This window comes from Cellulomonas pakistanensis (assembly GCF_016862755.1).
In the GTDB taxonomy this organism is placed as follows: Bacteria; Actinomycetota; Actinomycetes; order Actinomycetales; family Cellulomonadaceae; genus Cellulomonas; species Cellulomonas pakistanensis.
Genome location: NZ_BONO01000018.1, coordinates 1 through 56,390, shown reverse-complemented (window position 1 = coordinate 56,390; position 56,390 = coordinate 1). Strand labels below are relative to the sequence as shown.

The 56,390-nt window shown below is 77.0% G+C and carries 50 protein-coding genes, 1 pseudogene and 2 riboswitches (1 of these 53 running past the window's edge); of the genes and pseudogenes, 26 read left to right on the top strand and 25 right to left on the bottom strand.

Translation table 11 applies throughout. The annotated features are described in order from the left end of the window. Positions 1-229, bottom strand: partial view of a peptide ABC transporter substrate-binding protein gene (locus Cpa01nite_RS12365; RefSeq protein ID WP_203669075.1) — the 5' end (the start) only. The gene continues 1,379 nt to the left of window position 1, outside the view; the window shows 229 of its 1,608 coding nt (coding positions 1-229); it begins with the start codon at positions 227-229; its stop codon lies beyond the left edge, outside the window. Between the two features lie 288 nt (positions 230-517). Here Cpa01nite_RS12365 and Cpa01nite_RS12360 point away from each other — a divergent pair, with 288 nt between their 5' ends. The 7 genes from Cpa01nite_RS12360 (at position 518) to Cpa01nite_RS12330 (ending at position 6,016) form a co-directional block, all read left to right on the top strand. Beyond that, entirely contained in the window at positions 518-1,261 is a 744-nt protein-coding gene (locus Cpa01nite_RS12360; RefSeq protein WP_203669074.1) for an FMN-binding negative transcriptional regulator, read from the top strand. An 80-nt stretch (positions 1,262-1,341) separates the two neighbouring features. Continuing rightward, on the top strand, positions 1,342-2,826 hold the full coding sequence (locus Cpa01nite_RS12355; RefSeq protein WP_203669073.1) for an amidohydrolase: 1,485 nt from the start codon (positions 1,342-1,344) through the stop codon (positions 2,824-2,826). 205 nt (positions 2,827-3,031) lie between these two features. Then, a complete protein-coding gene (locus tag Cpa01nite_RS12350) occupies positions 3,032-3,469 on the top strand; it encodes a hypothetical protein (protein ID WP_203669072.1) in 438 nt (145 codons plus the stop codon). Between the two features lie 78 nt (positions 3,470-3,547). Next, entirely contained in the window at positions 3,548-3,835 is a 288-nt protein-coding gene (purS, locus tag Cpa01nite_RS12345) for a phosphoribosylformylglycinamidine synthase subunit PurS (protein ID WP_203669071.1), read from the top strand. Then, complete coding sequence (purQ, locus tag Cpa01nite_RS12340; RefSeq protein ID WP_203669070.1) at positions 3,835-4,530, top strand: phosphoribosylformylglycinamidine synthase subunit PurQ; 696 nt, start codon at positions 3,835-3,837, stop codon at positions 4,528-4,530. The genes purS and purQ overlap by 1 nt, the downstream gene beginning before the upstream one ends. A gap of 285 nt (positions 4,531-4,815) precedes the next feature. Next, on the top strand, positions 4,816-5,520 hold the full coding sequence (locus tag Cpa01nite_RS12335; RefSeq protein ID WP_203669069.1) for an LLM class flavin-dependent oxidoreductase: 705 nt from the start codon (positions 4,816-4,818) through the stop codon (positions 5,518-5,520). Positions 5,521-5,563: 43 nt separating this feature from the next. Beyond that, positions 5,564-6,016 (top strand): hypothetical protein, encoded by a 453-nt coding sequence (locus tag Cpa01nite_RS12330; protein WP_203669068.1) that lies wholly within the window; start codon positions 5,564-5,566, stop codon positions 6,014-6,016. A gap of 63 nt (positions 6,017-6,079) precedes the next feature. Here the strand turns inward: Cpa01nite_RS12330 and Cpa01nite_RS12325 are convergent, their stop codons facing one another. From Cpa01nite_RS12325 to Cpa01nite_RS12315, 3 genes and pseudogenes are all read right to left on the bottom strand, one after another. Then, entirely contained in the window at positions 6,080-7,333 is a 1,254-nt protein-coding gene (locus Cpa01nite_RS12325; protein ID WP_203669067.1) for an O-succinylhomoserine sulfhydrylase, read from the bottom strand. After that, positions 7,330-7,755 (bottom strand): rhodanese-like domain-containing protein, encoded by a 426-nt coding sequence (locus Cpa01nite_RS12320; protein ID WP_203669066.1) that lies wholly within the window; start codon positions 7,753-7,755, stop codon positions 7,330-7,332. Before Cpa01nite_RS12320 ends, Cpa01nite_RS12325 begins: the two co-directional genes overlap by 4 nt. A 23-nt stretch (positions 7,756-7,778) precedes the next feature. Beyond that, positions 7,779-7,961: pseudogene (locus tag Cpa01nite_RS12315) on the bottom strand (DUF1737 domain-containing protein); the annotation flags it as partial. A 6-nt stretch (positions 7,962-7,967) separates the two neighbouring features. Further along, positions 7,968-8,067, bottom strand: a riboswitch (SAM riboswitch). 117 nt (positions 8,068-8,184) lie between these two features. Next, positions 8,185-8,300: riboswitch (SAM riboswitch) on the top strand. Positions 8,301-8,345: 45 nt separating this feature from the next. Between Cpa01nite_RS12315 and Cpa01nite_RS12310 the strand changes: the two are divergent. Continuing rightward, positions 8,346-9,725 (top strand): aminotransferase class V-fold PLP-dependent enzyme, encoded by a 1,380-nt coding sequence (locus Cpa01nite_RS12310; RefSeq protein WP_203669064.1) that lies wholly within the window; start codon positions 8,346-8,348, stop codon positions 9,723-9,725. Positions 9,726-9,853: 128 nt separating this feature from the next. On the opposite strand, the gene Cpa01nite_RS12305 is transcribed toward Cpa01nite_RS12310, so the two are convergent. Further along, a complete protein-coding gene (locus tag Cpa01nite_RS12305; RefSeq protein ID WP_203669063.1) occupies positions 9,854-10,477 on the bottom strand; it encodes a pentapeptide repeat-containing protein in 624 nt (207 codons plus the stop codon). Between the two features lie 77 nt (positions 10,478-10,554). Between Cpa01nite_RS12305 and Cpa01nite_RS12300 the strand changes: the two genes are divergently transcribed. Next, positions 10,555-10,977, top strand: coding sequence for a hypothetical protein (locus Cpa01nite_RS12300; RefSeq protein WP_203669062.1), 423 nt, complete (start codon positions 10,555-10,557; stop codon positions 10,975-10,977). Next, positions 10,974-11,240: a hypothetical protein gene (locus tag Cpa01nite_RS12295; protein WP_203669061.1), complete on the top strand. Its 267-nt coding sequence runs from the start codon at positions 10,974-10,976 to the stop codon at positions 11,238-11,240. The genes Cpa01nite_RS12300 and Cpa01nite_RS12295 overlap by 4 nt, the downstream gene beginning before the upstream one ends. A 30-nt stretch (positions 11,241-11,270) precedes the next feature. On the opposite strand, the gene Cpa01nite_RS12290 is transcribed toward Cpa01nite_RS12295, so the two are convergent. From Cpa01nite_RS12290 to Cpa01nite_RS12280, 3 genes are read right to left on the bottom strand one after another with little or no spacing between them, the layout of a single operon-like run. Continuing rightward, complete coding sequence (locus Cpa01nite_RS12290) at positions 11,271-12,311, bottom strand: MaoC family dehydratase (protein ID WP_239068744.1); 1,041 nt, start codon at positions 12,309-12,311, stop codon at positions 11,271-11,273. Then, positions 12,308-13,672: a 3-oxoacyl-ACP reductase gene (locus Cpa01nite_RS12285; RefSeq protein ID WP_203669060.1), complete on the bottom strand. Its 1,365-nt coding sequence runs from the start codon at positions 13,670-13,672 to the stop codon at positions 12,308-12,310. Before Cpa01nite_RS12285 ends, Cpa01nite_RS12290 begins: the two co-directional genes overlap by 4 nt. Next, positions 13,672-15,021: an acetyl-CoA C-acetyltransferase gene (locus tag Cpa01nite_RS12280; protein WP_203669059.1), complete on the bottom strand. Its 1,350-nt coding sequence runs from the start codon at positions 15,019-15,021 to the stop codon at positions 13,672-13,674. Before Cpa01nite_RS12280 ends, Cpa01nite_RS12285 begins: the two co-directional genes overlap by 1 nt. Before the next feature lie 129 nt (positions 15,022-15,150). Here Cpa01nite_RS12280 and Cpa01nite_RS12275 point away from each other — a divergent pair, with 129 nt between their 5' ends. Next, a complete protein-coding gene (locus tag Cpa01nite_RS12275; RefSeq protein WP_203669058.1) occupies positions 15,151-15,864 on the top strand; it encodes a TetR/AcrR family transcriptional regulator in 714 nt (237 codons plus the stop codon). Between the two features lie 52 nt (positions 15,865-15,916). Continuing rightward, positions 15,917-18,049, top strand: coding sequence for an acyl-CoA dehydrogenase family protein (locus Cpa01nite_RS12270; protein WP_203669057.1), 2,133 nt, complete (start codon positions 15,917-15,919; stop codon positions 18,047-18,049). A 129-nt stretch (positions 18,050-18,178) separates the two neighbouring features. Here Cpa01nite_RS12270 and Cpa01nite_RS12265 read toward each other — a convergent pair whose 3' ends face one another. The 7 genes from Cpa01nite_RS12265 to Cpa01nite_RS12235 form a co-directional block, all read right to left on the bottom strand. Further along, positions 18,179-18,970 carry an ABC transporter ATP-binding protein gene (locus Cpa01nite_RS12265; RefSeq protein WP_203669056.1) on the bottom strand — a complete coding sequence of 264 codons (792 nt, stop codon included), beginning with the start codon at positions 18,968-18,970 and terminating at the stop codon, positions 18,179-18,181. Further along, positions 18,967-19,830 carry an ATP-binding cassette domain-containing protein gene (locus Cpa01nite_RS12260; RefSeq protein WP_203669055.1) on the bottom strand — a complete coding sequence of 288 codons (864 nt, stop codon included), beginning with the start codon at positions 19,828-19,830 and terminating at the stop codon, positions 18,967-18,969. The genes Cpa01nite_RS12265 and Cpa01nite_RS12260 overlap by 4 nt, the downstream gene beginning before the upstream one ends. After that, positions 19,827-20,747, bottom strand: coding sequence for an ABC transporter permease (locus tag Cpa01nite_RS12255; protein ID WP_239068743.1), 921 nt, complete (start codon positions 20,745-20,747; stop codon positions 19,827-19,829). Before Cpa01nite_RS12255 ends, Cpa01nite_RS12260 begins: the two co-directional genes overlap by 4 nt. Continuing rightward, entirely contained in the window at positions 20,744-21,700 is a 957-nt protein-coding gene (locus Cpa01nite_RS12250; protein ID WP_203669054.1) for an ABC transporter permease, read from the bottom strand. Before Cpa01nite_RS12250 ends, Cpa01nite_RS12255 begins: the two co-directional genes overlap by 4 nt. Positions 21,701-21,704: 4 nt before the next feature. Next, positions 21,705-23,231: an ABC transporter substrate-binding protein gene (locus tag Cpa01nite_RS12245; protein ID WP_203669053.1), complete on the bottom strand. Its 1,527-nt coding sequence runs from the start codon at positions 23,229-23,231 to the stop codon at positions 21,705-21,707. Between the two features lie 441 nt (positions 23,232-23,672). Then, the gene (locus tag Cpa01nite_RS12240) at positions 23,673-24,503 is read right to left on the bottom strand and encodes a DUF2599 domain-containing protein (protein ID WP_203669052.1); all 831 of its coding nucleotides are present in this window, start codon (positions 24,501-24,503) and stop codon (positions 23,673-23,675) included. A gap of 46 nt (positions 24,504-24,549) precedes the next feature. Next, a complete protein-coding gene (locus tag Cpa01nite_RS12235; RefSeq protein ID WP_203669051.1) occupies positions 24,550-25,062 on the bottom strand; it encodes a YqeB family protein in 513 nt (170 codons plus the stop codon). A gap of 221 nt (positions 25,063-25,283) precedes the next feature. On the opposite strand from Cpa01nite_RS12235, the gene purL reads away from it, so the two are divergent. After that, positions 25,284-27,698, top strand: coding sequence for a phosphoribosylformylglycinamidine synthase subunit PurL (gene purL / locus Cpa01nite_RS12230; protein ID WP_203669050.1), 2,415 nt, complete (start codon positions 25,284-25,286; stop codon positions 27,696-27,698). Between the two features lie 59 nt (positions 27,699-27,757). Here the strand turns inward: purL and Cpa01nite_RS12225 are convergent, their stop codons facing one another. Continuing rightward, positions 27,758-28,225 carry an Ig-like domain repeat protein gene (locus Cpa01nite_RS12225; protein WP_203669049.1) on the bottom strand — a complete coding sequence of 156 codons (468 nt, stop codon included), beginning with the start codon at positions 28,223-28,225 and terminating at the stop codon, positions 27,758-27,760. 165 nt (positions 28,226-28,390) lie between these two features. On the opposite strand from Cpa01nite_RS12225, the gene rsgA reads away from it, so the two are divergent. Further along, positions 28,391-29,440, top strand: coding sequence for a ribosome small subunit-dependent GTPase A (gene rsgA, locus Cpa01nite_RS12220; RefSeq protein ID WP_203669048.1), 1,050 nt, complete (start codon positions 28,391-28,393; stop codon positions 29,438-29,440). An 18-nt stretch (positions 29,441-29,458) separates the two neighbouring features. Here rsgA and Cpa01nite_RS12215 read toward each other — a convergent pair whose 3' ends face one another. Continuing rightward, positions 29,459-29,599, bottom strand: a complete 141-nt coding sequence (locus Cpa01nite_RS12215) for a hypothetical protein (RefSeq protein WP_203669047.1) — start codon at positions 29,597-29,599, stop codon at positions 29,459-29,461. Between the two features lie 62 nt (positions 29,600-29,661). Between Cpa01nite_RS12215 and Cpa01nite_RS12210 the strand changes: the two genes are divergently transcribed. Next, the gene (locus Cpa01nite_RS12210; RefSeq protein ID WP_203669046.1) at positions 29,662-30,036 is read left to right on the top strand and encodes a sterol carrier family protein; all 375 of its coding nucleotides are present in this window, start codon (positions 29,662-29,664) and stop codon (positions 30,034-30,036) included. A gap of 82 nt (positions 30,037-30,118) precedes the next feature. Here Cpa01nite_RS12210 and Cpa01nite_RS12205 read toward each other — a convergent pair whose 3' ends face one another. Next, entirely contained in the window at positions 30,119-30,778 is a 660-nt protein-coding gene (locus Cpa01nite_RS12205) for an IMPACT family protein (protein ID WP_203669045.1), read from the bottom strand. A gap of 71 nt (positions 30,779-30,849) precedes the next feature. Here Cpa01nite_RS12205 and Cpa01nite_RS12200 point away from each other — a divergent pair, with 71 nt between their 5' ends. The 3 genes from Cpa01nite_RS12200 to purM are packed head-to-tail and all read left to right on the top strand — an operon-like array spanning position 30,850 to position 34,021. After that, positions 30,850-31,299, top strand: coding sequence for a histidine kinase (locus Cpa01nite_RS12200; protein WP_239068742.1), 450 nt, complete (start codon positions 30,850-30,852; stop codon positions 31,297-31,299). A gap of 59 nt (positions 31,300-31,358) precedes the next feature. After that, positions 31,359-32,909, top strand: coding sequence for an amidophosphoribosyltransferase (gene purF, locus Cpa01nite_RS12195; RefSeq protein WP_203669044.1), 1,551 nt, complete (start codon positions 31,359-31,361; stop codon positions 32,907-32,909). Beyond that, the gene (gene purM / locus Cpa01nite_RS12190; protein WP_203669043.1) at positions 32,906-34,021 is read left to right on the top strand and encodes a phosphoribosylformylglycinamidine cyclo-ligase; all 1,116 of its coding nucleotides are present in this window, start codon (positions 32,906-32,908) and stop codon (positions 34,019-34,021) included. The genes purF and purM overlap by 4 nt, the downstream gene beginning before the upstream one ends. 344 nt (positions 34,022-34,365) lie before the next feature. Here purM and Cpa01nite_RS12185 read toward each other — a convergent pair whose 3' ends face one another. Next, on the bottom strand, positions 34,366-34,557 hold the full coding sequence (locus tag Cpa01nite_RS12185) for a DUF3073 domain-containing protein (RefSeq protein ID WP_147794565.1): 192 nt from the start codon (positions 34,555-34,557) through the stop codon (positions 34,366-34,368). 734 nt (positions 34,558-35,291) lie between these two features. On the opposite strand from Cpa01nite_RS12185, the gene Cpa01nite_RS12180 reads away from it, so the two are divergent. Beyond that, positions 35,292-35,501, top strand: coding sequence for a BldC family transcriptional regulator (locus Cpa01nite_RS12180; protein WP_203669042.1), 210 nt, complete (start codon positions 35,292-35,294; stop codon positions 35,499-35,501). A 143-nt stretch (positions 35,502-35,644) separates the two neighbouring features. Next, positions 35,645-36,229 (top strand): methylated-DNA--[protein]-cysteine S-methyltransferase, encoded by a 585-nt coding sequence (locus Cpa01nite_RS12175; RefSeq protein WP_203669041.1) that lies wholly within the window; start codon positions 35,645-35,647, stop codon positions 36,227-36,229. Positions 36,230-36,293: 64 nt separating this feature from the next. Here the strand turns inward: Cpa01nite_RS12175 and Cpa01nite_RS12170 are convergent, their stop codons facing one another. The 3 genes from Cpa01nite_RS12170 to Cpa01nite_RS12160 all read right to left on the bottom strand — a co-directional run bounded on the left by Cpa01nite_RS12170 (position 36,294) and on the right by Cpa01nite_RS12160 (position 37,553). Further along, complete coding sequence (locus Cpa01nite_RS12170; protein WP_203669040.1) at positions 36,294-36,566, bottom strand: DUF3618 domain-containing protein; 273 nt, start codon at positions 36,564-36,566, stop codon at positions 36,294-36,296. After that, on the bottom strand, positions 36,563-36,991 hold the full coding sequence (locus tag Cpa01nite_RS12165; protein WP_203669039.1) for a phage holin family protein: 429 nt from the start codon (positions 36,989-36,991) through the stop codon (positions 36,563-36,565). The genes Cpa01nite_RS12170 and Cpa01nite_RS12165 overlap by 4 nt, the downstream gene beginning before the upstream one ends. Before the next feature lie 106 nt (positions 36,992-37,097). Beyond that, the gene (locus Cpa01nite_RS12160; RefSeq protein WP_203669038.1) at positions 37,098-37,553 is read right to left on the bottom strand and encodes a phage holin family protein; all 456 of its coding nucleotides are present in this window, start codon (positions 37,551-37,553) and stop codon (positions 37,098-37,100) included. Between the two features lie 147 nt (positions 37,554-37,700). On the opposite strand from Cpa01nite_RS12160, the gene Cpa01nite_RS12155 reads away from it, so the two are divergent. From Cpa01nite_RS12155 to Cpa01nite_RS12140, 4 genes are all read left to right on the top strand, one after another. Next, positions 37,701-38,342, top strand: coding sequence for a response regulator transcription factor (locus tag Cpa01nite_RS12155; RefSeq protein ID WP_203669037.1), 642 nt, complete (start codon positions 37,701-37,703; stop codon positions 38,340-38,342). 52 nt (positions 38,343-38,394) lie between these two features. Beyond that, complete coding sequence (locus Cpa01nite_RS12150; protein ID WP_203669036.1) at positions 38,395-38,928, top strand: CrcB family protein; 534 nt, start codon at positions 38,395-38,397, stop codon at positions 38,926-38,928. After that, positions 38,925-39,302, top strand: coding sequence for a fluoride efflux transporter CrcB (gene crcB / locus Cpa01nite_RS12145; RefSeq protein WP_203669035.1), 378 nt, complete (start codon positions 38,925-38,927; stop codon positions 39,300-39,302). Before Cpa01nite_RS12150 ends, crcB begins: the two co-directional genes overlap by 4 nt. A gap of 106 nt (positions 39,303-39,408) precedes the next feature. Next, a complete protein-coding gene (locus Cpa01nite_RS12140) occupies positions 39,409-41,658 on the top strand; it encodes a SpoIIE family protein phosphatase (protein ID WP_203669034.1) in 2,250 nt (749 codons plus the stop codon). Positions 41,659-41,724: 66 nt separating this feature from the next. On the opposite strand, the gene Cpa01nite_RS12135 is transcribed toward Cpa01nite_RS12140, so the two are convergent. The 3 genes from Cpa01nite_RS12135 to Cpa01nite_RS12125 form a co-directional block, all read right to left on the bottom strand. Then, positions 41,725-42,345: an FMN reductase gene (locus Cpa01nite_RS12135; RefSeq protein ID WP_203669033.1), complete on the bottom strand. Its 621-nt coding sequence runs from the start codon at positions 42,343-42,345 to the stop codon at positions 41,725-41,727. 88 nt (positions 42,346-42,433) lie between these two features. After that, positions 42,434-43,633 (bottom strand): LLM class flavin-dependent oxidoreductase, encoded by a 1,200-nt coding sequence (locus tag Cpa01nite_RS12130; RefSeq protein WP_203669032.1) that lies wholly within the window; start codon positions 43,631-43,633, stop codon positions 42,434-42,436. Positions 43,634-43,754: 121 nt separating this feature from the next. Further along, a complete protein-coding gene (locus tag Cpa01nite_RS12125) occupies positions 43,755-45,086 on the bottom strand; it encodes an APC family permease (RefSeq protein WP_203669031.1) in 1,332 nt (443 codons plus the stop codon). Between the two features lie 622 nt (positions 45,087-45,708). Here Cpa01nite_RS12125 and Cpa01nite_RS12120 point away from each other — a divergent pair. Continuing rightward, positions 45,709-47,649, top strand: a complete 1,941-nt coding sequence (locus Cpa01nite_RS12120; RefSeq protein WP_203669030.1) for a PKD domain-containing protein — start codon at positions 45,709-45,711, stop codon at positions 47,647-47,649. 343 nt (positions 47,650-47,992) lie between these two features. Beyond that, positions 47,993-56,320, top strand: coding sequence for an IPT/TIG domain-containing protein (locus tag Cpa01nite_RS18890; protein WP_203669029.1), 8,328 nt, complete (start codon positions 47,993-47,995; stop codon positions 56,318-56,320). Positions 56,321-56,390 lie beyond the last annotated feature (70 nt).

The following is a 56,390-nucleotide window of genomic DNA, read 5'->3' as shown; positions in this document are numbered from 1 at the left end:
CGGCGTCGTCGATCCAGGTGAGCGGCGCCCAGACGGCCATCGCGAAGTCGAACGCGATCGTCTGCCGGCCGGGGACGAGCTGCACCGGGTCGGTCACGGCGACGCGGATCGCGCCGCCGGAGCCGGTGGCGGTGTCGTCGGCGGACTCGTCGCCGCCGCCGGAGCACGCGGCCAGGGCGAGCGCCAGCACGGCGGCGCCGGCCGCGAGCCGGATCCGGGTCGTATCCATGGGTCCTCCACTGCAGGGGGAGCGGCGGCACGGGGCCGCCGGAGGCGGGGGTGCGGGGGAGCGGGGTCGGCGGCTCTGCCGGGGCCGGGGCGGCGGCGTCGGGGTGGGACGGCGCGGGCCGGCGGGCCGGGTGGGGGTGCCCGGCGGCGGTGCCGGTAGTCAACCGCTGCACCCCGTGGGTCCGTCAATAGCCGGGATGCTGAGAGTTCAGTAGGCAATGAAAGTTTTACGTGCGTGACACAGACGGCGGGTGCCGTCGGGAGGGGTCGCGGTGGTTCGATGGGCCGCGTGATCCACACGACCGACTACGTGCTGACCGACGAGGGACGCGTCCGTGACCTGGTGCGCGCCCACGGCTGGGCGACGCTGGTCTCGGTGACCGACGACGGGCCCGTCGCGTCGCACGTGCCGGTGCTCCTGGCCGAGGACGTGCCGCTGCCGTCGGCGGGGACCGGGGGCGCGCCGGTCCCGCCCGCCGAGCCCCCGGCGCCGCGGCCTGCGCGCGACGCCCACGGCCTTCCCGACCGGTTCACCGTGCCGGCGGCGCCGCTCACGCTGCTCAGCCACCTCGGCCGGCCCGACGAGCTGCTGCACCAGGCCGGCTCCGGGCGCGAGCACCTGCTCGTCGTGGAGGGGCCGTACGGCTACGTGTCGCCCGGCTGGTACGGGTACGCGCCGGCGGTGCCGACCTGGAACTACGTCGCCGTGCACCTGTACGGCACGCTCGAGCTGCTCGACGCCGAGGACTCGTACGCGGTGATGGCGGCGACGGTGGACCAGTACGAGGCGCCGATGCCCGACCCGGTGCGGCTGCCGGACGTCGAGGGGTACGCGCGGCGGATCGCGCCCGGCGCCGTCGGGTTCCGCCTCTCCGTGACCCGCTGGCAGGGCAAGGCCAAGCTCAGCCAGGACAAGCCGCGCGCCGTCGCGGAGCGGGTCGCCGAGCGCCTGGGCGACGACCCGCACCACGCGCAGCCGGCGCTCGCGGCCGAGATGCGCGCCGAGCTCGGCCGCCGGCCCGGCTGGGCCTGACGCACCGCCGGCCCGGCTGGGGCCGACGCACCGCCCGACCGCCCGACCCCGACCGCCCGACACCGACCGGAAGGCCCCGCGTGACCACCGCCGCCCTCGTCCTCACGAACGCCCGCCTGGTGGGCGCCCCGAGCACCGTCGACGTGCTGCTGCGCGACGGCCGGGTGCACGCCGTCGGCCCCGACCTCGCGCGCGGCGCGGGCGCCGGCGCCGAGCGGGTCGACCTCGGCGGCCGCACGGTCATGCCGGGCCTGTGGGACGCGCACACCCACATGACGCAGTGGGCGCTCGCCCGGCAGCGGCTCGACGTGTCGCAGGCGACCTCGGCGGCGCACGCCGTCCGGATCGTCCTGGACCGGCTCGCGGCGCGGCCGCTCACCCCGGGCACCGCGCTCGTCGGCTACGGGTTCCGCGACGGACTGTGGCCCGACGCCCCGACCGCGGAGCTGCTGGACGCCGCGGTCGGCGACGTGCCGGTGGTCCTCGTGTCGGGCGACCTGCACTGCGCCTGGTTCAGCACCGCCGGCCTCCGGTACGCCGGCGTCGCCGGGCACCCGACCGGGCTGCTCCGCGAGGCCGAGTGGCTGCCGCTGACCAGCGTGGTCGACCACGTGGCCGACGACGTCGCGGACGCCTGGGTCGCCGACGCGTCCCGGGCCGCGGCGGCCCGTGGGGTGGTCGGCGTCCTCGACCTGGAGATCACCGAGAACCTCGCGCCGTGGCGGCGCCGGATCGCCGCGGGCAACGACGCGCTGCGGGTCCGCGCGGGCGTCTGGGAGCCGTACCTGGACCGGGTCCTCGCCGAGGAGCTGCGCACCGGGGACGTCGTCGTCGGCACCGGTGGGCTGCTGCAGCAGGGGCCGCTCAAGGTCGTCACCGACGGCTCGCTGAACACCCGGACCGCGTTCTGCCACGACCCGTACCCGGGCCTGACCGGCGCGGACGCGTACGGCGTGCTGTCCGTGCCGCCGGAGCACCTGGTCCCGCTCATGGCGCACGCCACCCGCAAGGGTCTGACCTGCGCGATCCACGCGATCGGCGACCACGCGAACACCCTCGCGCTCGACGCGTTCGCGGCGTCCGGGGCCCGCGGGTCCGTCGAGCACGCCCAGCTGCTGACCGACGCCGACGTGGCCCGGTTCGCCGAGCTCGGCGTCGTGGCGTCCGTGCAGCCCGAGCACGCGATGGACGACCGGGACGTCGCCGACCGGCACTGGGCCGGGCGCACCGGTCGGGCGTTCGCGCTCGCGTCGCTGGCCGCCGCGGGCGTGGAGCTCGTGCTCGGCTCCGACGCACCGGTCGCGCCGCTGGACCCCTGGGTCGCGGTGTCGGCGGCGGTGGAGCGGGCGCGGGACGGGCGCGAGCCCTGGCACCCCGAGCAGCGGCTGGACCTGGTGACCGCCCTGCGGTCGTCGGTCGACGGCCAGCCGCTGACGCTCGCCGTCGGCGCGCCGGCGGACCTCGCCGTGCTGGACGCGGACCCGCTGGCCGCGGGGGCGCCGCTGCGGGAGATGCCGGTGGCCGGGACGCTGCTCACGGGGCGGTGGACGCACCGGGGGTTCTGAGCGCAGGTCGGCGCCGCAGGGCGCGGCGGCGGGGACGCAGGACCCGCGTCGGTCCGCGGGTGCGCCGGCGGGCTGGTGAGCCCCCGGGTGACGCCCACCCACCCGGTCGGCGTCGACCGTTCGGGTGGTGGCCGGGGAGCGGTGGGTGCTACCACCCAGAGGTCCCGGGACAGCCGGGCTACCGGGTCGTAACGTCCCGGCTCATATGGCCACCGACCTGCACGTCCTCGCCCCCCACGGCATCGCCGGCCGCACCGCGCTCGGGTACCACCCCCGGGACGGCCGCCCGGTCGCCTGCTGGGTCGTCCACCCCACCCGCCGCGAGCCGGGCGTGGTGCGGCGGCTGGAGCGGTACGCGGCGGCGCTGGGCCTCGGCGACACGGCCGGCGAGACGCTCGCCGAGGTCGACGACTACCGCGCGTCCCTGACCGCGGCGGGCGGCTGGGCCACCCTGTGGGTCGGCGACGAGATCGAGCTGGCGGCCGAGCACGACGACGCGTGGCTGGACGCCCTGCTCGACCGCGGCTGGGCCGTGGTGGTCGTCGGGTACTCGACGGACCTCGCCACCTCGGACAACCCGGCGATCATGGCGTACCTGACCGGGGGCGGGAACGCGCACGTCGGGGTGGTGCGCGCCGCCTGACGCCCCGCGCGCACGGGGCGCCCCGCGGGGTCGGTAGGCTGTGACCACCCCCACCGCCGCGAACCAGGGAGCTCACCCGTGGGACGAGTCGTCGTCGATGTGATGCCCAAGCCGGAGATCCTCGATCCGCAGGGCAAGGCCGTCGCCGGGGCGCTGCCGCGGCTCGGCTTCGGCCAGTTCACCAGCGTCCGCCAGGGCAAGCGGTTCGAGCTCGAGGTCGACGGGCCGGTGACGCCCGAGGTGCTGGCCGCCGCGGCCGCCGCCGCCGAGCAGGTGCTCTCCAACCCGGTGATCGAGGACGTCGTCCGCGTCGCCGACGCCGAGGCCGACGCCGCGGCGACGATCGCGTCGGGGAACCTGGCCTGATGACGAGGATCGGCGTCGTCACCTTCCCGGGCACGCTGGACGACCGCGACGCCGCGCGCGCCGTGCGCCTCGCCGGTGGCGAGCCCGTCGCGCTCTGGCACGCCGACGCGGACCTGCGCGGCGTCGACGCCGTGGTGCTGCCCGGCGGGTTCTCCTACGGCGACTACCTGCGCGCCGGCGCCATCAGCCGGTTCGCCCCCGTCATGGGCGAGGTCGTCGAGGCCGCCGGCAAGGGCATGCCCGTGCTCGGCATCTGCAACGGCTTCCAGGTCCTCACCGAGGCGCACCTGCTGCCCGGCTCGATGATCAAGAACGACCACCTGCACTTCGTGTGCCGCGAGCAGGTGCTGTCCGTCGAGTCCACCGACACGGCCTGGACCGGCGAGTACGCCGCGGGCGAGCGGATCACGATCCCGCTCAAGAACCAGGACGGCCAGTACGTCGCCGACGAGAGCACCCTCGACGAGCTCGAGGGCGAGGGCCGGGTCGTGTTCCGCTACGAGGACACCAACCCGAACGGCTCGCGCCGCGGGATCGCCGGCATCAGCAACGCGAAGGGCAACGTCGTCGGCCTCATGCCGCACCCCGAGCACGCGGTCGAGGCCGGCTTCGGCCCCGACGGCGCGCGCGGCCCGCGGTCCGGCACGGACGGCCTGCGGTTCTTCACCTCGGTGATGCGCTCGCTCGTCTCCTGAGCCGCGGCGCCGGCGGCGCCCCGAGCGCCGAGCGGGCGACCGACACGTCGAGCGAGCGTCCGGCGGATGCTCGCTCGACGTGTTCCCCGCACGGTCGCGGTGCCGCACCGGCGCGCCGGGTCACGTGCGCCCGGGATGTGGACACCGGGCAGACCCGCTGGTCGCGCCCCGGTTAGGCTGCCCGCGTGTTCCTGAGCCGGGTGTGTTGTCGCTGAGCTGACGACCTCGCGCGCCCGCGGCCGGACGGCCCTCGCCGCGCACCCCGCCTCACCCGAGGACACCCCCATGGCTCAGCCCGTGCTGGACCGCGCCGCCGCGGTCGCCACCCGTCACCACCCCACCGCCCGCCCCGCGCGTCCCGCCGCCGCGCCCGTCGCCGCCGCGCCCGCGCCCGCCGGCGCCGCGCCCGCGGGCGCCGCGCACCCCGGCGCCCGACCCGTCCCGCCGAGACCCACTGATCCCGCCGAGACCCACGCCCGCGGAGGGGCCGCTCGACCGGATCAGTGGGTCTCGGCGCCGGCGCCCGTCGTGCACGTCGGCGCGCCCGCCTACGGCGTGCGGACCGTCGAGGCGCGACCGGGGTCGGAGTCGGCGATCGCCGTCGCCGCCCGGACCGCCGACGTCATCCGCCTCGGCTTCTCGGTCGCCGTCCCGTCCGTCGGCGCGCTCGCCCGGGTGACCGCGCTGGTGGAGGACGCGCTGGCCGAGGCCGGGCGCGACCGGTCCGAGGTCCGGGTGCTGCTCGACCTGGAGGTCGTGCTCGCGGGCGACGAGCGCACCGCCCGCCGCAAGCGCTCGCACCTGGAGTACCTGGACGCCCTCGCCGGGCTGTCGTGGGCGCCCGCCGGCACCCGCGTCGTCACGACCGCGGACCGGCTGGTGGCCGAGGTCGGCGAGGTGGCCCGGCGCGCGGGCGTCGACGGCGTGGTGCTGCACCCGCTGGCCGGCGGCCCGACCGTCGAGGACGAGCTGCGCGCCCTGGTCGCCTGACCCGGCGGCGGGGCCGCGGCCCGGGCGTCGGTACGGTGGGCGCATGACGCGGGCGTGGCACTGGTCGGTCCTGGGCGTGCTGCTCCTGGCCGTGTGGCTGGCCGCGCTCGCGTGGACGGGCGACCCCGAGGCCCGCGCCGGGTTCCTCGGCTACGCGGTGCTGATGCTCCTGCTGGGCGTCGTGCCCGCCGCGCTGCTGGGCACCCTGCTCGGCGCAAGCGTGCTGGCGGTCGCGCGCCGGCTGCCGCCGCGAGGTGACGCGCGCCGCGGCCGGGCGCTCGCCGTGGCGGCCGCGATCACCGCGGTGGCGACGACCGTGGTCGGCGCCGTCCTCGCCACCGGCGGCGTCGCGGTGGCGATCGCCCCGGCGGTGCTCGGCTGGTCGGCGCTCCTGGCCGGCCTGCCGCTGACCGCGGCCGCGCTGACCGCGTGGACCCGCTGGCGCCCGGAGCCCGACCGCGCGCGCCGGCCGGCCCCGGAGGGCACGCACCCCTGACGCCCGGTCGGCGCCCCGACGTGCGCGGACGCCCGGTCTCCGGTCGCCGCCGGTCGGGCGCCGTCAGCCGCCCGGCGTCCCCAGGGCCTGCTCCAGGTCGTCGGCCAGGTCGTCGACGTCCTCCAGCCCGACGGACAGCCGCACCGTCGACTCCGCGATCCCGACCGCCGCGCGCCCGGCCGGGCCGAGCTTGCGGTGCGTGGTCGTCGCCGGGTGCGTGACGAGGGACTTCGCGTCGCCGAGGTTGTTCGAGATGTCGATGACCCGCAGCGCGTCCAGCACGCCGAACGTCAGCGCCGTGGCCTCCGCGGGCGTCGACCCCTCCGGCACGCGCAGGTCGAGCGTCACCACCGTGCCGCCGCCCGACTGCTGCGCGAGCGCCAGCGCGTGCTGCGGGTGCGACGGCAGGTACGGGTACCGCACCCGGGCGACCGCCGGGTGCTGCTCGAGCCGGGTCGCCAGCGTGAGCGCGGAGGCGGTCTGGTGCCGGACCCGCAGGGAGAGCGTCTCCAGGCCCTTGAGCAGCACCCACGCGTTGAACGCCGACAGCGACGGCCCGGTGTTGCGGATCAGCGTCTGCACCGGCCCGTGCACGAACTCGTCGGTGCCGAGGATGGCCCCGCCGAGCACCCGCCCCTGGCCGTCGATGTGCTTGGTCGCCGAGTACACGACGACGTCCGCGCCGAGGTCGAGCGGCCGGGACAGCACCGGCGTCGCGAACACGTTGTCCACGACGACGACGGCGCCCGCGGCGTGCGCGAGCCGGCTGACCGTCGCGATGTCGACCAGGTCCTGCATCGGGTTGGACGGCGTCTCGAAGAACACCACGTCCGCCGGGGTCGACAGCGCCTCCTCCCATTGCGCCGGGACGTGCCCGTCGACGTAGTCGGTGCGCACGCCCCACTTCGCGAGGATCTCGTCGAAGATCACGACCGACGACCCGAACAGCGCCCGCGCGGCGACCACCCGCGAGCCCGACCGGACCAGCGCGGCCAGCGCCGTGAACACCGCCGACATGCCGGACGCCGTGGCGTAGCAGGCCTCGGCGCCCTCGAGCAGCCGGAGCCGCTCCTCGAACGTGGACACCGTCGGGTTGCCGTAGCGGGAGTACAGGAACCGGTCGGCCTCGCCGGCGAACGCGGCCTCGGCGTCGGCGGCGCGTGCGTACACGTAGCCCTGGGTGAGGAACAGGGCCTCGGACGTCTCCTGGAACGGCGTCCGCACCGCCCCGCCGCGGACGGCGAGCGTGTCGGGGCGCAGGGACTCCCGGGGGAGCCGGTCGTCGCGCCAGTCGGCCGGTCCGGGAGCCCCGGTCACGCCTCCCGCCACGGCAGGCCGGCGGCGCGCCAGCCCTGGTGGCCCCGGCGCCCGTCCGGGCCGACGTCGCCCTCGAAGCCGGTCAGGACGTTGTAGGCCGGGCCGAGCCCCGCCGCGGTCGCGGTGACGGCGGCGGCGACCGAGCGCACTCCCGAGCGGCAGAGGAACACCACGGGGCGCGGGTCCTCGGTGGTCACGCCGGCGTCGGCGAGCTCGTCGAGGAACGCCGGGTTCGGGCGGCCGAACGCGTCGGTCCACTGGATGAACGCGGTGCGGCCCTCGCCGGCGTCGGCGGTGTCCGGCACGCCGATCGTCTGCCACTCGCCCTCCGTGCGGACGTCCACGAGGACGGCCCGCTCGTCGGTCAGCAGCAGGTCCCAGGCCTCGTGCGGGGTCAGGTCGCCCGCGTACGGCGCGGTCACAGCGGGCGCACCGGGTTGCCCGGGGCCGCGGTGGCCGGCAGCACGACGGCCTGCGCGACGATCACGCGCTCCCCGTCGAAGGTGGCGGCGGGCCCGCCGTGCAGCTCGTAGCCCTCGGCCAGGGCGGCGCTGACCCGCTCGCAGAACGAGCGGTCGTCGGGCCCCGTCAGCAGGCGGTAGCGCAGGCGGTCGTCGGTGTCGGTCATGCCTCTCCTCCATCGGACCTGGCGGAAGCACCCTCGGCCGGACCCCGGGGTCCGCGGGTTGCTGCGGCGTCGACGAGCCAGATCTCTCGGCCGCTCTGGATGGTCCGGCGATGCTACGCCATCACCGGGACCAGGATGGCGGCCCGCCCGCGCCGGCGCGCGCCCGTGTCGCGTCGTGGACCGCGGTTGACACCCCCGCGGGAACCGCTCCATCCTCGGAGCAGGTCATGAGCGCCAGCGCGAAGCCCCGGCTCGCTGGCCGGCAACCCTCCCACCGCGGCGGGGTGCCCCGGGTGACGACCTGGCCGTGCACCGACCGGTGACCGGCAAGCGCGGGGTCGCCCGGTCCGTCGGGCCCCCACCGATCCGCTCGGGGGTAGTCCCATGTCCGTCACCGCCACCACCGCGTGCGCCGCCACCGCCCTGCTGCCCGTCGTCGGCGGGGACACGCGCGTCCCCCTCGTCGACGGCCGGTCCGTGCCGTACGCCAACCTCGACTACGCCGCGTCCGCGCCGGCCCTCGAGTCCGTCGCCGCCCGCGTCGTCGAGGTGCTGCCGCTGTACGCGTCCGTGCACCGCGGCGCGGGCTACCTGTCCCAGGTGTCGACGGCGCTGTACGAGGCGTCGCGCGCGACCGTGGCCCGGTTCGTGGGCGCGCGACCCGACGACGTCGCCGTCGTCACGCGGAACACCACCGACGCGCTCAACCTGCTGGCCGGTTGCGTGCCCGACGGCGGCCGCGTGCTGGTCCTCGACGTCGAGCACCACGCGAACCTGCTGCCCTGGGTGCGCTCGGTCCGCGGCTCCGGGCGCACGGCGACGATCCTGCCGTCGGCCCCCACCGTCGCGGAGACGCTGACGGCGCTCCGCACGGAGCTCGCCCGGCAGCCGTACGCGCTGGTCACGCTGACGGGCGCGTCGAACGTCACGGGCGAGGCGCTGCCGATCGCCTCCGTGGTCGCGCTCGCGCAGGAGGCCGGCGCTCGGGTGGCGGTCGACGGCGCGCAGCTGCTGCCGCACCGCGCGTTCTCGCTCGCGGCCAGCGGCGTCGACTACGTCGCGTTCTCCGGGCACAAGACCTACGCGCCGTTCGGCGCCGGCGCCCTGGTCGGCCGCCGCGACTGGCTCGACGCCGGCACGCCGTACCTGGCCGGCGGCGGCGCCGTCCGCGACGTCCGCACCGACCGGACGCTGTGGCAGCCCGCCCCGGCGCGGCACGAGGGCGGGTCGCCGAACGTGCTCGGCGCCGTCGCGCTGGCCGAGGCGTGCGACGCGCTCGCGGAGCTGCCCGCCGGGGCGCTGGACGAGCACGAGCGCGCGCTCCGCGAGCGGCTCGTCGACGGGCTCGCGGCGATCCCCGGGGCGCGGGTCCTGCGGTTGTGGTCCGACTCCGCCGACCCGGTCGGCGTCGTGGCGTTCACGCTCGGCGACCACGACTCCGGCCTGGTCGCGGCGTACCTGTCCGCCGAGCACGGCATCGGCGTGCGGGACGGCCGGTTCTGCGCGCACCCGCTGCTGGCCCGGGTGGGCGTCACGGGCGGCGCCATCCGCGCGTCCGTCGGCGTCGGCACGACGACCGAGACCGTCGACCGGCTGCTCGCGGGCCTGCGCGCCTACGTCGGCGAGGGCCCGGCTGCCTCGTACGAGGTGGTCGACGGGTGCTGGACCGTGGCGGGGGACACCCGGCCGCGGCCGGCGGTGACCGGCATCGACGCGATCGCGGCGACCGCCGCGGCGGCCTGCGGGCCGGCCGTCGAGGACTGAGGCCCCGGCGCCGGGCGGCCCGCGCAGGGGGCGGGTCGGCCCGGCGCCGGATCACCGGGGGTGCGGCAGGTGCGGGTGCGGGCGCGTGGCCGCCGCACCTGCTGCGGGTCCGCGCGCGGTGCGCCCGGTCAGCGGACGACGACGCCCAGGTGCGCCGCGAGCGCGCCGGCCAGGTCGACCAGCTGCGCCTGGCTGATCGTCGCCCCCTTCAGGCCGGCCGTGCCGTCGATGCCCCGCAGATCCGCGCCGCGCAGGTCGACGTCCTTCAGCTGGGCCCGGGTGACGTCGAGCCGGCCGACCCGGCAGTCCTCCAGCCGGACCCGGGCGGCGCGCACGCCCGCGAGGTCCAGGTCGCCGATGGTGCAGCCGACCAGGCGGACGTCCTGCAGCCGGGCGTCGCGCAGGTTCAGGTAGTCGATCTTGCCGCCCTCGACGACGACCCGGTCCCACGAGCCGCCGAACGCCTCGAGCGCGCCGAGCCGGCAGCCCTCGAGCGTGACGTCGCGCCAGGTGCCGGAGCGCGCGCGGAGCATCCCCGCCCGGCACTCGGCCAGCGTGGTGTCGACGAGGTGCGCGTGGTCGAGCTCCGCCCCGTCCAGGTCGCACCCCCGCAGCAGGCACTCGATGAACCGGGCGCTCTCCGCGTCGGCGCCGGCCAGGTCGAGGCCGTCGAGCAGGAGGCGGTCGTAGTCGCCCTCGGGCTCGACGGGGCCGGGGTAGGGCTCGAGGAGGTCGGTGCGCGGCGCGGGCATGGAGCCAGCCTCGCACCTCGGAACCGGGGCTGTGGACGACGGCGATCAGCGGATCGGGCGGCCCTAGCGTGGTCGGCATGGCGGCGGGGACGGTCGGTGCGGCGGTGGCGCAGGCGGCGCCGGCGCTCGGCACGGCCGAGTGGCTGGCGGAGTTCCTGCTGTCCCCGGGGCCCGCGGCGCTGGCGGCGGTGCTCGCCGCGGTGCTGGGTCTCGTAGCGGCCCGCGCGCGGATCCGGGCGGACCGGGCGGTCGCGGAGGACGCGCGGCGCGGAGCGGAGCGTGCGGCGGCCGTCGCCCACCACGCGCAGGTCGTGGAGCGGAACCTCGCGCAGTGGTGGGAGGCGTACACATGGGTGACGGCGCGCCTGGGTGGCGCGGACGACGAGGCGTTCCGGCCCGTGCTCAAGGCGCTGGCCACCGCCGCGGACGACCCTGTCCGCTCGGCGCTCGCGACAGTAGCGTGGGAGCAGATCAGCGAGCGCGAGGGAGCGGAGCCATGACGGTCGACCAGCAGCGTCCCCCGGGCGGTCGGCGGCGCCGGGTGAGCCCCGAGTTCGCGGCAGAGGCGCGCGAGTACATCGCCCGGCTGTCCGAGGGCGGCGACCTGTGGCAGCGCGCCCACGATCGTCAGCGCCAGGAGTACGAGCGCCTCGAGGCGGAGATCCGCCGCGCCACCGAGGAGCAGGCCTACTGGCGCGCCGAGTACGAGCGCCTGACCCGCGGCGGCCCGATCCGGCGGATGCTCCGCGCCCTGTTCACCTAGGCGCCGCGCACCCGCCGGACCGCGCCGGCCTCACGCCCGAGCCCGCACCTCCGCCGTCAGGTGCGGCCGCCGCCGCTTCGCGTCCCACGCCGTCACGGACCACGCCCGGTCCCCGGCCGGGGCGACCCGCACCACCGGCGTCGACGGCAGCAGCACGGGGGAGGCGAACTCGACGTCCCAGTCGTAGGACTCCCCGCGGCGCGCCCCGACGTCGGCGAGCGCCCGCGCGGCGGTGAGCATCCCGTGCGCGATCGCCCGAGGGAAGCCGAGCGCCCGCGCGGTGAGCGGGTGCAGGTGGATCGGGTTGGCGTCGCCGGACACGGCGGCGTACCGGCGGCCCGCCCCGGCGTCGAACGCCCACCGCCCGGTGGGGACCGGTGCCTCGAACTCCGGTCGCGCGACCTCCTCGGGCACGGCGCCCGGCACCCGCACCCCCGGGGCGAGGTAGGTCGACACCCCGCGCCAGGCCGCCGGCCCGTCGGCGGGCGCGCCCGCGCGGCGCACCTCGGCGACCAGCTCGACCTGCGCACCCTTGCGGTGCGGCCGCAGGTCCTCGGCCCAGGCCCGGATGTCGAGGGCGTCGCCGACCCGCAGGGGCGACCGCTGCTCGACCCGGTTGGCGAGGTGGACGATGCCGAGCGGCGGCATCGGGAAGTCCGGCCGGACGATCAGCGCGATGCCGACGGGGAACGCGAGCACGTGCACGAAGCCCGCGGGCAGCACGTCCGACGCCGGCTCGCCGACCAGGTGCTGGTACGCGGTGAGCCGCGCCGGGTCGGGGACGACGCCGCCGAGCCGGTGCTCGACCGGCGGCAGCGCCGGGGCCGCGCGCGGGCCCTCGTCGCCCGGGCCCGCCGGGATCCCCGGCACCCCGCCCAGCGCCCGCCTCACCGGCCCGCCGACCGCCGCGCGGCCCGAGGCGAGCCCGGCCCGCGCGTACAGCCCGCCGAGCCCGGGCGACTCGGCGAGCGCGAGCACCCGCCGGCCGGCGGACCCGCCGCCCGCCGCGCCGCCACCGCCCGCAGCGCCGCCGGCCCCTGCACCCCGCGCCGGCGACTCGACCGCCGTCACCGGCCCACCATGCTCTGCCCGCACACCCGCAGCACCTGCCCGACGACCCCGCCGGCCTGCGGCGACGCGAGGAACGCCACGGCCTCGGCGACGTCGACCGGCAGCCCGCCCTGCTGCAGCGACGACAGCCGCCGCGCCACCTGCCGGGTGACCGCCGGCATCCGCGCGGTCATCTCGGTCTCGATGAACCCGGGGGCGACGGCGTTGGCGGTGCCGCCGAACGCGGCGAGCAGCGGCGCGGTCGCCTGCACCATGCCGATGACCCCGCCCTTCGACGCGGCGTAGTTCGACTGCCCGCGGTTGCCCGCGATCCCGGAGGTCGACGCCAGCGACACGATCCGCGGGGCGTCGGTGAAGTCGCCGGAGGTCAGCAGCGCCTCGTTGATCCGGAGCTGCGCCGCGATGTTCACCGCGATCACGGACTCCCACCGGTCGGGCGTCATGTTGGCGAGCAGCTTGTCGCGCGTGATGCCCGCGTTGTGCACCATGACGTCGAGCCGCCCGTGCCGCCCGAGCGCGTGCTCGAGGATGCGGCCCCCGGCGTCGTCGGCCGTGACGTCGAGCTGCAGCGCGGTGCCGCGCACCCGGTTGGCGACCGCGGCCAGCGCCTCGCCCGCGGCGGGGACGTCGACGGCCACGACCGTGGCGCCGTCCCGCGCGAGCGTGGTCGCGATGGCCTCGCCGATGCCGCGCGCCGCGCCTGTCACCACGGCGACCCGGCCCTCGAGCGGCCGCTCCCAGTCCGCGGGCAGCGCGCCGGCGGCGGAGTCGACCGGCAGCAGCTGACCGTCGACGTACGCCGACCGGGCGGAGAGCAGGAACCGGAGCGCGCCGAGCACGGCGGGCGCGGTGACCGGCACGTCGTCGGCCAGGACCACGCCGTTGCCGGTCGCCCCGGCGCGCAGCTCCTTGGCGATCGACCGCAGGGCCCCGTCGACGCCCTGGCGCGCGGCGGCGAGCGCGGGCGCCTGGTCGGGGGACGGAGCGCGGGACACCGTGACGACCCGGCCGCCCGGCGCGAGCGTCCTGAGCACCGGCGCCAGCGTCAGCAGCGGTTCGGCCAGGTCCCGCGGGTGCGCCACGTCGGTCAGTGCGAGCACGACGGCCGCGAACCGGGTGCCCTCGCCGGCGTGCCGGCGGACGTCCAGGTCCCAGCCCTTGTGCTCGGGGGAGGTGCCGGACAGGAACTGCGCGAGCGTGTCGGCGTCGCCGCCCTCGCCGAGCACCAGCACCGGCCCGTCGACGAGCGGGGCGCCGGCGCGGTACCGGCGGAGCCGCGCGGGCCGGGGCAGGCCGAGCTGCTTCGCGACCTTGGCGGTGAACCCGCTGTTGACCAGGTCGAGGTAGGTGTCGCCTCCCATCACACCGCCTCCAGGATCGCCGCGACGCCGAGCCCGCCGGCGGCGCACACGGACACCAGCGCGCGGACCGGCCGGTCCTCGCCGGCGGCGAGCAGCTCGGCGCGGCGCCGGTGCAGGGTCTTGGCGACGGACGCGACGATCCGGCCGCCGGTCGCGGCGAACGGGTGCCCCGCCGCGAGCGACGACCCGTGCACGTTGAGGCGCTCGCGGTCGACGGTGCCGAGCGCGTCGTCCAGGCCGAGCCGGGACAGGCAGAACTCCTTGTCCTCCCACGCGGCGAGCGTGGTGAGCACGGTGGACGCGAACGCCTCGTGGATCTCCACGTAGTCGAGGTCGCCGAGGCCGAGCCCCTGCCGGGCGAGCAGCCGCGGCACCGCGTACACCGGCGCCATGAGCAGGCCGTCCTCGCCGTGCACGAAGTCGACGGCGGCGGTCTCGGCGTCGACCACCGCGGCGAGCGGGGTGAGTCCGCGCGCCTGGGCCCAGCCCTCCGAGGCCAGCAGCACCGTGGACGCGCCGTCGGTCAGCGGGGTCGAGTTGCCGGCCGTCATCGTCGCCGGGGTGTCGAGCCGGGTGCCGAACACCGGCTTGAGCTTCCCGAGCTTCTCCAGCGAGGTGTCGGCGCGCAGGTTCTGGTCGCGCACCAGCCCGCGGTACGGCGTCACCAGGTCGTCGAAGAACCCGGCCTCGTACGCGGCGGCGAGCCGCTGGTGGCTGGCGAACGCGATCTCGTCCTGCGCCTGGCGGGAGATGCCCCACTGCGCGGTGGTGAACGCCTGGTGCTCGCCCATCGACAGGCCGGTGCGCGGCTCGTCGGTGCGCGGCGTGGCGGGCTTGAGGTCGCCGGGCCGGAGCGCCGCGGCGGCCTTCAGCCGCTGCGGGACCGTCCTGGCCCGCGAGAGCGTGAGCAGGGTCCGGCGCAGGCCCTCGCTGACCGCGATCGGCACGTCGGACGCGGAGTCGACGCCCCCGGCCACGCCGGACTCGACCTGGCCGAGCCGGATCTTGTTGGCGATCGACACGACCGCCTCCAGCCCGGTCGCGCAGGCCTGCTGCAGGTCGTACGCCGGGGTGCGGGCGGACAGCGGCGAGCCGAGCACCGCCTCCCGGGTCAGGTTGAAGTCGCGGCTGTGCTTGAGCACCGCGCCCGCGACGACCTCGCCCAGGACCTCGTCCTGCAGCCCGAACCGGGCGACGAGCCCGTCGAGCGCGGCCGTGAGCATGTCGAGGTTGCTCACCCGGGCGTACGGCCCGCCGGCCCGCGCGAACGGGATCCGGTTGCCGCCGACCACCACGGCGCGGGGAGCGCCGGTCGTGGGTGCCGGGGGTGAGCTGGGTGTGGCTGCCATCGGGGTCCTCCCGCATCGTCGTCGATCAGGGTGGTGCCGGTCGGTGCTGGCCGTCGCGTCCGAAGTCGGGACCTCGGTCCCTTGTCGCAACGGTGCCCGAAACTCACAGTACCTGATACCGTCGGTTCTGTGAGCCCGATCACCCGAGCCCCGTCGACGGCGACGGACGACGGCCGGTCCACGCGCTGGGAGGACCACCGCGAGGCCCGCCGCGCCGAGCTCGTGCGCGTCGCCCGCCGGGTGGTGCACCACGGCGGGCCGGACGTGTCGATGGACGACATCGCGGCCGCGGCGGGTACCTCCAAGTCGATCGTGTACCGGTACTTCACGGACAAGGACGGCCTGCAGCTCGCGGTCGCCGCCGCCGTGGTCACCGACATCCGGGACGCGCTCGACGCCGCCGCGGCGGGGGCGACCGGCCCTCGGGACGCCCTGCGCGGGATGGTCGACACCTACCTGTCGATGATCGAGTCGTCGCCGCACGTGTACGCGTTCGTGACCCGCGGCGGCTCGGTCGGCCACTTCCTCGAGTCCGTGACCGAGCTGGTCGCCGCGCCGTTCGTGCGCGCGCTCGGCCCGGGCGCGGCGTCCGGCGACGACGCCGGCTGGACGCGGCTGTGGGCCGCCGGCGCCGTCGGGTTCGTCCGCGGGGCGGGGGAGCGCTGGCTCGCCGAGGCGGGCGCCCCCGGGGCCGACCGCGAGGACGTCGCCACCCGCGTCGCCGCCTGGCTGTGGGCCGGCCCGGTCGGCGTGCGCACCCGCGAGCAGGCGGCGCGACCCGCCGCCGCGCCCGACGAGCACGACAGGCACGAGCAGCACGACAGGCACGACCCGCACGACTGAGGCACCACCCGCACCGTGCGTCGACGACGACGTACCGACCGAGGGAGTCCGCATGACCACGACCGCACCGACCCCGGCCACCACCCCCGGCCCGGCGGTGACGACCCCGACCGCGACCGTCCGGCCCACCGGCGCCGGGCACGCGCGCGGGCGCACGTCCGCCGACCCCCGCGTCGACGTGGACCGGCTGACCGACGTGCTGCTCGGCCGGTACGCCGACCTGCGCCGGGGCGCGCGCGACGTGGTCGCCCAGCCGCGGTTCCAGCGCGTCGAGGGGCTGACCGTGCCGGAGCACCGCGCCCGGGTGCTCGACCAGCTCCGGACCCTCGCGCGCGAGGGCGAGGTGCTGCGCGCCTTCCCGGAGCGGCTCGGCGGCGCCGACGACCACGGCGGCAGCCTGGCCCGGTTCGAGGAGCTCGTCGCCGCCGACCCGTCGTTGCAGATCAAGGCCGGGGTGCAGTGGGGCCTGTACGCCTCGGCGATCCTGCACCTCGGCACGGAGCGGCACCACGACCGCCTGCTGCCCGGCGCGATGTCGGTCGACGTCCCGGGCGCCTTCGCGATGACGGAGACCGGCCACGGCTCGGACGTCGCCAGCATCGGCACCACCGCGACCTACGACCCGGCGACCGAGGAGTTCGTCATCCACACGCCGTTCCGGGCGGCGTGGAAGGACTACCTCGGCAACGCCGGCCAGCACGGCACCGCCGCGGTGGTGTTCGCCCAGCTCGTCACCCAGGGACCGGACGACCCGCGGCCGGTCGACCACGGCGTGCACGCGTTCCACGTACCGATCCGCGACGCCGCGACCGGGGAGTTCCTCCCGGGCGTCGGCGGCGAGGACGACGGGCTGAAGGGCGGGCTCAACGGGATCGACAACGGCCGCCTCTGGTTCGACCACGTGCGGGTGCCGCGTGCCGACCTGCTCGACCGGTACGGCTCCGTCGCGCCGGACGGCACCTACTCCTCGCCGATCGCGAGCCCCGGCCGGCGGTTCTTCACCATGCTCGGCACCCTGGTGCAGGGCCGCGTGTCGCTCGACGGCGCCGCGGTCAACGCGGCGAAGCTCGGCCTGGTGGTCGCGGTGACGTACGGCAACCAGCGCCGGCAGTTCGCGGGCGCCTCGCCGACCGACGAGGTCGTGCTGCTCGACTACGGCGAGCACCGCCGCCGGCTGCTGCCCCTGCTCGCCGAGACGTACGCGGCGACGTTCGCGCACGAGCACCTGCTCGCCGCGTTCGACGACGTGTTCTCCGGCCGCGACGACACCCCCGACTCGCGCGAGGAGCTCGAGACCCTCGCCGCGGCGCTCAAGCCGACGTCGACCTGGCACGCGCTGCGGACGCTGCAGACCTGCCGCGAGGCGTGCGGCGGCGCGGGCTTCCTCACCGCGAACCGGCTCACCTCCCTGCGGGCCGACCTCGACGTGTACGTGACGTTCGAGGGCGACAACACCGTGCTGTACCAGCTCGTCGGCAAGCGGCTGCTCGCCCGGTACGCGTCCCAGGTCGGCGGCGACCCGGCCGTGATGGCGCGGCTCGTCGCGGGCAAGGCCGCGGACGCCGCGCTGCACCGGATGCCGCTGGCCCGCGCGGTGCAGACGCTGGTCGACGCGGGCGACGCGCGCCGCTCGGCGGGCCAGCTCCGCGACCCGGACGCCCAGCGGGACCTGCTCGCCGACCGCGTCGCGACGATGGTGGCCGAGCTCGCCCAGGCCCTGCGGCCCGCCCGCCGCGCCACGCCGGAGGTCGCCGCCGAGCTGTTCGACGCCCACCAGCACGAGCTCGTCGAGGCCGCCCGCGCGCACGCCGAGCTGCTGCAGTGGGAGGCGTTCAGCCGCGCGCTCGACGTGGTGCCGGACGCCGGCACCCGGCAGGTGCTGACCTGGCTGCGCGACCTGTTCGGGCTCACCGTCATCGAGCGGAACCTGGCCTGGTACCTGGTGAACGGGCGGCTGTCCGCCGGGCGCGCGCGCACGGTCACGTCCTACATCGAGCGGCTGCTGCTCCGGCTCCGGCCGCACGCGCAGGACCTGGTCGACGCGTTCGGGTACGGCCCGGAGCACGTGCGCGCCGAGATCGCGACGGGGGCGGAGGCCGCGCGGCAGGCGGAGGCGCGGGAGGCGCAGCGCGCGGCGCGGGCGTCGGGGACGGCGCCGGTCCCGGAGCCGAAGCCGGCGCGCTGACGCCGGGCCGGCCGCGGCCCGGGCTGCCGGCCGCCGAGACCCACTGATCCGACCGAGACCCACGCCCGCGGACGTGGGTCTGGCCCGGATCAGTGGGTCTCGGCGCGCACGGGCCGGTGGCCCGAGGGGTCAGGCCCCCGGGAGCTGCGGCACCGCCGCGAGCAGGCGCCGCGTGTACGCCTCCTGCGGGTCCGCCAGCAGCGCGCCCGTCGGGCCCTCCTCGACGACCCGGCCGTGGTGCAGCACCACGGTCCGCTCGCACAGCCGCCCGACGATCGCGATGTCGTGCGACACCAGCACGAGCGTCAGCCCGTGCTCGGCGGCGAGCCGCTGCAGCAGGTCGACCACCTGGCCGCGGACGGACACGTCGAGCGCGGACACCGGCTCGTCGGCGACCAGCACCGACGGCCGCGGCGCGAGCGCCCGGGCGATCGCGATGCGCTGCCGCTGCCCGCCGGAGAACTGCGCCGGGTACCGCGCGGCAGTGTCGGGGTCGAGGCCGACCGACGCCAGCACCTCGGCCACCCGGGCGCGGTGGTCGCCCGGGACCTTCAGCGAGCGCAGCGGCTCGGCGACCACGGCGCCCACCCGCATCCGCGGGTCGAGCGACGAGCGCGGGTCCTGGAACACCGGCTGGACGTCGGCGCGCAGCCGGCGCAGCAGGCCGCGGTCCCGCCGCGTCACGGGCTCGCCGCGGTACCGGACCTCGCCGGAGGTGGGGGTGTCGAGCGCGAGCAGCTGGCGCAGCAGGGTCGACTTGCCGGAGCCGGACTCGCCGACGATCCCGATGCTGCGGCCGGCCTCGACCCGCACCGAGACGCCGTCGAGCGCCCGGGTCGCGCCGAAGGTGCGCACCACGTCGACGGCCTCGAGGACGGGGGCGGCGGACGCGGGGGCCGGAGCGGGGGTGGGGACGGTCATCGGGTCTCCTCCTCGGGCGCGGGCCGGCGCGCGGCCGCCGCCGCGACCCCGGCAGCGCCGGCCGCGGGACCGCCGCCCGGCAGCCCGGTCACGGCTCGCGCCGCCCCGACGAGCTCCCGCGTGTACGCCGCCTCGCCCCCGGCCAGCGCCGCGGCGACCGAGGTGTGCTCGACGACGCGGCCGTCGCGCATGACGACCAGGTCCCGCGCCACCCGGGCGACCACGGGCAGGTCGTGCGTGACGAGCACCAGCGCGACGCCGGTCCGGTCCACGAGGTGGTCGAGCAGGTCGAGCACCTCGGCCTGCACGGTGACGTCGAGCGCGGTGGTGGGCTCGTCGGCCAGCAGCACCCGCGGCTCGCAGGCCAGCGCCATCGCCAGGGCGACGCGCTGCCGCTGCCCGCCGGACAGCTGCCACGGGTAGGAGCCGAGGATCCGCTCGGTGTCGTCGAGGTGCACGAGCCGCGCCAGCCGGGCGGCCTCCTCGCGGGCCGCAGCGCCGCGCAGGCCGCGGTGCAGGCGCAGCGGGCCGGTGATCTGCCGCCCGACGGTCATGAGCGGGTCGAGCGCGGTGAGCGGCTCCTGGAACACCATCGCGACCTGGCCGCCCCGGACCCGCGCGAGCCGCCGCGGCGGCAGCGCGAGCAGGTCCTCGCCGTCCAGCAGGACCCGGCCGGTGGCCCGCATCCCGTCGGGGAGCAGCCCCAGCACGGCCAGGGCGGTCATCGACTTGCCGGAGCCCGACTCGCCGACGACGCCGAGCCGCCCGCCCGCGTCGAGCGACCACGACACCCCGTCGAGGATGCGGCGCCCGGTCGAGGTGGTGACGGTCAGGTCCTGGACCTCGAGCAGCGCGCTCATCGGTCACCTCGCAGGTTCGGATCGGTGCGCTCGCGGATGCCGTCGCCGAGCAGGTTGAGGCCGAGCACCGCCACGACGATCGCGAGGCCGGGCAGGATCGCGCCCCACGGCTGCACGAGCATCGTCGACTGCGCCTCCTGGAGCAGGCGGCCCCAGGACGCGTTGGGCGGCGGGGCGCCGAGGCCCAGGTAGGACAGCGACGCCTCGGCGAGCACGGCGCCGCCGCCGAGCAGCATGAGCTGCACGAGCAGGGTCGGCCAGACGTTCGGCACGACGTGCCGCAGCACGACGCCCCACCAGCCGGTGCCCGCGGCGTGCGCGGCGGTGACGTAGTCCTCGCGCAGCACGCGCGCGACGTTGACCCGGGTGACCCGGGCGATGACGGCGGCCCCGGAGATGCCGATGGCCCAGATCGCCGACGACAGCGAGGCGCCGCGCACCGTCACGATGAGCATCGCGAGCAGCAGCGTGGGGAAGGCGATGAGCAGGTCGACGCCCGACAGCAGCGTGACGTCGACCCAGCGCCGGGTGGCGCCGGCCAGCACGCCGACCGCGACGCCGAGCACGCCGGCGACCAGCATGGACGCGGCGGCGACGACCAGCGCGTTGCCCGCGCCGGTCATCAGCTGGCTCAGCAGGTCGCGGCCGAGGCGGTCGGTGCCGCCCCAGTGCGCCGCGCTCGGGCCGGCGAGCCGCTCGCCGGTGCCGGTGTCGTCGAGCGCGTAGGGGGTCCAGACCAGGGACACGAGGCCGACGACGGCGACCAGGCCGACCAGGACGGCGCCGACGACGAGCGACGGCGGCAGCCGCCGGGCGCCGCGGGCCCGGCCCCCGGACCCGCCCGGCGTCCCCGGGGCGGCCGCGGGCGCGTCGACGCCCCGCGCCACGGGGGTCGTGGTGGTCAGCTCGCCGGTCACGCCGCGACCTCCTTCGCTCGCAGCCGCGGGTCGATCGCGCGCTGCCCGAGGTCGACCAGCGCGTTCATGATCAGCACGACCGCCGTGAGCCCGAGGACGAGCGCCTGCACGACCGGCAGGTCGCGGGAGGTCACCGAGTCGAGCAGCAGCGTGCCCAGCCCGGGCAGCGCGAACACGTTCTCGATCACCACGGCGCCGAGCAGCGAGGTCGCCAGCTCGATGCCGAGGATCGACACGACGGGCACCGCCGCGTTGCGCAGGCCGTGCCGGGCCAGCGCGTGCCAGCGGCCGTAGCCGAGGGACCGGGCGGTGCGCAGGTAGTCCTGGTCCAGCACGTCGAGGGTCGCGGACCGCACGTATCGGACCATGACCGCCGACATCGCGATCGCCACGGTGACGACCGGCAGCACCAGCGACCGGACCGCGGCCGCCGGGTCGTCCCAGCCGGTGCGGGGGAACCCGCCGGCCGGCAGCCAGCGCGCCTGCAGGGCGAGGACGAGCACCAGCAGCACGCCCACCCAGAACACCGGCACCGCGACGCCGAGCTGGGACACCGCCGACACCGCGACCCCGACCGGCCCGCGCCGGTGCACCGCGGCGATCACGCCGAGGGGCACCGACACGAGCACGGCCAGGACGAACGCGGACAGGCTGAGCGGCACCGTGATGGGCAGCTTCTGGGTGATGAGGTCGGCCACGGCGAGCCTCGACACGAAGGACGTGCCGAGGTCCCCGCGGACGACCTGGCCGAGCCACTGCACGTACTGCGTCACCACCGGCTGGTCGGTCCCGAGCTCGGAGCGGAGCTGGTCGAGCTGGTCCGTGGTGGTGCCCACGCCGAGGGTCGCGCCCGCGGCGTCGCCCGGCAGCAGCCGGAGGACGACGAACACGACGACGCTCGCCAGGACGAGGGAGATCAGCAGGGCGCCGATCCGCAGCAGTGCCGCGCGCACGGTGTCAGGACTCCCGGACGATGTCGGCGACGTAGAAGGACTCGGTCACCTGGTCGACGGGGAAGCCGGTCACGTCGGAGCGGGCGACGCGGATCTGCGGGTCCAGGTACAGCCAGGCGGACGCCGCCTCCTCGCCGATCGTCTCGTTGACCTGCGTCAGCAGCTCGACCTGCTCCTCGGCGGTCGGGGCCTGGTCGGCCGCCGTGACCCACTCCTGGACCTGCGGGTTGTCGTAGCCCCAGTAGAAGTCGGGGTTCGCGTACCAGAGGACGTCGCGCGGGTTCACGTGCCCCATGAGCGTCGTCTGGAAGTCGTGGTCCGTGTAGACCTTCTGGTACCAGGTGGCGTCGTCGATCGGGTTCGGGGTCAGCGTGACGCCCACGTCGGCGAGGTTCTTCGTCAGCAGCGCGAGGATCGCCTCGGTGGTGCCGTCCGGGATGTAGTCCACGGAGATCGACAGGTCGGTCACGCCGGCCTCGGCCAGGAGTGCCTCGGCGGCGTCCGGGTCGTAGGCGTGCACATCGGCCTGGTCGACGAACCACGGGTCGGTCGGCGGGACCATCGAGCCGATGACCTGGCCGTAGCCGTCCCACACCGCCGACAGGATCGCCTCGCGGTCGATCGCCTTGTAGAGCGCCTGGCGGACGCGGACGTCGCTGAACGGCGCCTCGCGGTCGTTGAACGCCCAGATCTGCTTGGTGGTCGAGGTGCCCTCGGTGATCGTGAAGTCGGGGTTGTCCTCGAACTGCACGAGCTGGTCGGGGGAGTCCTCGGCGATGACCAGGTCGAGGTCGCCGGTGAGCAGCGCGTTGTTCAGCGCGGTCGTGTCCTGGAAGAACCGGAACGTCACGCCGGCGTTCTGGGCGGGCTCGCCCCAGTAGCCGTCGTACTGCTCGATGGTCAGGTGGTCGCCCTGCACCCACTCGACGAACCGGTAGGGGCCGGTGCCGTTGTCGCTGGTGAGCTCGGTGTCGCCGTCCCGCACGATCGTCACGGAGGCGAGGTAGAACGTCAGGCCCTGCGACGGGCGGGACAGGTCGAGCTGCACGGTGGCGTCGTCGACCGCGGTGGCCTGCTGGATGACGAGCAGGTCGCTCTTGCGGGCGGACTTCGACTCCGGGCCGATCGCCTCGGAGATGCTCCACACCACGTCGTCCGCGGTCAGCGGGGTGCCGTCGTGGAAGGTCACGTCCGGCTGCAGGTGGAACGTGTACGTCAGGCCGTCCTCGGACACGTCCCAGGACTCGGCCAGCGTCGGGACGACCTCGCCGTCGACGTCCACCGAGGTGAGGCCCTCGTAGACGTTGCGGGTCATGGTCTGCGAGACGCCGGACGAGCCGCCGACGTTGCGGACGAGCCCGGTGGGCTCGTTGGTGGAGCCGATGACGATCTCGGCCGAGGCGTCGGGCGAGCCCGGGGCGGCGGAGTCGTCGCCGGAGCCGGAGCCCGTGCCGCAGGCGGCCAGCGCCAGGGCGGCGGTGACGGCCAGGGCGGCGCCGAGCGGGGCGCGGCGGGAGCGACGGGTGCGCACGGGTGGTGTCCTTCCAGGAGGGCCGCGCGGCGGGTGCGGCGCGGTGGGGGTGGGGCTCGGTGCGGCGCCGCCCGGGGCGGGCTGCCGGGGCGGGCTGCCGGGGCGGTGCTCGCGGGCTCGCGCGTCCCCCGACGGTGGAACCCGACCGTGGGGTCGGGAATTCCCGGGGCGCGGGGGCGCGGGTCGGCGCGGTGGCGGCGGCGTTCGGGGGCGCGGGCCGCGGCGCGTCAGGGACGCGCGGGCGTCAGGGACGCGGGGCGCTCAGCGACGACAACAGCACGCGGCGGTCGACGCGGGTCGACAGGCGCGGGTGCGTGCGGCGGGGGTCGTGTGGCGCATGATGCCGATGACTGTAGCAACAACCGACCACGCGCCGGGACGCGGCGTCCGGCATGCGGGCGCGCGCATCGTCGTCGCCCGCCGCGGCGGCGGGCGAACGCCTCACGGGTTGCAGAGCGCCGCGATCGTCTCCAGCAGCCCGACGTCCGGCCGCCACGGCTCCAGGTTCCACGTCGCCTTGTCGGGGGCGCCGATCAGGTGGCAGGTGAGCTGGTCCCGCACGTTCTGCCCGTCCGCCTCCGGCTCCGCCGCGACCAGTGCCGCCCGCACCGCCTCCTCGGCCGCGAGGCTGCCCCGCCGCGCCCACGCCGCCGGCTCGACGGCCAGCGAGCGCCCGCCCTCGTCGGCCAGGTCCCGCCAGGTGGCGGACAGCACGGCGGTCGCGGCGAACGTCGCGGTGACCGACCCGCCCGAGGCGCCCGACCCCTCCGCGCCCTCGACGAGCCAGGTCACGGTGCCGTCGTCCGCGGTGCGGACGCGCACGGTGCGCCCCGCGGCGTCGTCCAGCAGCGGCGCCGTCAGCCCGCCGAGCACCGCACCGCCGGCGTCGCGGACCAGGGCGGACAGGTCGTCCAGCACCTCGACCGACCCGCCCTCCGGCGCGGCCAGCGTCGCCACGGTGACGAGCGCCGGCCCGGAGTCCTCGGCGGGCACCGCGACGGTCAGCAGGACGGCGTCGTCCTCGGCCGGCGCGCTCGCGGCGGGACCCGCGGGGGCGAGCACGGACAGGGTCACGCCACCGGACGCCACGGGGGTCCCGTCGGCTCGGACGGCAGAGGCGGCGGCGGGCTCCGGGCCGGCCGTCGCCTCGTCCGTCGCCGCATCCGTCGCGGGGGCCGGTGCCGGGCCGCTGTCCCCGCCCGCGGTGCACCCGGCGAGCAGCGCCCCGAGCGCGACGGCGGCCGCGAGGGTCCGGGGGGAGCGTCGGGTCACGCGGCCATTGTGGCGGCTCGCCGGCGGTGGGGGCCCGCCCCGCGGTTCAGGCGTGGGGGTCCCAGGCGTACCCGGCGTCGCGGAACGCCCGCTCCAGGTCCGCGGCCGGGATGCCGGTCCGCACGCGCGCGAGCTCCGTGCCGTTGGTCGCGAGCAGCACCAGCGCCCCGTCCTCCCGGAGGGCCTCGCGCACGTCGTCCCGGAGGTAGGTGCGCCGGCTCTTCCCCCGGACGACCACGACCCGCTCGCGGCTCACCTCGACGCGGGGCTCCTTGTCGACCTCCGCCGCGGCGAGCAGCGCGCCGAGCAGGGCGCCCGCCGCGACGAGCGCGATCGGCCCCCAGGCGCCCCAGCCGTCGACGACGCGGTCCACCGTCACGACGACGCCGCGCCACGGCAGGACGTCCAGCGAGAGCAGCCAGCCGCGCAGCAGGTGCAGCACGACGCCGAGCGCGACTCCGCCGCCCACCAGGACGACGTACGTCCAGACGACGTCGTTCCGCGGGTACGTCAGCACGGTGGCGCCGGAGCCATCGGCCCCGGCCGGGGGAACGGTCACCCGCCCAGGCTAGGAACCCGAGGGGCCCCGCGCCTCCACCCTCGTGCGGAGACCGCCGCGCCACCCGGCGGAGTGCGGCGGTCCCGGTCGGGCGCGTCCGCCGGGCGTACGGGCGCCCGTCCGCGCGCGGGTAACCTGGGTCACGTCTGCCGATGCCCGCCCGCCACCGCCGGCCCGGTCCCCCGACCGCCGCGCAGCGGGCCCCCAGCCCGAGGGATTCGATGACCAGCGCGCCCACTGCCTCGCAGCACCCCGCCGAGCCGACCTCGGGCCACGCGTCCGACACCGTCGACGCCGCCGCGGCCACCCCGGACCAGGAGCAGCCGTTCGCCGAGCTCGGCCTCAAGCCCGACGAGTACCAGCGGATCCGCGACATCCTCGGCCGCCGGCCCACGGCCGCCGAGCTCGCCATGTACTCGGTGATGTGGTCCGAGCACTGCTCGTACAAGTCGAGCAAGACGCACCTGCGGAAGTTCGGCGAGCGGGTCACCCCGGAGATGACCGAGCACCTGCTGGTCGGCATCGGCGAGAACGCCGGCGTCGTCGACATCGGCGACGGCTGGGCGGTGACGTTCAAGGTCGAGTCGCACAACCACCCGTCGTACGTCGAGCCGTACCAGGGCGCCGCGACCGGCGTCGGCGGCATCGTCCGCGACATCATCTCGATGGGCGCGCGGCCGGTCGCGGTCATGGACCAGCTGCGGTTCGGCGCGGTCGACCACCCGGACACCGCGCGCGTGGTGCACGGCGTCGTGTCCGGCGTCGGCGGCTACGGCAACTCGCTCGGCCTGCCGAACATCGGCGGCGAGCTCGTGTTCGACGCCTCGTACCAGGGCAACCCGCTGGTGAACGCGCTGTGCCTCGGCGTCCTGCGGCACGAGGACATCCACCTGGCCAACGCGTCGGGCGTGGGCAACAAGGTCGTGCTGTTCGGCGCCCGCACCGGCGGCGACGGCATCGGCGGCGCGTCGATCCTCGCCTCCGAGACCTTCGACGACACCAAGCCGTCGAAGCGCCCGTCGGTCCAGGTCGGCGACCCGTTCATGGAGAAGGTGCTCATCGAGTGCTGCCTGGAGCTGTACGCGGCCCGCGTGGTCGAGGGCATCCAGGACCTCGGCGCGGCCGGCATCTCCTGCGCCACCTCCGAGCTCGCGTCCAACGGCGACGGCGGCATGCACGTCGACCTCGAGAACGTGCTGCTGCGCGACCCCACGCTGACCGCCGGCGAGATCCTCATGTCGGAGTCGCAGGAGCGCATGATGGCGGTCGTCACGCCGGAGAAGCTCGACGAGTTCCTGGCGATCACGTCGAGGTGGGACGTCGAGACCGCGGTCATCGGCGAGGTCACCGGCACCGGCCGCCTCACCATCGACCACCACGGCCAGCGGATCGTCGACGTCGACCCGCGGACCGTCGCGCACGAGGGCCCGGTCTACGACCGCCCGTACGCGCGCCCGGACTGGCAGGACGGCCTGGTCGCCGACTCGGTCAGCACGCCCGAGGGCGCCGAGCGGTACGCCCGCCCCGAGGGCGGCCCGGCGCTGCGCGCCACGGTGCTCGCGCTCCTCGCGTCGCCGAACCTCGCCTCCAAGGCGTGGGTGACCGACCAGTACGACCGGTTCGTGCAGGGCAACACCGCGCTCGCACAGCCCGACGACGCCGGCGTGGTCCGGGTCGACGAGGCGACCGGCCTGGGTGTGGCGCTGGCGACCGACGCCAACGGCCGGTACGCCAAGCTCGACCCGTACGCCGGCGCGCAGCTCGCGCTGGCCGAGGCGTACCGGAACGTCGCCGCCTCGGGCGCGAAGCCGCTCGCCGTGACCGACTGCCTCAACTTCGGCAGCCCCGAGGACCCGGCGTCGATGTGGCAGCTGGTGCAGGCGATCGAGGGCCTCGCGGACGCGTGCGCCGTGCTCGGCACCCCGGTCACCGGCGGCAACGTCTCGCTCTACAACGGCACCGGCGAGCCCGGGAAGATCGACTCCGCGATCCACCCGACGCCCGTCGTCGGCGTGCTCGGCGTGATCGACGACGTCGCGGAGGCCACCCCGTCCGGCTGGACCACGGCCGGGCAGTCGATCTACCTGCTCGGCACGACCCGGCCGGAGCTCGACGGCTCCGCGTGGGCGGAGGTCGCGCACGACCAGCTCGGTGGCACCCCGCCGCGCGTCGACCTGGAGGCCGAGCGCCGGCTCGCGACCGTGCTGGTCCGGGCGTCCCGCGACGACCTGGTCGACGCCGCGCACGACCTGTCCGAGGGCGGGCTGGCCCAGGCGCTCGTCGAGTCGTCGCTGCGGTACGGCGTCGGCGTGCAGGTCGACCTGGCCGCGCTGTGCGAGCGCGACGGCGTGACGCCGTTCGAGGCGCTGTTCTCCGAGTCCACCGCGCGCGCCGTCGTGGCCGTGCCGCGCTCGGAGGCGGTGCGGTTCGAGGACCTGTGCACCGCGCAGGGCGTCCCGGCGCTGGCGATCGGCGTCACCGCCGAGACCTGCACCCCCGGCGCCGGCGCCCCGACGCAGGAGTCGCCGGAGCAGCACGTGCACGCGCCGGCCGTCGAGGTCACGGGCCTGTTCACGCTGCCCCTGGACGAGGCCCGCGAGGCGCACGAGGGCACGCTGCCGCGCTACTTCGGCTGAGCCCGACGCCACGGGGCCGCTCCCGCCGCGACGCGCGGCGGGAGCGGCCCCGTGGCGTCTCAGCCCTCGGCCGGGGCGACGGGCTCGGCGTCCGGCTCCGCGACCGGGACGGGGACCGGCACGACGACGACCTTCGAGCCGGCCCCGTTGACCTTCGCGGTGCCGCTGTAGACGGCGGTCAGGCGGTGGGTGCCGGGCGCCAGGTCGAGCGGGACGCCGGCGGCGCCCGACACGAGGGCGCCGGAGCCGACGACCGTGCCGCCGTCGAGCAGCTGGTAGCTGCCCGTGACGACGGTCTTCGGCGCCTTCACGGTGACGACGGCGCGGTGGTCGGTCGCCTGCGGGGTGCTCGCCACCGGGGTCACGCGGAGCGTCACCTGCGCGGCGACCTTGACGACCTTGGTGACCTTCGCGGGGGGCTTGGGCGCGGGCGCCTTCGGGCCGGCGAGCGCGGCGCCCGCGGTCCCGGTCGTGAGGGTGGCGGCGAGGGCCAGCGCCAGGGCGGCGCGGCGGGGGGAGCGGGGCACGGGTACTCCTGGAGGGGGCGAGGTGCCGACGCGTGGCTGCATCGGCCGCAGCGGGGTCATCGGCGGCCCCGCGCCGCGTGTGACCGGTCCCGCGGGATCTCACCCGAGCCTCGGGGCGGAAAAACCTGTCGCCGTGGCGTGCCTCGGCTGCCTAGCGTCGTGCGCATGGACACAGGCGGTGCCGCCCTCGGCGGGCGGGTCGTGCGCGTCGACCGCGGCGCGGTGCTCGTGCTGCCCGGCGACGCTCCGGCGGTCGAGGAGCCCGTCCGGGTGCCCCTGCACGGGGAGGGGCTGGTCCCGCTGCTCGACGCGGACGGCGTCCCCGGGGAGGCCGTCCCGCCCGCGGTGGGCGACGACGCCGTGCTGGGCGCGGGACCGGACGGCGCGCCGACGCTCGTGGCGCTCCGCCCGCGCCGCGCGGCGGTGGTCCGGGACGGAGCCGACCGCACGTCGCGCGCGCAGGTGCTCGCCGCGAACGTCGACGTGGTGCTGGTCGTCGAGCACCTCGACCCCGACCCGAGCCCGGGCCGCGTCGAGCGGCTGCTGACCCTCGCCTGGCGGTCGGGCGCGACCCCGGTCGTCGTGCTGACCAAGGCCGACCTCGTGCCGGACCCCGAGGGCATGGCCGACGAGGTGCGCGCGCTGGCGATCGGCGCCGACGTGCACGCCGTCAGCGTCACCGCCGGGACAGGGCTGGACCCGGTGCGGGCGCTGCTCGGGCCGGGGCGGACGCTGGTCGTGGTGGGACCGTCCGGCGCGGGGAAGTCGACGCTGGTGAACGCGCTCGCCGGCGCGGAGGTCATGGCCACCGGCGAGCGCCGGTCCGACGGCCGCGGCCGGCACACCACGGTGCACCGCGAGCTCGTGCCGCTGCCCGGCGGCGCCTGCCTGATCGACACCCCGGGGCTGCGGGGCGTGGGCCTGGTCGCGGACGCCGCGGCGCTGGACGCGACGTTCGCGGACGTGGCGGAGCTCGCCGGGGACTGCCGGTTCGCCGACTGCGAGCACCGCACCGAGCCGGGCTGCGCGGTGCTCGCCGCCGTCGAGGACGGCACCCTGCCCGCACGCCGGCTCGACTCCTGGCGGCGGCTGGCGCGCGAGGCGGCGTACCAGGAGCGCCGGTCGGACGCGGCGCTCGCCGCCGCCGAGCGGAACCGGGTGCGCCGCGCGACGGTCGCGTACCACCGGTTCCAGCAGGGCCGCCCGGTGCGCTGACCCCGGCGGCAGGGCGGGTCAGCGCACGGCGAGCGCGATCACGGTGCCGACCGCCGCGAGGCCGGCGACGACCGCGCCGAGCGTCCCCCACAGGGCCGCCCGCGAGCCGCGCCTCCGCTGCTCGGCGGTGGTCGGGTGCTCGGCGGGGGTGCGGCTCATGGGAGCCGATCCTGCCAGGTCCCGCGCGGCGACCCCCGTCGCGACCGGGGATGATGGACGCCATGCCACCCCGCCGCCGCACCGACCCCGCGGTCGGCCGGGCCGCCGTCGCCGCCTGGCGCGCGGACCCGACCGACGTGACCGCCCGCCGCACCGCCGTCCGGTTCACGCTCGAGGAGCTCGCCGACGTCGCCCCGGGCCACACCGTCGAGGTCCGGGTCCCGCCGGACGGCGCCGTGCAGGCCGTCGAGGGCCCCCGGCACACCCGCGGCACCCCGCCGAACGTCGTCGAGACGGACCCGCAGACCTGGCTCGCGCTGGCGACGGGGACGGAGTCCTGGCACGCGGCGCTGGCCGCCGGCCGGGTGCACGCCTCGGGCGAGCGCGCCGACCTGGCGGACTACCTCCCGCTGCAGGCGACCCGCGCGCGCCGGTAGCCGCCGAGGTCGTCGGTTCCGGCCGGACGAGGGCGGGCGCAATTGCCGACCTCGGGCGCAACCCCCGACGTCGGCGCACGGGTCAGCGGGACAGGACGACCGTCGCGCCGCGCGTCGCCGCCAGGGTGCCCGCGGTGGCCGCCGCGAGGGCCGCGTCGAACGCGTCCAGGTGCGCAGGGGGCACCAGGAGCGTGAAACGCGCCTCGGCGCCGTACGCCACGTCGTCCAGGGACGCCTCGTGCGCCTCGGCCCAGTCGCGGAGGACGCCGTGCAGCCGCCCGGCGTCGGCGTGCGGCGCGTCGACCGTCACCCGCACCGCCGCGCTGCGCCGGACGAGCCGGGCGCGGTCCAGCGCCTCGGACGTCGCGGTGGAGTAGGCGCGGACGAGGCCGCCCGCGCCGAGCAGCACCCCGCCGAAGTACCGCGTGACGACGGCGACCACGTCGGTGAGCTCCCGGCGACGCAGCACCTCGAGCATCGGCACCCCGGCGGTGCCGGACGGCTCGCCGTCGTCGGTGGACCGCTGCTGCTCGGCGAGCGGCCCCACGGACAGGGCGACGCAGTGGTGCCGGGCGTCCCAGTACCGCTTCCGGACGCCCGCGACGACGGCGTCGGCCTCGGCGACGGACGACACCGGCTGCACGAGGGCGACGAAACGGGACCTCTTGATCACGAGCTCGTGCTCGACCGCCGCGGCGATCGTCGACGGGTACCGCGCTGCGGGGGCGCCGGCGGTGTCCATCGCCCCGAGCCTAGGCGGTCGTGCGCGGTGCTCGTGCGGGGCGGTCGTGCGGGACGACCTAGGATCTGCGGGTGGCCGACACGACCGAACCCGGGCGACCCGACGACGAGCGGGGCGCCGACGCCCCCGCCCCGGACGGGCGCGCGGCCGCGCCGCAGGACGCGGCGCGCGAGGTGCCCGACGCGCCCGCGGTCCCCGCGGCTCCCGACGCGCCTGCCGAGCGCCCGGTCCCCGACGAGGCGACCCTCGCGAGCGTCGCCGAGCCCGCTCGCGTCCGCCGCGCCCCGAAGATCGGCGCGTTCATCACCGCCGGCGTCCTGCTCGGCGGCCTGGTGGGCCTCGTGGCGGCGCTGCTCGCGAGCCCGTCGAGCGGCCTCGCCGGCTCCGACCCGCAGGCGTTCATCAGCGTGCTCGGCGGCCAGGGCGGGGCGCGGGCGATCTCGGCGCTGATCGGCGCGGTCGTGGGCGGGTTCGCCGGCGCGGGCGCCGCGCTGCTCGCGGACCGGCGCAGCCGCCGCTGACCCCTCCGCCGCCCGGTCCGCCGGACGGCGCGTCGCGTGGCATGTGTCACCATGGAGTCGTGGCCCCCCGCGGAGACGGACTGCTCAACCACGACCTCCTGCCGAACGAGAAGGGACCCCAGGACGCATGCGGCGTCTTCGGGGTCTGGGCTCCCGGCGAGGAGGTCGCGAAGCTCACCTACTTCGGCCTCTACGCCCTGCAGCACCGCGGGCAGGAGTCCGCCGGCATCGCGACGTCGAACGGCGAGCAGCTGCTGGTCTACAAGGACATGGGGCTCGTGTCCCAGGTCTTCGACGAGACCGCGCTCAACGCCCTGCACGGCCACATCGCGGTCGGGCACGCGCGCTACTCGACGACCGGCGGCAGCACGTGGGAGAACGCGCAGCCGACGCTCGGCGCGACGGCCGCCGGCACGGTCGCCCTCGCGCACAACGGCAACCTCACCAACACGGCCGAGCTGGTCGACCTGGTGGCGGAGCGGTACGGCGCGCAGCGGCGCGGCGAGCTCGCGCGCGGCAACACCACCGACACCGCGCTGGTGACGGCGCTGTTCGCCGGCGACCAGGACCACACGCTCGAGGCCACGGCGATGGAGGTGCTCCCGCGGCTGCGCGGCGCCTTCAGCCTGGTGTGGATGGACGAGCACACCCTGTACGCGGCTCGTGACCCGCAGGGCGTCCGCCCGCTGGTGCTCGGCCGGCTGGAGCGCGGCTGGGTCGTCGCCTCGGAGACGCCGGCGCTCGACATCGTGGGCGCGTCGTTCGTCCGGGAGATCGAGCCGGGCGAGCTCGTCGCGATCGACGCCGACGGCCTGCGCACCCAGCGGTTCACCGAGAAGCAGCAGCGCGCGGGCTGCGTGTTCGAGTACGTGTACCTGGCCCGGCCGGACACGACGATCGCCGGCCGCTCCGTGCACGCCGCGCGCGTCGAGATGGGCCGCCGGCTCGCGAAGGAGCACCCGGTCGAGGCCGACCTGGTCATCCCCGTGCCGGAGTCCGGCACGCCCGCGGCGGTCGGCTACGCGCAGGCGTCCGGCATCCCGTTCGGGCAGGGCCTGACCAAGAACGCGTACGTCGGGCGGACGTTCATCCAGCCGTCGCAGACGCTGCGCCAGCTCGGCATCCGCCTCAAGCTCAACCCGCTGCGCGAGGTCATCCGCGGCAAGCGGCTGGTCGTCGTCGACGACTCGATCGTGCGAGGCAACACCCAGCGCGCGCTGATCCGGATGCTCCGCGAGGCGGGCGCCGCCGAGGTGCACGTGCGGATCAGCAGCCCGCCGGTGAAGTGGCCGTGCTTCTACGGCATCGACTTCGCGTCCCGCGCCGAGCTGATCGCGAACGGCCTGGCCGTCGAGGAGATCGGGTCCTCCCTGGGCGCGGACTCGCTCGGCTACATCTCCATGGACGGCATGATCGCCGCCACCGAGCAGCCCGCGGCGCAGCTGTGCACCGCGTGCTTCTCCGGGAAGTACCCCATCGAGCTGCCGTCCCAGGACCGGCTCGGCAAGCACCTGCTGGAGCAGAACGAGCTGCCGCTCGGCGCACCGGAGGACAAGCTCGCCACCCTCGTGCCGGGCACGGGTGGCTCGAACGCGCTGGAGCACCCGTGACCGAGGGCATCACCTACGCCGCCGCCGGCGTCGACACCGAGGCCGGCGACAAGGCCGTCGAGCTGATGAAGGACGCCGTGCGCGCGACGCACGGGCCGCAGGTGCTGGGCGGGGTCGGCGGGTTCGCCGGGCTGTTCGACGCGTCGGCGCTGGTGGGCTACCGCCGCCCGCTGCTCGCCACCTCCACCGACGGCGTCGGCACCAAGGTCGCGATCGCGCAGGCCCTGGACGTGCACGACACCATCGGGTTCGACCTGGTCGGCATGGTCGTCGACGACATCGTCGTGGTGGGCGCGAGGCCGCTGTTCATGACGGACTACATCGCGTGCGGCCGGGTCGTCCCGGAGCGGATCGCGGACGTGGTGCGGGGCATCGCGGCGGCCTGCTCGGTCGCCGGCACCGCGCTGGTGGGCGGCGAGACCGCGGAGCACCCCGGCCTGCTGGGCCCGGACGAGTACGACGTCGCAGGCGCCGCGACCGGCGTGGTCGAGGCCGACGCCCTGCTGGGCCCGGAGCGGGTCCGCGCCGGCGACGTGCTGGTCGCGCTCGGGTCGTCCGGCCTGCACTCCAACGGCTACTCGCTGGTCCGCCGGGTCGTCGCGCACGCGGGCTGGTCGCTCGACCGGCACGTGCCCGAGCTCGGGCGCACCCTCGGCGAGGAGCTGCTCGAGCCGACCCGCGTCTACGCGTCCGACTGCCTCGCGCTGGTCCAGCGCGCCGGCGGCGCGGTGCACGCGTTCAGCCACGTCACCGGCGGCGGGCTCGCCGCGAACGTCGCGCGCGTGCTGCCGGCCGGCCTGGTCGCGGACGTCCCGCGCGGGTCGTGGACGCTGCCGCCGGTGTTCTCGCTGGTGCAGGCCGCCGGCGCGGTGCCCTGGACGGACCTCGAACGCACGCTCAACCTGGGCGTCGGCATGGTCGCGATCGTCGACCCGGCCGGCGCGGACGCCGTCGAGCGGCACGCGGCCGAGCTCGGGCTCACGGCCTGGCGGCTCGGCGAGGTGCGGGACCTGACCGCCGCGGACGCGGAGGGCGGGCCGGACCTGGTCGCCGGCACGAAGGGCGTGCAGGGCGGCGCCGTCCGGCTCAGCGGGGAGTACCGCACGGCCTGAGCGGGACCGCACCCGGGCCGACGGCGCGCCCCGCCGGGCGGCGGGGTCGCCCGAGAGCGCGACGGCCGGGACACCCGTCGGCCCGGGTCGGCGGGACCCCGGCGCGCGTGGGCCGGGGTACGCACGGACCGGGGCGCGGGCGGGCCGGGCGGGGCCGGTCGGGGCCGGGCAGGCCGGGCAATCAACCCGGCGGCCGCGACCCGAGGGGCAGGGGCAGCGCACGAGCCGGGCCCGCCCGGCGGCCGTCGGGGACGGTGCGCGGGAGGCCCGGCTCGTGGTGCTGGTGGCCGCTGCGCGTCAGCGGCGGGGCCGGTGCCACGCGAGGCGGCTGCCGGCCCGGGTATTCAGCGCTCGTCCGCCCAGCGAGGGGGGTAGTCGTCACCCTCGTCGTCGGAGTCCTGTCGGCTGTCGGTGACGAGGTCGTTCCGGTGGCCGGTGAGCTCCTGCTCCAGCGCCCGGTAGTTGGTGTCCGGGCTGAAGTACTTCAGCTCCCGAGCCACCTTCGTCTGCTTAGCCTTCTGACGGCCGCGCCCCATGGCATCGACCCCCTCTAACGTGGAAGCGGGGCGGCTCCGTGCTCACACGTGCGGCCCCGGGATGCTGAATAGTCTGTTCGTGACGCAACGCTACATGGTCTCCCGGCATTCCGACCACTCGCCGGGGGAGTGACTCGCACGCCCGGCGCCGTCCGTGGCGCGCCGCGCCCCGGCGGGACCGGGCGGGCCGCACGCGTCGCGACGTGCCCCGACGGGCGCTCCCCGTTCGGGACGGCTTCCGGGACCGAGGTCCGGGGTGCTCGACCCGGGCGAATGTGATCTTTGCCACTGGCGGGGGCGTGGACGCGGCCGGGAGCATGGGTCGAGGACGACGGGTGGGGCTCCGGCGGCGACGGACAAACTGGGACAAACGTCCCGGTCCGGGCGTTGCCGCGGGTGCGGTCGCCGGCGTCACCCACCCGTGCGGGTGAGGCGCGTCGCCGCTGGTACCGCCCGTTCGGGCGAGCCGCTCGACGGGCAGTCACGCCCGGAACGACCTAGAGTGTCCTCATAGTTACCACTTGTCCCGGAATGGGACGTTGGTACTAGTTGTCGGACAGTCGATCGTGACAAGGTCGTCACGGTGGGGGCCGCGAGGGGGGTCGAGCGCGATGACGTCACCGATGCCGGATCAGCACGGCCCGAGCGGGCCGCCGGCACCGACGACCAAGATTTCTGCCACGACGGCGGGTCGCCCGGCCGGCCGTCACGACGAGGGCACCCGGAGGTCTGACGTGACTGCCCCCCACACCGAGAACGAGATCCTGCTGACCCCGTCCGAGGTCGCGAGCCTGTTCCGCGTCGACCCGAAGACGGTCACCCGCTGGGCCAAGTCCGGCAAGCTGTCGTCGATCCGCACGCTCGGCGGCCACCGCCGGTACCGCGAGACCGAGGTCCGCGAGCTGCTCGGCGGCGTGCCGGGGCAGCGCGGCGACGACGTCTGACGCCACCGCGCGGTGACGGGTCGCCGGGGCCCGTCGCGGCCCCGGTCGACGGCGGCTCCGGCCCCGACACGCGCGTGGTGCGCCGCGCTGCGATGTCCGACCACCGCCGGTCGACGGCCGCCGCGAGGGCGCAGGATGGTGCCATGACCGACACCGCCGCTCCCGCCGCCGCCGTGCTCGACACCGCCGTGCTCGACCCCGCCGCGCCGCTGCTCGCCGCGGTGCTGCCCTCGCCGGCCGGCGACCTGGCGGTGCTGCTCACCGACGACGGCGTCGTGCGCGCCGCCGGCTTCGGCTCGCTCGCCGCTACGGCCGCGCGCCTGCCGCTGGACCTCGCCGTGCGGGGTCACGAGGTGCTGGACCCGGCCGCGCTCGCCACCCGGGGCGCGGGCCCCGCCGCCGTCGTCGGGGCCGTCGCGCGGTACGCCGCGGGGGACCCCGGCGCGCTGGACGTCGTCCCGGTCGCGCAGCCCGGCGGCCCGTTCCAGCAGCGTGCCTGGTCCGCGATGCGCGCCGTCCCCCCGGGCTCGACCGTCACCTACGCCGAGCTCGCCGCCGCCGCGGGCAGCCCGACCGCCGTGCGCGCGGCGGGCTCGGCGTGCGCGCGGAACCTCGTCGCGCCGTTCGTCCCCTGCCACCGGGTGCTGCGCAGCGGCGGCACCCTGGGCGGCTACTACTTCGGGCTGGACGTGAAGCGGCTCCTGCTCGCCCACGAGGCCCGCGGCTGAGACGGGCCGAGCCCGCCCGGCGTCGTCGCGGACGGGCTCAGCCCTGGTCGTGCCGAGCAGCGGCTCAGCGCCGGACGGCCAGCACCACCACGAGGGCGAGGGCGCCGACGGCGCCCGCGAGGATGCCGCGCGCCCGGTTCCGGTTCGCCGGGTCCGCGGCCGGGTCGCTGCCCACCGCGTCGCGCCAGATCTTCTCCGCGGCCGAGCGGGCGTCCGCGACCTGGCGCTTCGGGTTCAGCCGCTCGGCGAGGGCGTCGGCGGTGCCCGCGAGCTCCGCGCGCGTGAGCGCGACCTCGGTCTCGAGGGCGGTGATCGACGGCTTGGGGGAGTCGCTCATCGGCTCAGACCCTCCTTGACGGACTTCTGCACGGTCTCGGCGTCCTGCTTCAGGCCGGCGACGGCCTTCTCGGGCGTCGGCGGGGTGCCCTTCTGCAGGCTCTTCACGCCGACCAGCGCGAGAGCGCCGGTGATGATCGCGAGGACCACCAGCACGATCAGCGCCGCGAGCCAGGGAGCGAGGCCCTCGCTGATGGCGAGGATCACCGTGGTGATCAGCACGGCGAACGTGAAGAACCCGAAGAACGCGGCGCCGGCGAGCAGGCCGATCCCGATCCCCGCGGCCTTGGCCTTCTCGGCGAGCTCCGCCTTGGCCAGGTCGATCTCGGCGCGCACCAGCCGGGCGGCCTGCTCGCTGAGCCGGCTGATGAGCTGGCCGATCGACTGCTGGTCCGGGCCGGACCCGCTGCCCGATGTCGTCGTCATCCGGTGCTCCTTCGTGGACGGGGGGACGTTCCGCCCCAGTCTGGCCCGTCTCGGTGATCTGCGCAGGTGGGGCGCGTGCGCGCCGCCCGCGCCGGGTGGGTGGTGGTCAGCCGGACCAGGGGTCGGCGGAGGGTCGGGCCTCGCGGGAGGGACCGGGGTCGGGGTCGCGGACCGGCGCCGGCTCGGGCGGCGCGAGCCGCGGGCGCTCGGGGAGCCGGCGCCGGCCCCAGGCGGCGGAACCGGCGGCTGCGCCCAGCAGCACGACCCCGACCAGGACGGCTGCCAGCCACAGGGGGACCACCGCCGCCAGCCCGACGACCGCGGCGGTGACCAGCAGCGCGAGCCCGAAGACCGCCAGCAGCAGTGCCGCCGCGAACGCGATCGCGCTGGGTCGGGCCTCGACGGCCCGGGCGCGCAGCGCTCGGGTGGCCGCGTCGATCTCGGCCTGGACGGACCGGCGGACCTTGTCCTCCACCTGCTCGATCCGCTCGCGGGTGCGCTCGGCCAGCGGCTCGGCGAACCGGCCGAACAGGCTCCGGCGCGGCTCCTCGGCGTCCGTCACGGTGCCCTCCTCGTCGCGACCGGGTCGGGCCGGCCGCCGCGTCGCGGCCGGGCCCCGTCCGGGCTCAGCAGTCGCTCCACCCTAGTCACCACGGGGGCCCGACCGCCGGTCGGCTGCGTGGTGGTGACCCGGCGTACGGTGCGCTGCGTGGACGTGGGCGGCGGCGGGCGGACGGTGCGGGTCGCCCTCGTCGTCGACGAGGCGCTGCCGCGCGCCGCGCTCGCCCAGGGGATCGAGGCGGACGACCGGATCACCGTGGTGCACCGCCTGCCGGGCCGCCGCGCGGCGCTCGACCGCGTGGAGCCGCGCACCGTCGACGTGCTGGTGGTCGAGGAGGACCTGGCGGACGGCACCGGGGTCGAGCTCGGGCTGCTGCTCCAGGAGCGGGACCCCGAGCTCGCGGTGCTGCTGCTGACCGGCGGTGGCGCGGCGGACGTCGCGCTGGCGCTCCGCGACCGGGCGCCGGGGTCGTGGAGCCACGTCTCCCGGCGGCGCTGCCCCGACCCGGCCGCGCTCGCCCGGGCGGTGGTCGCGGCGGCGGACGGCCAGGTCGTGCTCGGGGTGTCCCCGGCCGGGGACGACCTGCCGGCCCTGACGCCGGCGCGGCGCGCGGTGCTCGCGCTCGTCGCCCAGGGCCTGTCGAACGGCGCCGTCGGGCGTGCGCTCGGGCTGTCGCCCCGATCGGTGGAGAACCACCTCACGGCGGTCTACCGCGCGCTGGGCGTCGGCGGGCCGGACGTCAGCCCGCGGGTGCTCGCGGCGCTGACGTACCGGGCACGCGGGGGCTGAGCCGCCCGCCCGACGGCGGCGGTGCGGCGGGACGGCGGGGCCGTGCGGCAGGATGACCCCGGCGCGCACCCGCCGACCCGGCCCGGCCCGCTCCCGTCCGCGCACCGCCCCGGAGGCCCCCACGACCACGCCCGGCACCCCGCCCCGCGACCCGCGCCCCGCGCACCACCGCGCGGGACTCGCGCTGCTGGTCGCGCTCGGCGGCGCCGCCGGGTCGCTCGGCCGGTACGGGCTCGCCCAGGCGCTGCCGGCCCAGCACGGCTGGCCGGTCGGCACGCTGGCGGCCAACCTCGCGGGCGCTCTGCTGCTCGGTGTGCTGCTCGAGGCGCTCGGCCGGCGCGGTCCCGAGACGCCGGCCGTGCAGCGGGTGCGCCTGGCGCTCGGCACCGGCCTGCTCGGCGGGTTCACGACGTTCAGCTCGCTGGCGCTGGAGACCGAGCGGCTGCTCGCGGCGGGGGAGGCCGGCACCGCCCTCGCCTACGCGACGGTGACGCTGGTGGGCGGCGTGCTGCTCGCGGCGGGCGGCGTGGCGGCGGTCGGGGCGGTGGCGGACCGCCGAGCACGCGGGGCCGGTGCGCGTCCGTGACCCACGCCCTGCTCGTCGCCGTCCTCGGGGGCCTCGGCGCCGCGACCCGGTTCTGGGTGGACGGCGCGATCCGCGCCCGCGGGCGGACCGTGCTGCCGGTCGCGACGATCACGATCAACGTCACGGGCTCGCTGCTGATCGGCCTGGTCGTGGGCGCGCACCTGCACCTCGGCCTGCCCGCCACCTGGCAGCTGCTGCTGGCGACGGGGTTCTGCGGCGGGTACACGACGTTCTCCGCGGCGGCGGTCGAGACCGTGCGGCTGGCGCAGACCGGCGACCGCGCCCGGGCGCTGGCCAACCTGGCGGGCACGATGCTGCTCGCGGTGGCCGCAGCGGCGGCCGGGCTGGGCCTGACCGCGCTGTGGGTCGCCTGACCTACTTGCCAGTGTCGTCCCCGTTTGCGAGGGTCGAGGCGGTCCGCGCTGCCGCGCGCGGACTGCTCGGCCGCCCCGGTCGGGATCACCGACGGAAGGGGACGCGTTGAGCGAGACCTTCGTGGCGCCCGGCGAGCCGATCGGCCTCGACAACTGCGCGCGCGAGCCGATCCACATCCCCGGGTCCGTGCAGCCGCGCGGGGTGCTGCTGGTGGTCCAGGACGACGGCGCCGTCGTGCTGCAGGCCTCCGCGAACGTCGCCACCGTGCTCGGCCGGCCGGTCGACGCCGTGCTCGGCGCGCCGCTCGGCGACGTGCTCGGCGTCCCGGCCGCGCGGGTCGTCCTCGAGCAGCTCGCCGCGGTGCCGGACAACCGCACGCGCAACCCCGGCCTGGTCGAGATCGCGACCGCGGACGGCACCGTGCAGCTCGACGTCGTCGTGCACCGCCCGCCGCCCGCGACGCTCGCCGACCCCGGCCCGGTGTTCGTCGTGGAGCTGGAGCCCGCGGACGGGCCGCGGCCGCTCACCTACGGCACCACCTACGAGAGCGTCCGCGACGCGATCGCCGACCTCAACCGCGCGGGCGAGCTCACCGAGCTGTACGACATCGCCGCCCGGCACGTGCGCCGGCTGACCGGCTTCGACCGCGTGATGATCTACCGGTTCGACGCGGACTACAACGGCGAGGTCGTGGCCGAGGCGAGGCGCCGGGACCTGGAGCCGTTCCTCGGGCTGCACTACCCGGCCTCCGACATCCCCGCCCAGGCGCGCGCCATGTACGAGAAGAGCTGGATCCGGCTCATCTCCGACGTCGACTACACGCCGGTGCCGGTCGTGCCGACGGCGGAGCCGCTGTCCGGCCGGCCGCTCGACCTCACCTTCGCGACGCTGCGCTCCGTGTCGCCGATCCACTGCGAGTACCTGCGCAACATGGGCGTGCGCGCGTCCATGTCGATCTCGCTGCTCCGGGACGGGAAGCTCTGGGGCATGGTGGCGTGCCACCACTACTCCGGCCCGCACGCGCCGTCGTACGGCGTCCGCGCCGCCGCGGAGTTCCTCGGCGTCGCGTTGTCGGCCCGCCTGGTCGCGCAGGTCGAGGAGGACGCGCTCGAGGAGTCCCGCCGCGCGTCGGGCGTGCTCGCGCGCCTGGTCGCCGCGAGCCGCGACGAGGACGTCCGGCTCGCGCAGGCGCTGACCCGGACGGACGACCTGCTGACGCTGGTCCCGGCCGACGGGGTCGTCGTGAGCGTCGGGGACGACGTGCTGACCGCGGGCGAGGTCCCGGGGCCCGAGGCGTGCCGCGCCGTCGCGGCCTGGGCGGCGTCGGTCGACGAGGTGCTCGCCACCGACCGGCTGGCCGAGCTGCCGGGGGCGCCGGACGCCCCGGGGATCGCCGGCGCCGTCGCCCTGGCGCTGCCCGACGGCGGCACGGTCGTCTGGCTGCGCGGCGAGGTGGTCCGCACGGTCGACTGGGGCGGCGACCCGCACCACAAGGTGCTCGCCGTGCCCGAGGGCGACGGCGTGCGGCTGAGCCCGCGGCAGTCGTTCGACCTGTGGCGCGAGCAGGTGCGCGGCCGGTCCCTGCCCTGGGACGACCAGCACGTGCAGAACGCCGCCGACCTGCGGACCTACCTGGTCGAGGCGCTGTTCCGCCGCGGACGGGCCGAGGTGCAGGCGGCGCGGGCGATCCAGCGCACGCTGCTCCCGACGTCGCTGCCGCTCGTGCCGGGCTGGGTCGTCGACGCCCGGTACGAGCCGGCCGGGACCGGCCAGGTCGGCGGGGACTGGTACGACGTGCTGCGGCTCGCCGACGGGCGGCTGGCGTTGACGATCGGCGACGTGACCGGGCACGGGCTCGCCACGGCGGCGGCGATGGGCCAGCTGCGGAACGCGACCCGCGCGTACCTGCTCGACGCCGCACCGCCCGGCGTCGTGCTGTCCCGGGTCGGGGCGCTGGCGCGGTGGACGCTGCCGGGCCAGATGGCCACGATGGCGGTCGCCGTCCTCGACCCCGCGACGGGCGAGGTGGAGCACGCGGGCGCCGGCCACCTGCCGCCGCTCGTCGTGCGCGCGGACGGGACGGCGGCGTGGGAGCCGGTGCGCGGGGCGCCGCTGATCGGGATGCTGACCGAGGAACCCGCCGCCGGCCGGACCACCCTCGAGCCCGGGGACGCGCTGCTCCTGCTCACCGACGGGGTGATCGAGCGGCGTCGCGAGTCGCTGCGCGTCGCGCTCGACCGGACGCTGGCGGACGTCGGCCGCCCGGCGGCGGGCGACCTGGACGGCCTGGTCGCCCGGCTGCGCGACCCGTCCTCCGACGACGACGCCACGGTGGTCCTCCTGGCCCGCGCCTGACGTAGGAGACACGCCGGGGGTGCCCTCCGTGAGGGCACCCCCGGCGTGTCTCGTGCACCCGCGGCGTCAGCCGCCGAGCAGGTCAGCGAAGGACGGCGCGCCGGCGAACGGGTCCTGCGGGCCGCGCGGGCCCCGGGCGGCGACCGTCGTCGCGAGCTCGGCTCCCGCGCGGCGGATGCGGGCCGGCAGCGGGCTGGGCTCGTCGGCGGTGGCGCCGGCGGCCCAGTCGTCCGTCGCCGCGAACACGGACGTCGTCGCGACGTCGGCCCGCAGGTAGGTGAACAGCGGGCGGATCGAGTACTCGAGCGCCAGCGAGTGCCGGGCGGTGCCGCCGGTCGCGCCGAGCAGCACGGGCAGGCCCACCAGCGAGTCCTTGTCCAGGACGTCGACGAACGACTTGAACAGGCCCGAGTAGGTCGTCGTGAAGAGCGGGGTCACGGCGATCAGCGCGTCGGCGCCGGTGACGGCCTCGATCACCTCGGCGAGCTCCGGGCTCGGCACGCCCGTCAGCATCGCGTTGACGATGTCGTGCGCGTGGTCGCGCAGCTCGACGACGCGGACCTCCGGGCGCTGCCCGCGGTCGGCGAGCTCGGTCGCGGTCGCCTCGGCGAGGCGGTCGGCGAGCAGGCGGGTGGAGGACGGCCGGCCGAGGCCGGCCGACAGCGCGACGATGTGGCGCTCGGTCATGGGAGGTGCTCCTTCGAGGTCCTGCGTGGGTGGTGCGGGTGCTGCGGGTGCCCGGTGGCGGTAACCCGCCACCGGGCGGGGGTGTTCCTCAGAGACCGAACGCGGCGCCCTGGCGGCCGGCGACCGCGTCGGCGGCCGCGGCGTCGTCCTCGGCCGTCCGCCCGGTCCAGTGGTCGGCCGCGGCGACGGTCTGCTCGTGCACCGCGCCGGCGGCGCGGGCCTTCGCGAGGCGCTCGGCGTGCGTCGGGGGGCCGGACGGGACGTCGGCCGGGCGGTCGGACTCCATCTCCTTGCGGAGCACCGGCACGACCTCGCCGCCGAGGATGTCGAGCTGCTCGAGGACCGTCTTGAGCGGCAGGCCCGCGTGGTCGATGAGGAACAGCTGGCGCTGGTAGTGCCCGACGTCGTGCCGCATCGCGGCGTACCGGTCGATCACCTGCTGCGGCGAGCCGACGGTCAGCGGCGTCTGCGCGGAGAAGTCCTCCAGCGAGGGGCCGTGGCCGTAGACCGGCGCGTTGTCGAAGTACGGGCGGAACTCGTCCACCGCGTCCTGCGAGTTCTTCCGCATGAACACCTGGCCGCCCAGCCCGACGATCGCCTGGTCCGCCCGGCCGTGGCCGTAGTACTCGAACCGCTGCCGGTAGAACTGCACCATCTGCTTGGTGTGGCTCATCGGCCAGAAGATGTTGTTGTGGAAGAAGCCGTCGCCGTAGTAGGCGGCCTGCTCGGCGATCTCGGGGCTGCGGATCGAGCCGTGCCACACGAACGGCGGGATGCCGTCCAGCGGCCGCGGGGTCGAGGTGAAGCCCTGCAGCGGGGTGCGGAACTTGCCCTCCCAGTCGACGACCTCCTCGGTCCAGAGGCGGCGCAGCAGGGCGTAGTTCTCGATCGCCAGCGGGATGCCCTGGCGGACGTCCTGGCCGAACCAGGGGTAGACCGGGCCGGTGTTGCCGCGGCCCATCATGAGGTCCATCCGGCCGTCGGAGATGACCTGGAGCATCGCGTACTCCTCGGCCAGCCGGACCGGGTCGTTGGTCGTGATCAGCGTGGTGGCCGTGGACAGCACGATGTCCTTCGTGCGGCCGGCCAGGTAGCCGAGCATCGTGGTCGGGGACGACGCGACGAACGGCGGGTTGTGGTGCTCGCCCGTCGCGAAGACGTCGAGGCCGACCTCCTCCGCGTGCTGGGCGATCGTCAGGATCGACCGGACGCGCTCGGTGTCGTCGGGCGCGCGGCCCGTGTGCGGGTCAGGGGTGATGTCGCTGACCGTGAAGACTCCGAACTGCATCTCGCGCTCCTCAAGTCGATGCGTTTGCATGTACTTGCGCCCCAACGAGGGCGTGCGCGGATCTATTCCGCGTCGCCGGGACGGACGTCCCCGTCCCGGCGGCGCGGTGCGTCGGTGCAGGTCAGCGCGTCGGTGCGTCCTCGACCGCCCGGCGGCTCGACCGGCGCGTCACCAGGTGGAGCACCAGGCCGACCGCGAGCAGCACCCCCGCCAGGGCCCAGTGCCGCGCCTCCTGCTGGGTCAGCAGCACCAGGCAGGTGACGATCGCGAGCACGGGCAGCGCGGTCCAGGCCCGGAAGTGCTCGTGCTCGACGCGGTCCCTGCGCAGCACCAGCACCGCGACGTTGGTGCTGAGGAAGACGAACAGCAGCAGCAGGACGACGGTCGACGCCAGGTCGACCAGCTCGCCGGTCGCGGCCAGCACCATCGCGACGACCGTGGTCACGACGATGGCGACCCACGGCGTGCGCCGGCCCGGCAGCACGCGGCCCAGCACCGGGGGCAGCAGCCCCTCCTTCGCCATGCCGTAGGTGAGGCGGCTGGCCATGATCATCGTGAGCAGCGCGCCGTTGGCGACGGCGACCAGCGCGACCGCGGAGAACACCTCGAGCGGGACGCCGCCGGCGACGCGCACCACCTCCAGCAGCGGGCCGGACGACGCGGCCAGGTCCTCCGGGGCGACGACGGCCGGCGCCACCAGGCCGACGAGCAGGTAGACCACGCCCGCGGCGATCAGCGCGCCGAACAGCGCCCGCGGGTAGACCCGGCGGACGTCCGTGACCTCCTCGGCGAGGTTCGCGGAGGTCTCGAAGCCGACGAACGAGTAGAAGGCGATCAGCGCGCCGCCCAGGATCGCCGCGGCCCAGGACGTCTCGGCGGGCAGCTCGAGCACGCGGCCCGGGTCGCCGTCGCCGCGGCCGAGCACGACCGCGCCGAGGATCACCACGAGCACCAGGCCCGACAGCTCGATCGCGGTCATGACGACGTTGGCGCGCAGCGACTCCTGGATCCCGCGCATGTTCAGCGCCGCCACGAGGGCCAGGAACACCAGGGCGACCGGGACGGCGGGCAGGTCGAGGAACACCGACAGGTAGTCGCCCCCGAACGCCAGGGACAGGCCCGCCGCCGACGTCACGCCCGCCGCGAGCATGCAGAACCCGACGAGGAAGGACACCAGCGGGCTCTTGTACGCCCGCTGCGCGAACACCGCGGAGCCGCCGGCCTTCGGGTACTTGGTGACGAGCTCGGCGTAGGACGCCGCGGTCAGCAGCGCCATGCCCAGCGCGACCAGCAGCGGCAGCCAGATCGCGCCGCCGGCCTCCGCGCCGAGCTCGCCGACCAGCGCGTACACGCCGGCGCCGAGCACGTCGCCCAGGATGAACAGGAACAGCAGCGGCCCGGTCACGGCCCGGCGCAGGCCGGGAGACCTCTCGGTGGCGGTGTCGGTGGTCACCCGGCCGAGTATCGGCGCGGGCACGCGCGGTCGCGCGGCGAGCGTCGGCGCCGGCGGTGCCGCCGGTGCCTGGCGTGCGCGCCGAACGCGTAGCCGACACGTCGGACGAGCACCCACGGGATGCTCTCCCGACGTGTCGCGTACTCCCTCGGCGGCGGGTCGCCACGCCGACCGGGCACCTGACGCGTCGAGTGGGCATCCCGTGGTTGCCCGCTCGACGCGTCCGGTGCCCACTCGCGGGTCGGGGAGAGGCGCGGCGGCGGGCGCGGCGGGCGGGCGCGGTGGCCGTGGCGCGGGTGTGACCGGGTGCACACGCGCGCGGGGAGGGCTCAGGGCGTCGTGCGCGTTGTCGATGGTGGACGTGCGGGCCCGGCCCGCCGTCCCCGCCCGGCTCCCGGGCGACGCCGCGTGACGAGACCGCGGCAGCAGGCGTGGCAGCAGTCGCCGCGCCGACCGCACCGTCGCACCACTCCCGCACCGCTCCCACACCACCGCGCGCCGCGACCCGTCGCGGCAGTCCGCGCCGGCACCGACGCCCGCGCGCCACCGGCCCGCCACCGGCGGGGCCGGGCAGCACCGCACGCCCGGGCGCCCGCGCGCGCCCGCACGCAGGGGGAACCGCATGTCCGCACCGACCCGCGCCCGCAGGGGCGCCGCGCTCGCCGCCGTCCTCGCGGCCGCGCTCACGCTCGCCGTCCCGTCCGCCGCGCACGCCACCGCGGCGTCCGCGCCGGCGACCGCCGCCGCGACGTCGACCGTCGCGGCCCCGACGGCCGCCACTACGTCGACCGCCGCGGCCACAGCCGCCGCCGCGCCGGCGACCGCCGCGGCCCCGACGGCCGCCACCTCGGCCGCCGACGCCCCGGGCTTCCGCCTCGGCGCCCACGTCGACCGCGGCTCCGCCCGCGACGCGGCGGCGGCCGTCGCCGGCTTCGAGGAGGCCCTGGGCCGGCGCCTGGACGTGCACCGCTGGTACAGCCGGTGGGACGACGCCCAGCCGGCGGGGCCGGTCGTCGACTCGGTCGCCCGCGGCCGCACGCCGATGCTGTCGATCTGGCCGAAGCGGCTGGACGGCTCGGTGGTCCCGTGGTCGGTGATCGCGTCGGGCGCCGTGGACGCCGACATCCGCCGGCAGGCCGCGGGCGTCGCGGCGCTCGGCGTACCGGTGTACCTGACGCTGCACCACGAGGCCGACATCGCCGAGGGCTGGGGCACGGCTGCGGAGTTCCGCGCGGCCTGGCGCCGGTACGTGCAGGTGTTCCGCGAGGCGGGTGTCCGGGACGTGCGCTGGACGTGGGTGGTGACGCCCGGCAGCTTCGGCTCGGCGCCCTCGACGGCCGGCGCCGACGCGTTCTACCCGGGGGACGACGTCGTGGACCGGGTCGGGCTGGACGCCTACAACTGGTACGGCTGCGCCCCGGGCAAGCCGGCCGCGTGGCGGTCGCTCGCGGAGGTCGCGACGCCGTTCCGGCGGTGGGCCGAGGCGCGCGGGAAGCAGGCCGTGCTGGCCGAGTTCGGCACCTCGGCGGACCCCGCCGACCCCGCCCGGCGCGCGGCGTGGCTGACCGAGGCGGTCGACTGGCTGGGTGCGTGGCCCGGCCTGGACGTGGCCTCGTCGTTCGAGGGCACCGGCACGTGCCCGTGGGCGCTCGCCGGCTCGGCGACGGCCCGCTCCGCGTACGCCGCCGCCGTGGCGGGCCCGGCGGCGAACGCCGCGCCGACCGCGGACCTCCGCGCGTCCGCCACGGTCGGCCCCGCGCCGCTCGCGGTCACGTTCGACCTGTCCCGCAGCACCGGCGGTGCGTCGGCCGCCGGCACCGGCGTGGTCCGGTGGACGCTCGACCTGGGCGACGGCACCACGCGCACCGGCACCGGGCACCCGGGCGCCGTCGCGCACACGTACGCCGCGGGCGCGCGCACGGCCCGGCTGACCGTCACCGACGCCGCGGGTCGCACCGCCACGGACTCCCGCGCGCTCGTGGTCGCGCCGCGGCCGGCGGTGACCGGGGCCGAGCGGGACGTCACCGGCACGTCGGCCCGCGTGCGCGCGTGGGTGGATCCCGAGGGGCTGGCGGGCACCGTCCGGATCGCGTGGGCGCCCGAGGGCGGGACCGAGAGCGGCCGGGTGGAGCGTGCGCTCGCGGCGTCGACCGTCGCGCAGGAGGTCGGTCACGACCTGACCGGGCTGCGTCCCGGGACGCGGTACACCTGGACCGCCACGGCGACGACGGCCGCCGGCACGACGGTCCTGACCCGCACGTTCGACACCCCGGGCCCGCCGACGGTGCGGGCGCTCGCGGCGACCGGCGTCACTCGCACCGGTGCGACGGCGCAGCTGCGGGTGCACCCGCGCGGCCTGGACACGACGGTGCGCGTCGAGTGGGGGACGGGCTGGTCCGCGCGCACGGCGGACGTGGCGTTCCCCGCGGCGACGTGGGAGCGCGCGGGCACCGTGGCGCTCTCGGGGCTCGCGCCCGGCACCAGCTACCGGTACCGCGTCGTCGCGACCAACGCGGCCGGCACGACCGTCGGCCCGGAGCAGGTGCTGACCACCGCGGGGTGAGACGCACGGCACCCTCGTGCCACCCGTTCGGAGTATCAAGTCCCGGTCCCGCCGGGTGATCGTGATGCATTCGTTATGCATCGCGAGGCCCGGGCGGGTGACCAGGGACGACGCGGAACCTACGAGCCCGTACGTACGGGGATGTTGCCGCGTTTTTGTCCGATTTGCGACGTCGGTGACCGGGCGGACCGCGTTTTCCCGATTCGCCAGGTGGCGCGGCGCTGTGTGTGATGCAGGCAACACGACATTCGTGGCGACGGCCTCGTCGCTGCAGGGGGGACGGATGATGGTGGGTGCGCTGCAGCATGCCCGGAAGCTGGTCGCAGGAGCGACCGCGGCCTTGTTGGCCTCAGGAGCGATCCTGTTCGCCCCGACCGCCGCGTACGCGGCGCCGGGGGACGCCAGCGCCACGAGCGTGGCGATCAACCTCAACGCGGGCATCAGCATCCCGCCGCTGGTCAACATCCCGCTCGTCGGCCTGAGCACCACGCTCGGCACGGCCGTCGCGCCGGCCGGCGGGGGCACCAGCCAGAGCGGCCTGCTCAACCTCGGCGTCGGCGGGCTGGGGGTCACGACCGCGGGCAGCGTCACGAACACGACGGCCACGCGGACGGCCGCCGGCTCCTCGGCGACCTCCGAGGTCGCCGGCGTGAACATCGGGGTGCTCGGCCTCAGCGCCGTCGCGGTGGACGCCGTGAGCGCGACGGCCACGTGCCCCGCGGGCGCCGCGCCGACCGCCGCGGCGAACGTGGCGAACCTGCGCCTGCTGGGCCAGGCGGTGACGCTGAACGCGGCGACGCCGACGGTCGCGGCCGGCGCGAACGTCAACGTGCTGGGCCTGGCGGGCGCCCGCCTCAACGCCACCGCCCGCCAGGTCACCACCACGACGGGCACGAGCGCCTCGTCCGCCGCGGTCCTGGTGGACCTCGGCCTGTCGGCGACCGTGTCCCTCACCGGCACCACCGTCAACGTCCCCCTCGGCACCATCGCGCTCGCGCAGGCCTCGTGCCAGGCGCCGAACGCCACGGTCGCCTCGATCGCCCCCGCCACGGGCCCGACGTCCGGCGGCACCACCGTCACCGTCACCGGCACCGGCCTGCAGAACACCACCGGCGTCACGTTCGGCGGGGTCGCGGCCACGTCGGTCACCGCGTCGCCCGACGGCACCCGGCTGACCGCCGTCGCGCCCGCCTCGGAGACCGCGGGCGCCGTCCCGGTCGTCGTCGCCCGGCCGACCGGCGACGTCGCGGCGGGGTCGTTCACCTACGTCGCGCCGACGATCACGTCGGTCGACCCGCCGCAGGGCACGACCGCCGGCGGCACGACCGTGACGATCACCGGCACCGGCCTGGCCGGCGCCACCGGAGTCGGCTTCGGCGGCGTCGCGGGCACCGTCACGGCGAGCACGCCGACGTCGGTCACCGCGGTCACCCCGGCGCGCGCCGCGGGCACGGTCCCGGTGACGGTCACGCTGCCCGGCGCGGACGCCACCGCCGCGGACGCCTACACCTTCGTCCTGCCGACCAACCCGACGGTCGCGACGATCACGCCCGCCGAGGGCCCGGCCGCCGGCGGCACCGCCGTCACGCTCACGGGCACCAACCTGGGCAACGCCACCGCCGTGACCTTCGGCGGCACGCCCGGCACGGTCACCGCGCGGACGGCCACCTCGCTCACCGTGACCACGCCCCCGCACGCGGCCGGGCCGGTCGCGGTGGCGGTCACCAACCCGTCCGGCACCACGACGGCCGCCGACCCGTTCACCTACCTCGAGGACGGCTCCGGCGCGACGTTCGCCGGCATCACCCCGGCGCAGGTCCCGACCTCGGGCGGCACCACCGTCACGATCACCGGGACCGGCCTCGGCGGCGCGACCGGCGTCACGGTCGGGGGCGTCCCGGCCACGGGCGTCACGGCGACCCCCACGGGGATCACCGCCACCGTGCCGGCGACCGAGACCGCGGGTGCCACGTCCGTCGTCGTGCAGTTCCCGGCGGGCACGCGGGCCGCGGGCGACGTCACCTCCGTGGCGCCGGCGATCACCGCCGTGACCCCGGACGAGGGCCCGGCCGCGGGCGGCACCGCCGTCACGATCACCGGCACGGGCTTCGGCCCCGCCACCGGCGTGACGTTCGACGGCCTGCCGGCCACCATCATCGCGCAGACCGCCACGTCGCTCACCGTGACCGCCCCGGCGCACGCGCCCGGCCCGGTGGACGTGGTCGTCACGGCCCCCGGCGCCGACGCCGCCGCGGCGGGTGCCTTCACCTACCTCGACGACGGCACCGCCGCGACGGTGACCGGCCTCGACCCGGCCACCAGCCCGACCGCGGGCGGCGGCACGCTGACCGTCACCGGCGCCGGCCTCGGCGCCGCCACCGGTCTGCTGGTCGGCGGCGTCGCGGTCGACGACCTCGAGGTCGCGGCCGACGGCACCTCCGTCTCCGGCACGATCCCGGCCGCCGCCGAGGCGGGCCTGGTCGACGTGACCCTCGTGTTCCCGGGCGGCGAGGTCGCCGCGGGCCCGCTGGTGTACGTCGCCCCGACCGTCGCGCTGGAGCCCGCGCAGGGCACCGAGCTCGGCGGCGAGACGGTGACGATCACCGGCACCGGCCTGGCCGGCGCCACGGAGGTCACCTTCGACGGCGTCCCCGGCACGGACCTGGACGTCGTCGGCGACACCGAGCTGACGGTCACCACGCCGGCGCACGCGCCGGGCCTGGTGGACGTCGTCGTGACCCTGCCGGGCGTCGACGGCGTCGCGGCCGACGGCTTCGCCTACCTGGCCGAGGACGTCGCGACCGTCTCCGCCGTCGACCCGGCGCAGGGCCCGGTCGCCGGCGGCACGGTGGTCACGCTGACCGGCGAGGGCTTCACGACGGTCGACGAGGTGCTGTTCGACGGCGTCGCCGGCACCGGCCTCGACGTCGTCAGCGACACCGAGCTCACCGTCACCACCCCGCCGCACGCGGCCGGCCCGGTGACGATCACGGTCACGAACGCCGGCGGCGACTCGTGGCTGCCGAACGGGTTCACCTACCTCGCGGACGGCACGGACGCGACGGTCGCCGGCCTGGCGCCCGACGAGGTGCCGACCGCGGGCGGCACGACCGTGACGCTCACCGGCACGAACCTGACGGGCGCCACCGGCGTGACCGTCGGCGGTGCCGCGGCGGCCGACGTCGTCGTGGCCCCGGACGGCACGAGCCTCACGTTCACCACCCCGCCCAGCGAGGCGGCGGGCGCGGCCGACGTGGTCGTCGCGTTCCCGCTGGGCACCGTCGACGCCGGCGTCGTCACCTACGTGGCGCCGACGCTCGACGCCCTGGACCCCGCCGAGGGCCCGACCTCCGGCGGCACCACGGTCACGCTCACCGGGACCGGCCTCGAGGCCGCGACCGGCGTGACCTTCGGCGGCGTGCCCGCCACCGACCTGGCCGTCGTCGGCCCGGGGGAGATCACCGTGACGTCGCCCGCGCAGGGGGCGGGCGACGTCACGGTGGCGGTCACCCTGCCGGGCGCGGACCCGGCCGGCCTGACCTTCACCTACCTCGAGGACGGCGCGGGCGCGGTGGTCGACGGCGTGACGCCGGCCGAGCTGCCGACGTCCGGCGGCACGGTCACCGTCACCGGCGCCGGCCTCGGGGGCGCGACCGGCCTCACCGTCGGTGGGGTGCCCGTCCCGGGCCTCGACGTCACCGACGGCGCCGTGACCGGCACCGTGCCGGCCACGGAGGACGGCGGCCCGCAGGACGTCGTGCTGGTCTTCCCGGGCGGCACGGTCCCGGCCGGCGAGATCACCCTCGTCGAGCCGGCGGTCACCGGCGTGCAGCCCGCGTTCGGCGTGAGCTCGGGCGGCAACCAGGTCGTCCTCACCGGAACCGGCCTCGGCGCGGCGACCGGCGTGACGATCGGCGGCGAGCCGGCCGACGTCGTGGACGTCGCCCCGGACGGCACCACGATCACCGTCACGGCCCCGGCCGGCACGCCGGGCGCGGCCGACGTGGTCGTCACGCTGCCCGGCGCCGACGCGGCGGTCGCGGACGGCTACCTGTACCTCGACGACGGCTCGGACGCCGAGGTCACCGACCTCGCGCCGGCCGAGCTGCCCACGACGGGCGGCACCACGATCACGGTCACCGGCACCGGCCTCGGGGCCGTCACCGGCGTCACCGTCGGGGGCGTCCTCGCGGACGGCCTGGCGGTGGCCGAGGACGGGACGTCGGTCGCCGTGACGGCGCCGCCGTCGGAGTTCGCCGGTCCGGCCACCGTCACGCTGATCTTCCAGGCGGGCTCCGTCGTCGCCGGCCAGGTCGCCTACGTGGCGCCGACGCTCACCGCGGTCGACCCGGCCGAGGGCACGCAGGCGGGCGGCACGACCGTGACGCTCACCGGCACCGGCCTCACCGGGGCCGGCGGCGTGACGTTCGGCGGCGAGGCGGCCACGATCACCGCGGTGGAGCCGGACGGCACCGGGATCACCGTCCTGACGCCCGCCCAGGCGCCCGGCACGGTCGACGTGGTGGTCGAGCTGACCGGCGCGGACGCCGCCCTCGCGGACGCCTTCACCTACCTGGACGACGGCACCGGCGCCACGGTCGACGCCCTCGACCCGGCCACCAGCCCCACCGCGGGCGGCGGCACGCTGACCGTCACCGGCACCGGCCTCGGCGCGGTGGCGGCCGTGACGATCGGCGGGAACCCGGCCGACGACCTGGTCGTGGCGGAGGACGGCACGTCCGTCACCGTGACGATCCCCGCGGCCGACGCCGCCGGCCCCGCGGACGTCGTCCTGACGTTCCCGGCCGGCACGGTCGACGCGGGCGCGCTCGGGTACGTCGCGCCCGCCCTCGACGCGGTCGACCCGGCGACCGGCCTCGCGGCCGGCGGCGAGACGGTCACCCTCACCGGCACCGGGCTGGCCGGCGCCACGGGGGTCACGTTCGGCGGGGTCGCGGCGGACGTCGTCGACGTCGCCGCGGACGGCACCGCGATCACCGTCACCACCCCGCCCGGCGCGGCGGGGCCGGTGGACGTGGTCGTCGCGCTGCCCGGGCCGGACGCCACGCTCGCCGACGGGTTCACCTACCTCGAGGACGGCTCCGGCGCGACGGTCACCGGCCTCGAGCCGGCGACCGCCCCGACCGCGGGCGGCGTGCCCGTCACGGTCACCGGCACCGGCCTGGCCGGCGCCACGGGCCTCACCGTGGGCGGCGTCGCGGCGACGGACGTCACGGCCTCGGCCGACGGCACCTCGGTCACCGCGGTGCTGCCCCCGGCCGACGCCCCGGGCGCGGCGGACGTGGTCGTGGTCTTCCCGGAGGGCACCGTCCCGGCCGGCGAGCTGACCTACGTGGCCCCGGCCGTCACCGCGGTCGCCCCGGCCGAGGGCGGGACCGGCGGCGGCACGACCGTCACCGTCACCGGCACCGGCCTCGCCGGCGCCACCGGCGTGCTGGTCGGCGGCGCCCCGGGCGTCGGCCTGGTGGTCGACCCCGACGGGACGAGCCTCACCGTCACGACGCCGGCCGGCACCGTCGGCCCGGCCGACGTGGTCGTGCAGCTGCCCGGCCCGGACGCCACCCTCGCGGACGGCTTCACGTACGTGGACGACGGCACCGGCGCCACGGTCGACGGGCTCGACCCGGCGACCAGCCCGACCGCCGGCGGCGGCACGCTGACCCTCACGGGCACGGGCCTCGACGGGGTCGCGACGGTGACGGTCGGCGGCGTGCCGGTCGACATCGCGTCGCAGAGCGGCACCGAGATCACCGTGACGATCCCGCCGGCGGACGCCGCGGGCGAGGCCGCCGTCGTGCTCGGCTCCCCGGCGGGCGCCACGGTGCTCGCGGGGGCGCTGGAGTACGTCGCCTCGGCGGTCGACGAGGTGGACCCGGCCGTGGGTCCGCAGTCGGGCGGGACGTCGGTGACGCTGGCGGGCACGGACCTGGGTGCCGTGACGGCGGTGCTGGTCGACGGGGTCTCCGTCACGCCGACGGAGGTGACCGCCACGACGGTCACGTTCACGACGCCGGCGCACGCGCCGGGCGTGGTGGACCTGGTGCTGGTGCAGCCGGGTGCGGACGTCACGCTGGGCGGCGTCTTCACCTACGAGGCCGACGGGTCCGACGCGCTGGTGGACGGGCTCGACCCGGCCACGGTGCCGCTGGCGGGTGGCGCGACGGTGACGATCGGGGGTTCCGGTCTGACCGGGGCCACCGGGGTCACGGTGGGCGGCGAGCCGGCGACGGACGTCGTGGTCGCGGAGGACGGCACGTCCATCTCCTTCACGGCGCCCCCGGGCGCGGCGGTGGGGCCGGCGGACGTCGTGATCACCTACCCGTCCGACGGTGCGGTGCCCGCGGGCGAGCTCACCTACGAGGACGACGGCTCGGCCTCGACGGTCGACGGGCTCGACCCGGCGACGGTCCCCACGGCGGGCGGCACGGTCACGGTGACCGGCACCGGCCTGGGGAACGTCTCGGGCGTGACCGTCGACGGCACCCCCGTGGACTTCACGGTGGTCTCGGGCGCCGAGGTCACCGTCACGCTCCCGCCGTCCGAGGCGACGGGTGCCGCCCCGGTGCAGCTGGAGTTCCCGGCGGGGACGACGCTGCCCGCGGGCACGGTGACCTACGCGCTCCCGGCCGTCGACGGCGTGGACCCCGCGCGGGTGCCGCAGTCCGGCGGGACGTCCGTGACGCTGACCGGCACCGACCTGGGTGCCGTCACGGCGGTGCTGGTGGACGGCGAGTCCGTGACGCCGACGGGGGTGACCGCGACGTCGGTGACCTTCACGACGCCGGCGCACGCGCCGGGTGCGGTCGACCTGGTGCTGGTGCAGCCCGGGGCGGACCTGGCCCTCGACGGCGTGCTCACCTACGAGGCCGACGGCTCCGACGCGGACGTGGCCGGCCTGGTGCCGGCGGAGGTCCCGCTCGGCGGCGGCTCGACGGTCACCATCGAGGGCACCGGGCTCACCGGGGCCACCGGGGTGACGGTCGGCGGCGTCGGGGCGGCGGACGTCGTCGTGGCGGACGACGGCACGTCGATCACCTTCACGGCGCCCGCGGGCGACGAGTCGGGTCCGGCGGCGGTCGTCATCACCTACCCCGGCGGCGGCGAGGTGCCCGCGGGCGACCTCACCTACGTCGCGGACGGCACCGGCTCCGCGGTCACCTCGGTGAGCCCGGCGGCCGCGCCGACCGCGGGCGGGGTCCCCGTCCGGGTGACCGGGTCGGGCCTGGGCGGCGCCACCGGCCTCACGGTCGGCGGCGTGCTCGTCGCCGACGCGGTGGTCTCGGCCGACGGCACCGTCATCTCCGGCACGCTGCCGGCGAGCGAGGTCGCCGGTCGCGCGCCCGTCGTGATCACCTTCCCCGCGGGGGACGTGACCGCGGGCACGCTGACCTACGCCGCTCCGGTCGTCACCGGGATCTCCCCGGCGCAGGGCCCGGTCGCGGGCGGCACCACGGTGACGATCTCGGGCTTCGGGCTCGGCGCCGCCACCCGCGTCCTGATCGGCGGCGTCCCGGCCACCGGCCTGACGGTCGTCCCCGGCGGCCTGACGGTCGTCACCCCGGCCGGCGCCGCCGGCACGGCGGACGTGGTGGTGGAGCTGCCCGGCGCCGACGCGGTCCGCGCCGGCGGGTTCGGGTACGTGCCGGCCGGCGGGCCGTTCGTCGGGGGCCTGACCCCGGCTGCGGGCCCGACCGGGGGCGGCACGACGGTGACTCTCACCGGCGCCGGCCTGGACACCGTCACGGAGGTGACGTTCGGCGGGGTGCCCGCGACGATCGTCGGCACGCCGACGGCCACCGAGGTCGTCGTCACCACGCCGGCGCACGGCGCGGGGGCGGTCGACGTCGCCGTGACCAACGCCGCGGGCACGGGCGTCCTCCCGGGGGCGTTCACCTACCAGGCGCCGCTCGGCGGCTCCGCGCTCCGGGTCCTGTACTACTCGCCGCGGGTCGGCCCGACCACCGGCGGGCAGACGATGCTGATCACCGGCAGCGGGTTCACGGCCGGGCCGACGACGGTGACGTTCGGCGGCACCGCCGCCGAGTCGGTGACGGTGCTGTCCGACACCGCGCTGGTCGTCGTCACCCCGCCCGGCGAGGAGGGCGTCGTGCCGCTCGTCGTCGCGGTGGCCGGCGTGGACGCGCTGACGCTCGGCTACGAGTACGACGCGCAGGCCGCGGCGGTGCCGGAGGCGCCGGTCGTCACGGACGTCGAGCCCGGCGACCTCGACGCCGGCGGCGGCACCCCGGTCACCGTGGGCGGCGGCGGCTTCGTCCCGGGCGACACCTCGGTGGTCGTCTGCGGGCAGGTCGTGCCGGCCGAGGAGGTCACCGTGGCCGCGGACGGGACGTCGCTGACGTTCCTCGCCCCCGGCTGCGAGCCCGGCGCCGCGGAGCTGGTGGTCGTCACCCCCGGTGGCACCGTCACCGTCCCGGTGACGTACTTCGCCTCCGAGGTGCTGGCGGCGGCGGAGCCGGGCGACGACCCGGCCGGGGCGGACCCGTCCGATCCGCTCGCCGTCACCGGCAGCGACATCGGGCGCGAGGCGCCGTGGTGGGCCGCGGGTCTGCTCCTCTGGGGCCTGGGGCTGCTCCTGGTGCGGCGGGTCGCCCTCCGGCGGCTCGCGGCCCGACGGGGCGACGCGGGCTGAGTCCCCGCGCGGTCCGCGCACCACCGGCGGCCGCGGCGCCGGACGGGTATCCACCGTCCGGCCCGCGGCC

What these genes read in the sequence shown, in the direction of transcription:
- Cpa01nite_RS12330 (WP_203669068.1), top strand. Translation starts at nt 5,564, where the DNA reads ATGACGCGGGCGTGGCACTGGTCGGTCCTGGGCGTGCTGCTCCTGGCC.
- Cpa01nite_RS12175 (WP_203669041.1), top strand. Translation starts at nt 35,645, where the DNA reads ATGACCGACACCGCCGCTCCCGCCGCCGCCGTGCTCGACACCGCCGTG.
- Cpa01nite_RS12120 (WP_203669030.1), top strand. Translation starts at nt 45,709, where the DNA reads ATGTCCGCACCGACCCGCGCCCGCAGGGGCGCCGCGCTCGCCGCCGTC.
- purL (WP_203669050.1), top strand. Translation starts at nt 25,284, where the DNA reads ATGACCAGCGCGCCCACTGCCTCGCAGCACCCCGCCGAGCCGACCTCG.
- Cpa01nite_RS12335 (WP_203669069.1), top strand. Translation starts at nt 4,816, where the DNA reads ATGGCTCAGCCCGTGCTGGACCGCGCCGCCGCGGTCGCCACCCGTCAC.
- Cpa01nite_RS12310 (WP_203669064.1), top strand. Translation starts at nt 8,346, where the DNA reads ATGTCCGTCACCGCCACCACCGCGTGCGCCGCCACCGCCCTGCTGCCC.
- Cpa01nite_RS12215 (WP_203669047.1), bottom strand. Translation starts at nt 29,599, where the DNA reads ATGAGCCGCACCCCCGCCGAGCACCCGACCACCGCCGAGCAGCGGAGG.
- Cpa01nite_RS12270 (WP_203669057.1), top strand. Translation starts at nt 15,917, where the DNA reads ATGACCACGACCGCACCGACCCCGGCCACCACCCCCGGCCCGGCGGTG.
- Cpa01nite_RS12295 (WP_203669061.1), top strand. Translation starts at nt 10,974, where the DNA reads ATGACGGTCGACCAGCAGCGTCCCCCGGGCGGTCGGCGGCGCCGGGTG.
- Cpa01nite_RS12265 (WP_203669056.1), bottom strand. Translation starts at nt 18,970, where the DNA reads ATGACCGTCCCCACCCCCGCTCCGGCCCCCGCGTCCGCCGCCCCCGTC.
- Cpa01nite_RS12205 (WP_203669045.1), bottom strand. Translation starts at nt 30,778, where the DNA reads ATGGACACCGCCGGCGCCCCCGCAGCGCGGTACCCGTCGACGATCGCC.
- Cpa01nite_RS12210 (WP_203669046.1), top strand. Translation starts at nt 29,662, where the DNA reads ATGCCACCCCGCCGCCGCACCGACCCCGCGGTCGGCCGGGCCGCCGTC.
- Cpa01nite_RS12305 (WP_203669063.1), bottom strand. Translation starts at nt 10,477, where the DNA reads ATGCCCGCGCCGCGCACCGACCTCCTCGAGCCCTACCCCGGCCCCGTC.
- Cpa01nite_RS12300 (WP_203669062.1), top strand. Translation starts at nt 10,555, where the DNA reads ATGGCGGCGGGGACGGTCGGTGCGGCGGTGGCGCAGGCGGCGCCGGCG.
- Cpa01nite_RS12185 (WP_147794565.1), bottom strand. Translation starts at nt 34,557, where the DNA reads ATGGGGCGCGGCCGTCAGAAGGCTAAGCAGACGAAGGTGGCTCGGGAG.
- Cpa01nite_RS12285 (WP_203669060.1), bottom strand. Translation starts at nt 13,672, where the DNA reads ATGGGAGGCGACACCTACCTCGACCTGGTCAACAGCGGGTTCACCGCC.
- Cpa01nite_RS12260 (WP_203669055.1), bottom strand. Translation starts at nt 19,830, where the DNA reads ATGAGCGCGCTGCTCGAGGTCCAGGACCTGACCGTCACCACCTCGACC.
- Cpa01nite_RS12165 (WP_203669039.1), bottom strand. Translation starts at nt 36,991, where the DNA reads ATGACGACGACATCGGGCAGCGGGTCCGGCCCGGACCAGCAGTCGATC.
- Cpa01nite_RS12350 (WP_203669072.1), top strand. Translation starts at nt 3,032, where the DNA reads ATGGCCACCGACCTGCACGTCCTCGCCCCCCACGGCATCGCCGGCCGC.
- Cpa01nite_RS12150 (WP_203669036.1), top strand. Translation starts at nt 38,395, where the DNA reads ATGACCCCGGCGCGCACCCGCCGACCCGGCCCGGCCCGCTCCCGTCCG.
- Cpa01nite_RS12130 (WP_203669032.1), bottom strand. Translation starts at nt 43,633, where the DNA reads ATGCAGTTCGGAGTCTTCACGGTCAGCGACATCACCCCTGACCCGCAC.
- rsgA (WP_203669048.1), top strand. Translation starts at nt 28,391, where the DNA reads ATGGACACAGGCGGTGCCGCCCTCGGCGGGCGGGTCGTGCGCGTCGAC.
- Cpa01nite_RS12170 (WP_203669040.1), bottom strand. Translation starts at nt 36,566, where the DNA reads ATGAGCGACTCCCCCAAGCCGTCGATCACCGCCCTCGAGACCGAGGTC.
- Cpa01nite_RS12280 (WP_203669059.1), bottom strand. Translation starts at nt 15,021, where the DNA reads ATGGCAGCCACACCCAGCTCACCCCCGGCACCCACGACCGGCGCTCCC.
- purQ (WP_203669070.1), top strand. Translation starts at nt 3,835, where the DNA reads ATGACGAGGATCGGCGTCGTCACCTTCCCGGGCACGCTGGACGACCGC.
- Cpa01nite_RS12135 (WP_203669033.1), bottom strand. Translation starts at nt 42,345, where the DNA reads ATGACCGAGCGCCACATCGTCGCGCTGTCGGCCGGCCTCGGCCGGCCG.